The organism is Bacillus sp. SD075, assembly GCF_017355165.1.
Taxonomy (GTDB): domain Bacteria; phylum Bacillota; class Bacilli; order Bacillales; family DSM-1321; genus Peribacillus.
Genome location: NZ_JADILK010000020.1, coordinates 1 through 57,671 on the forward strand (window position 1 = coordinate 1; position 57,671 = coordinate 57,671).

Sequence of the window (57,671 nt, forward strand, 5' to 3'; positions counted from 1 at the left end):
ACAGATGAGATCTGTCAGGGCTTTTTTTAGGTTAATTCCTTTTTGACCTTACCGTACTTTCCTCCGCCCCCCACTTCAAAAGAAAGCGTTCCTTTTCTTGCAGAGTCTATGTAGACCGCCAATTTTTCAGGAACGATTTCCATGAGCTGTTCAAGCGTGACTTCATGAAGGATATTCATCTCTGTTCCAAAAGCCTCCAGCAGTCTTTCCATGGATTTAGGTCCGAGTCCTGGGATGAAATCGAGTGGTACTTGATGGATATATGGCGGCCTTTCCCTTCCCTCTCTTCCTCCCATCTCGGAAATGGAGAGTTCTTCGATCCTGGACGATACCCCTTTAATAATGGATCTATTACCACATTCGGGACATTGTTCACTATCCCTTAATACCTGTTGTAAACAGCCTGAACATACGGTTTGATGATACTTCCCCAATAAGGGGTTCAATCCATAATTAACGGTCACCTTACGATCCCCTTTTTCTTTAAGGGCTTTTGCCAGCTCATTGAAACTTGGTTCTTCAAGCAGGACTTTTTGATATTCACGAGCGATTTTCCCAAGCGAATGCGCATCGGAATTTGTCACGAATACATAGGAGTCCAACTCCCCGATATCCTTGACCATTTCTGTATCCGAACTTAAACCAAGTTCGATGGCATCAATTAGCTTTGGATCGAACACTTCTGTCAGACTGGATCTCACCCCTTTTCCATACAAGCTTTTAAATGGGGTGAAAACATGTGCCGGGATAAACAGGCCGCCCAAGGACTTCACCATTTTTTGCAGCGTTCTTCCATCACAATAAATCCTTTGAGAGCTCAAGGTGATATTTTTAACATGTCCGCTCATCCATGAAGAAAATTCCTTCATCGCTTTTAAAGTGGGAAAATAGGCGAGGACATGGATCGGTCCATTACAATGCTGATCATAAATTTCAATCTCCGAGCCTGGAATGATGGTTGTATTCTTGTATTGAAGTCCGCCTTCAATCTTTTCCTTGATTTCGCCAACCAGAATCCCTGCTTCGATCTCTTCGATAATTTCAGGAGAATGGCAATCGATTATCCCGATTAGATCAAGACCCTTCCTTTCACTTGCCGCTTGAAGCACATTGCTGAAGGTTAACGTTTTAGCACCGGTTATTTTAACGGCCCTTCCGCTTCTCGTTCTTCCTATGTGGATATGCAGGTCTGCGTAAAACTCTTTCATTTATGATGTCATCACCTTTTTCAACTGCAGATACTGAACTGCATAAGCCGTTTTGGCGTCCAGGATCTTCCCTTCATCCAGGTAAGTTTGAGCTTCCTCCAACGTGAGTTCAAGCATCTCGACAAATTCATCTTCATCCAGTGGGGCCGCATTTTCTTTCTTTTTCAAATTGTGGGCTACATACAAATGGACCAATTCATCGGCGAAACCTGGGGATGTATAGAAGGATATGATGTGCTCCATTTTTTCACATTCATAACCTGTTTCCTCTTCCAGCTCCCGTTCAGCCGACAGAACCGGTTCTTCCCCTTTTTCCAGCTTTCCTGCAGGAATTTCCACCAAGCTTCTCTCCAGCGCTTTACGGTACTGTTCAACCATGATGATTTTATTTTCTGCCGTGAGAGCTATGATGGCAACCGCTCCCGGATGTTTAATTATTTCACGTTTACCCGTTTTCCCATCAGGAAGCTCTACATCATCCACTTGCAGGCTGATTACCTTCCCTGTGAAAATTTTTTCCGAAGACAGCGTTTTTTCTTCAAATTTTTTCATCCTGACCACTCCTCTGTTCTAATTGCAGCATGATTCCTCATACATTTTACCATAATAGAGATGGAGGGCGATTTAATGAAAGTTTACGTATTGGAAAAAAGCGTTACTTTATCCGGGAAGAGTTGGGAAATACTTCAAAAACTAAAACAATTACAAAATCAATATGTCTATATCAATGATTGGATTGCCGACATACATGATCAGGTGCCGTCCACTCCTTTAAAGCGGATCAAGTGAATTCTTTGAGTGAAATGGATTTCTCCTTTACAATGAATGTAAGGGGAGTGGATAACATGAAAAAACGCAGACTAGGAAATTCAGACTTGATTGTTTCTGAAATCGGGCTCGGATGCATGTCATTGGGGACTGTTGAAAATCAGGCATCCGAAATCATACAGGCCGCTTTAGATGAAGGAATCAATTATTTTGATACTGCTGACTTATATGATTTCGGTATGAATGAAGAAATCGTCGGAAAAAATGTAAAATCGGTCCGCGATAAGGTATACATAGCCACCAAGGTCGGAAACCGCTGGAATGAAAATAAAGATGCCTGGAGCTGGGATCCATCTGGCGCTTATATTAAAACGGCAGTAAAAGATAGCTTAAAGCGATTGGGGACTGATTATATTGACCTTTATCAGTTACATGGCGGCACCATTTCAGACAATATCGGAGAAACGGTAGAAGCATTTGAAGATTTGAAAAAAGAAGGCTATATCCGATATTATGGAATTTCCTCGATTCGTCCGAATGTAATCAGGGAATTCACTGAAAAGTCTGAGCTTGATTCCGTGATGATGCAGTTTAATCTACTTGACCGCCGCCCAGAAGAGTGGATGTCCCTTCTGGACAATAAACAGATCAGCATCATCGCCCGTGGCCCCCTTGCCAAAGGGCTGCTTAGTGAAAAAATGCTTAAAAAGGCAAATGAGAATGGATACCTTGACTATAGCTATCACGAACTTAAAGATTTGCTTCCGCAATTAAAGGACAAACTTTCTGATAGGAAGTTGAATGAAACGGCACTTCAATATGTATTGTCCCATCCTAGCGTCGCTACCGTTGTACCAGGAGCAAGTTCAGTACAGCAGCTTCGTGAGAACTGTCAGGCAGCTAATAGTCCTTCTCTCTCCAAAGCCGAATTGGATATCTTGAAGCAGTTGACCAAAGCGAGCAAATATGAAAGTCACCGGGATTAAAAAGAATAGAATAGAACATGACTAAATGTTTCAAAGAAATATCAAGATGACCTTTAGGCTGCACTATCGCCGTTTAACCAACGTGATAGGCAGCCTTTTTCCGTTCCATCGTTTTTTCGCCTTTCAAGTTTCCCATCACTCCAATCCCTAGCAATTCAATTTCAATCTTTTTCATTGGACATCCCAAAATTAATATTGTACAATTCAATTGTCCACAATTAAAATAAAAATGTAAGGGAGAAAAAAATGATGACAAAAACATTATTTACAACGTCTGTAACAGTTGATGGCGGAAGAGAAGGAACGGCAATTTCTGCTGACGGCAACTTCACGGTTGATATCGCGATGCCTGGTACACCAAGGGCTAAACAGATGCCTGAAGCATCTAATCCGGAACAGCTTTTTGCAGCTGGATATGCTGCATGTTTTGATAGTGCTTTGCAATCAGTTGGTAAAATTGAGCGCGTTTCCTTCGATTCCAAAGTCACCGCAAGCGTCAGTCTATTGATGGGTGAGATGCATCAGTACAATTTAGCTGTAACTTTGGCTGTGAAGGGGTCCGGGGTCGACCTGGAGACATTCGAAACCCTTGTTCATAAAGCGCATCAAATGTGCCCTTATTCAAAAGCAATCAATGGCAATTTGGACGTCGCCTTTGAAATAGATGTAGATTAACGGACCTTCTTCGTGAATATCCGACAAAAAGACGCTTGGGGTTACCAAGCGTCTCAGACTGTAGACAAACTCGAAGAAAAGCGAGTTTGCCTGCAGTTTTTTTATTAAAAAAGTTGCAGTTGGTTTCAGGAAATCACATCCCTTTCCGCCGACTGTCTGCCAACCCTCATCGTAGCAAGCGCCTGTGGGATCCCATTCGGCAGGAGTGCCTCAAATTTCTTCAATCTAGTAGGGTTTCATTCCATAAAGAAAGGTAAAAATTTTATGAAGGATAACCAAGTCTTCTTTTATAATCACGGTTCGGGGCGAGCCCATTCGGAATCTCCTTTTGTTGCAAACTCAGACGCTTGGGATTGCCCAAGCGTCTCTTTACTAAAATTCCTGTAATGTTTTCAATAGTTGGAGCAGCGAAGCTTTTAAATCCTCAACCACCTTCTTATCTTCACCCGACATAGCCGAAATGCGATCGGGAATGAAACAGGCCTCTACCTGTAAACCAAGTCCCTTTTCCGTCAGCTTAATCATGACAGACCGTTCATCTTTAATGGAACGTTCACGGATAATCAAGCCATTCTGCTCCATTCGTTTCAACATGGGGGTGAGCGTTCCTGAGTCGAGGGCAAGGAGCTCCCCTAGTTTTTTCACTGTAAGTGTATCCTGTTCCCATAATAGAAGAAGAACAAGATATTGAGGATATGTCACTTCGAGTTTATCAAGCAGCGGTTTATATTTCTTCGTCATTTCCCTTGAACTTGCATAAAGCAGGAAACATAATTGGTCTTCCAGTACTTTTTCTATTTTACTTTGCATCATATCACCAGCTAATGAGTAGTCCATCCAATATGAAAGCATATCGAACGTATCTTTAATATAATCGTTATACTTTATAAAATAAAGGACTATCGGCAAGGAATGGTTTTTCCTGAACAGAAAAAGGGAGCCAGTCCTCTTAAAACGGCTCCCTTCTCTTCATTTATAGTTCTTCCAGTTCAGATTGCTTTCACCTAATAATTCTTCGAATGATTTATTCTTCTCCCGCCGCTTTCTTTCTTCGCGTTTTTTTTCTTCTTCCGCTGCCCTTTTCCCTTGTTCAGCCTCATTAAGTTCCTTTTGCTTTTGACGAAGCTGGGACATGATATCTTGATTGATCATATCACCAAGTTTCAATGAAGATGAATCTTTATCTTTGCTTTTGCTTTGATTTTGATTTCGCTGCTGTTTCTTTTTCATCCTTAAAACCCCCCTGGCCATTTATGAAATTATTATATCACGACTGCCGTTTTCCTCGTCATGGTTTTCAAACAGTGTTTTCCCATTCCCCTCATGGTAAAATAAAGAAAATCAACCAAGGAGGACCCTTCATGAAGAAATGGTGGTTTACACTGGCTGGAATCCTATCGTATATCATCGGCGTCGGCATTTACTTTTCCAATCGGATCATGTACATGAAAAAGAAGGAAGATGATTTTATCCAGAATCGTGAAATCCTGGCTAAACGCCTGATCACGGAGGATTTTGATAATCTGCCTAAAACGGAAATTTGGGTATCGTCACCATCCGGATATTCCTTGAAATGCTTGTTTATCGAACCGCATGATACCAATAAGTGGGTGGTCATTTCCCATGGCGTGACGGAGAACAAAGTCAATTCGATTAAGTACATGAATATTTTTCTTAAGCGGGGCTTCAATACCATCATTTATGACCACCGCCGGCATGGGGATTCCGGTGGCAAGACGAGCAGTTATGGACATTATGAAAAATTCGACCTGAAGGCCGTAATCGATGAATTGAAAAAACGTAAAGGTGCTGACCTTCATATTGGCATCCATGGAGAATCCATGGGGGCCGTAACCCTGCTTTTATATGCCGGGATGCTTGAAGATGGTGCTGATTTTTACATTGCCGACTGTCCATTTTCAAACTTCGAGGATCAAATCAAACACCAGCTTAAGCATGTAGTCCCACTTCCCTCTTGGACGGTATTTCCACTTGGGCGTACGTTCATCAGACTCCGTGATGGATATTGGACCAATGAAGTATCCCCAATCGATTATATGAAAAATATCCGAAACCCCGTGCTCTTCATCCATAGTGAAAATGACAGTTTCATTCCCGCTTCCATGACAGCGGAATTATATGCAGCAAAAGAGGGCCCAAAGCAGCTGTACATCGCTAAAAAAGGGGCCCACGCTCAATCTTATAATGAAAATCCAAAAGAATATGAAGATCAAATCGATCAATTTCTAAAACTTGTCTGAAAAGAAAAGAGAGAGGGTATCCAAGATTCCCTCTTTGGCTTCATTTAGATCTTATTAAAATAGCTCATCCTCGGATTTAAGATTTGATTCGGACTTTTTAATTGAAAGCTGTTCGCTTCCGGAACAAAGTCTATTTTCATGACTTCATCAAGAAAAATCATTTTTGATTTTTCTACATATAGAGGAATTCCGTTTGTTTCCACTTTTTCGGTACCTTCCTCAGGTTCGTTGACCCACCATAGCGCCGTTACACCACTTACCACGCAGCCACAGCCATCAGTATCATATTTCAACTGTAAATACCCTTGTCCCTGTACCTTATCGGCTATTTTCTCAGCCGCTGTTTCCGTCCATTCAATATACATGATTGCACGCCTCCCGATGTCTTTGCATTCCCCCATTATAAACGATAAAAACGCTTCTGTTAAAGAAACTGCCTCCTTTTGCAAGATCAGCCCATACGAAAATCACATTCTTCATTGACCGTGCTAACAAAAGCTGATTCTCTTATGTCACGTGATTCCTTTCATCACGATGTCATTTCGAAAATGAAGGGCTGCCCCTTGGGAACAGCCCTTCCGCTCATCATTCCATTATCCTTACATCCGCTATATCGGAAAGCCTGATATAGTGAGCCTGCTCAAACCGATCAACGATGTGAAGCTTTTGGCTAAGCTCATTATAGTAATGGATCCTGCCGATTAACAGCTGATACCGATTTCCATCATAATGAGCAATTGTGACCCCCTTTCTTTCCTCCATCGCTTCCCCCATTACCGCATTCATTTCTTCCAGTTGCTGCTCATCCAGGATGCGCCTCGTTTCATAGTCATCTTCCACCACCCAATCCCGCAGCATCTTCACATGCTCAGGCAACATCATCGATGTCCATTTGATACGGCCGCGATCACGAATCATTCTTTTCCCTCCCTTCAAAGTCACCCTTACGCCTTATGCCCACCAAGCAGCCTGCTTCGGTAAACGGCTGTACCCGCTTCCGTATATGAAACTGCACGCAATAACGATTTGGCTCCATATTTATGGCGGATTCGATCAACCGTGTAGCTCAATTCCCGCTTCTTCCAGCGCGAAGCATCAAATAAAGTCAGCTGCATTTCGTTATCATCCACAATATTCGAGAGCCTGACCTCTATGCTCCGAACCGTTTTTTGCTTATAGTTCTCATGAAAAAGCTCCAGACACACTTTATATAACTCCATCGTCATGTTGGTCGGTTCGCTAATCGAACGCGAACGGTGGAAACCTCCGCCAAACTCATCCTTGCTGTAACCAATGCTTAGGCTCACCGTCCTTCCTACCTTGCGATGGGTGCGTGCCCTTCTTCCAACTTCTTCGCAAATTTCCAGCATGACCTGCTTCACCTCATGCTCCTCTTTATAATCCCGCAGCAGGATTTGACTTTTGCCGAAACTGACCTGCCCTTCGATGATCACTGCCCCCATATCAGATAAATCTATTCCCCACGCATGGTGGTAAAGCTGATTGCCCATCATTCCAAACTTCGCTTCAAGTAATTCAAGATCATAATTGGCAAGCTGCCCAACCGTAAATATTCCCATTCCATGAAGGGTTTTTTCTACGCGCCTGCCGATCCCCCACATTTCACGAAGCGGGGAAATCGGCCAAAGTTTGCTTGGCACATCCTCATACTTCCATTCTGCAATCCCTTTGTGTTTGGCTTCCAAATCAAGGCAAAGTTTTGCCATAAGCATGTTCGGTCCAATCCCAATGGCGCAGGGGAGCTGTAATTCCCGTTCGATTTCATCTATTATCTTTTCAGCTATCATCCGGGCATCCCCCCATAAAGAAGCGGCACCATCGACTTTCACAAAACTTTCGTCCACACTATATACATGAATCGCTTCTTTGGGCACATAACGGTTGAACAAGCGGGTGATTTCCGTGGAGACCCTTAAATAGGTCGCCATTTTAGGTTCAACGACCACGATCCTTGAATCATTCGGGATCTCAAACATCCGCGAACCTGTCTTGATGCCAAATTCCTTCTTCATCTTTGGAGAAGCCGCAAGCACAATGCTCCCTGTTCTCTTCAAATCCCCGACCACCGCCAGATAACAATCAAGCGGGTCCAGACCAAGCATGACCGCTGAGCAGCTTGCATAAAAACTTTTCATATCGATACACATAATTGATTGTTTCGGCACTGTCCCATAATCCATCATTTCTTCACCCTATTAAGAATATACGTTCGCTTTTATTTTATTCATAACCTTAACCGAATATACGTTCTTATTCAATGGAAGTTTTCATGCAATTTTCTACTTTTTATCTTAATTTCCTTAAAAAGTATAATGTATGATAAAAATGGGTATAATGACAAATTTATACTATAAATCCAATTAGTTTTTTAAAAAAATAATCAATTAGCAGCTTGAATAATTTTTAACGGTTCCATATGCTTAGTTTTTTAAACTTCACCCACCCTTTTCAACAGACTTTCGTCTATTTAAACCTAAGTCTTAATATTCATTTTTTGTAATGAAACTGTAACCAAAAATATGTCTAATTGTCATAATGGTATTGTAGGATAATATTGTTAAGAATAATAGAGAGATAGATAGAGAGGAAATGAAAATTATGAAGAAATGGATCGCTTCAGCTGCTGTTGCATCTGCCATGATGCTAACCCCCCTGCAAGCCTTTGCCAATATTGGAGACCAAACCCTCAGACCCGGAATGACACATAGTGATGTCAAACAACTACAACAACTTTTAAAAACCAAAGGTTATTTCACATATTCAGGTTCATTGACTACATATTACGGCACCTATTCTGTATCGGCAGTGAAAAAATTCCAAAAAGCCAAAGGGTTAACTGTCGATGGAATTGCCGGCCGAGGAACATTTAATGCGCTTGGTGTTTATAATGTCAATAATACAAGCCTGATTAGCTATGCAAAAACATTAATAGGCAAACCCTATAAATGGGGCGGGACAACACCAACTGGATTCGACTGCTCAGGCTTCGTCTATTACGTATTCCAGAAATCACAAGGAATTACCTTACCGCGTACAACATCATTGCTCTATTCCAATACAGGTTTAAAAGTATCAGCACCAGCTAAAGGTGATCTTGTATTCTTTGATACTTCTTCTGGAAGAACAGGAGTATCCCATGTTGGGATCTATATCGGAAATGGTCAATTCATTAGTGCTACGTCTTCTAAAGGAATAACCATCGCGGATATGGATAATTCTTATTGGAAACCAAAATATTTAGGTGCGAAAACTTTATAAACTCCAGGAAATGAGCTCATCCTTGTGAGCGAAATCCCATAACCGGACAGAATTCAAAGTGATTCAGTCCGGTTTTATTATTTTATATATAATATTTCATCCGTTAAATCCTCGACTGTCACCATGAATGAAGAATCCAAGTTGGAACGATTCATCATTTCGATAGTATAAACATGCTCTAAGGGCAAATGGACGACTTCGAGGACCATGAATCGCTGACTTTCCGCTTTGCTGACATGATCGAGGGCAGCAGTGACCGCCCTTTGTTCGGCTAAGCTTTTTTCATCCGTCAAAACAAGAATCAATTCCGCTTCCGCTTTCCCAGGAAATGATTTCTTCACCCCGCCCCGGTGCCATGGTTTCACTTTCATCCCGATTTCCAGGTCAGAGAAATCGAGGTGAAGTATCATTGCTCACCTTATAGTACGTCCCTTTAATCAAAATCCTTTTATCGTCAAGATCCGTAATGAAACCTTCTTCCCCCTTATCTATGGCCTCATCCATGTTCCAATCAGAGGATTGACAGCTAACCAGAATAAAGGCAACACTTATATATATAAAAAGGTTTACAATCATCTTCATGAAAATCCCCCCTAAGAAGTAGACGGATCCCTCATGAAATAGTTACCAATTTCCAGAATAAAACTTCCGTTATTTCATAAAAAAGAGGATGGGACATAACTAAATAAACCATCTTCAAAGACGGATCATTCTACGTTATTCTACTTAAATATAATGCAGCTTTCGTATTTTTTGTTTTTATTCATCCATTCAACCTGTAAGAACAAGTTCATTCCATTGCCCCACAGACACTCGCTTTCCGCGGGGAGGAAGCGGAGCCTCTATTTCCCTTAGTAGTCGATTGTCTTCCGCTCCATTACACTAGATTTTTAAAAATAGGATGCAAAAAACAACAAAATTTATGGAAAAGAACAAATAAAGACCCGATCTATTAGCCGGAAATTCCGCTTATAGTTCGGGTTTATCGTTGACTAAAATACTTATGTCCCAGCCTCTTCACCTATCATAGACCATCTTTCGCCTTTTTGAACTAGCCTACTTTTTAAAAAATGCTTTTTTTCCTAATGTTTCGGTGATCTTCGGGAACATGTTATACCATTTCCCAGCTATATTCATCCAGCCAGGGAGATTGATTTCCCTCCTATTGGTCAGCATCGCCGCTACGATTTTAGTAGCGACATCTCCAGGCTTGAGCATGAATTTTTCAACGTTCTTCAAGTATGCACCTGATTCATCCGCAATGTTAAAGAAATTCGTTTCTATGGGACCTGGATTGACGGTGGTCACAAAAACATGATCTTCCATCAGCTCGAGCCGAAGTGCGTTTGAATATCCGAGTACTGCGAACTTGGTCGAAGAGTACAATGTTGATTTAGGAGTGGCGATTTTACCGGCCTGTGAAGCGATATTGATGATATGCCCCGATTTTCTCTGCCTCATATACGGAAGAACCAGTTTTGTGCAGGCCATTAATCCAATGACGTTGACAGCAAACATTGCTTTCGTTTCATCCAATTCCGTATCCTGCGCTTCTTTAAACGTGCCGAAACCAGCATTGTTAACCAACACATCGACTTCACCTATTAGCGCATGGATGTCATTAAATACATTTGTCACCTGATCGGTGTCTGCAACGTCCAGCTTATAGGCATATGCATCAATCCCATATTGGTTGATCAGTTCATTCTTTAACTGTAGTAATTTATCCAGGCTTCTGGCCAAGAGGACGAGACGGCCTCCCTGCTTTGCACTTTGAATGGCAACTTCCTTGCCAATCCCTCCGGAAGCACCCGTAATAACAATAACTTTTCCTTGCAACTTTTTCAAAAAAGTGGCCTCCTTGCGAACATTAAGCGATTGAATACAGAATGACCCCTGATTGGATTTCTGTTTGGACTTCACCCAAGTCTTCTAAATAGTCCAGCTGACCAACCGTTTCCGAAAGGGTCAGGCCCACTTCCTGAAGGTATACTTTCGGAAACAGCTGCTGACACACTTCAAAGACCGATAAAGGCTTATCTTGAAGCATGCTTTTCACCTGCATGGCACGGTTATGCTGCCGCTCGAATCTATATTGAATCAAGTCGGCAACCGCATCTCCTTCCACTTCAGATCCATGTCCTGAGTAAACAGTGGATATGGAAAAATCCAATAATTTCTGAAGTGACGCATTATATTGCAGTAACGGACGAGGCCTCATGCCTCCGGGAAGTAAAGGTGGTTCCATTAATGGATTAGGTGAAATCTTGGCAAGCAAGTGATCGCCAGCGATCATGATTCCGTCACTTTCCCGGTAAAAGGATAAATGGCTTTGCGCATGACCTGGAGTCTCGATCACTTTCCAGCCTGGAAGACCAGGAAGCTCATCCCCTTCAGCCAAATATCCATGCAGCTTCCGTTCACTAAGAAAACTGATTTCGTCGCGGTTATGGACCAGTTTATTTTTCAGCTCTTCTGCCACTCCGAACTTTTTGGCATAATCAAGGAAAAAACGATTATGGGTTTCAAGGAAATCATCACTGATAGTCAGCCAGCGCTGATTATTTTTGTGTCCATAAACCGGGATTTCCTTTTCAAAGAAATCGAGTGCACCAGCATGATCAGGATGATGATGGGTTAAAATGATTTGTTCGATATCAGTCAGTTTCAGACCCAAATCCCCAAGTCCGTTAGTCAAGGCTTCCTTTGATCGTTTTGTTTTCACTCCAGTATCGATTAACGTTAAAGCATCCCCTTTAACTACATAAACATTCACATCACCCACTGCAAACGGTGTGGGCAAAGCAATTTTCGCAATATCTCCATTCCAATTCGCCATAATCATTTCCACCTTAGAAAATTATATTTATATAAATCTTTTTATACGCTAAACAGGATTCTAAGTATACTTATCATGTATAATTACCATTTTACATGTATTTTTAATTACTGTCATTATTTTCACATAATTCATGTCTATTTTTTATCGTCCATGCATATATTATCATTGACAGAGTGCTGATATATCCTTCATAATCAAAAGTAATTAAAGACGGCGTGGCTTTGATTAAGGCCAAGTAAATATTGATGGCGTAAAGAGAGTGAAGCTCGGAATGTGCTGAAAGGCTTCATCGCCCCCTCATTATTGAACCTACCTTATGAGCCTTCAGGAAAACCTGACGTAATTCCCGCGTTAGAGGAATCAAGTGCAGCTTTTCTGTTATTTATAATGGAAAAGTTGAACAAAGGTGGTACCACGGAAGCAGACCTTTCGTCCTTTATTGGATGAGGGGTCTTTTTGTTTTTCAAAAGGCCGAAATTTATAAGCAAAAGGAGCGGAAATTATGAAAAAAATCGCGTTTATCGGAGCTGGTTCGATGGCAGAAGCAATTATTTCGGGGCTGGTGACCCAAAAGGTAATTGAACCAGCAAATATTTTTGTAACAAATAAATCAAATGATGATCGGTTCGTTTATTTGAAGAACCAATATGGTGTAACTGCCACAAGATCGCTGCAGCTATTGGTACAGGATGCAAACCTTGTCGTACTGGCGGTGAAACCGAAAGATATTTTAGAAACGATGCAATCAATAAAAGAATACATTCGTGAAGAAATGCTATTCATTTCCGTTGTTGCCGGGGTTCATACAACAAGCTTGGAAGGAATCGCCAACAAGCGGTTTTCAATCGTCCGTGCCATGCCTAATACATCGGCAGCTGTAGGAAAATCAGCAACTGCCCTTGCGGCTAACTGTCATACGGAAGAATCGCAATTACAAACGGCGATTACCCTTTTCGAAACGGTAGGTACGGTGGCAGTCGTCGACGAAACCCAGCTAGATGCGGTAACAGGCCTATCAGGCAGCGGTCCGGCTTATATTTATTACTTGGTCGAGGCATTGGAAAAATCAGCAGAAAAAATAGGTCTCGATTCCGGAACCGCTAAGCAATTGATTCTCCAGACACTGATGGGTGCGGCCGATATGTTACAGAACTCACCTAAAACGCCTGCCGTACTAAGAAAGGAAGTAACTTCACCAGGCGGAACGACTGAAGCAGGTCTGAAAGCACTTCAAGCACATCAAGTGGAAGAAGCATTCATTGCCTGTGTACAAGAAGCGACGGAGCAATCGAAGCGAATGGGCGATCAAATAAGTAAAGAACTAGCCAAATATGTAGTTTCACATTAAGAGCGCATGCTGTTACCTGGTCACTCCCGTAAGGCAGTGACCAGGCAACAGCCCTTTTTTTATAAGGGGTAATCCTTCGGTGTGAGCGTTACTTTATAATCAGCATATCATTTTCATCAAAGCTCCACTCCTTCGAATACGCGACCTCCCAATAGTAACCATCGGGGTCTGAAAAATATCCGCTGTATCCTCCCCAAAAAACATCCTGAGGAGATTTCTCGATTGTTCCCCCAGCCTTTTCGGCCTTGTTGATCACATCATCCACTTCTTCAATTGATTTAGCATTATAAGCGAGCGTAAGACCCCGGAAACCATTTTTCTTAGGCGGTTCTTTTTCCTTGATGTCTTTTGCTAGCTCCTCTAAAGGATACAAAGCAAGTTTCGTTCCGGCGTTATTAAAAAAAACGATTGCGGGTTCGTCCTCTGTAATCGATGTATGGAATCCCAACCCGTCCCGGTAAAACCTTAATGATTCAGTAATATCCCTGACACCTAAAGTTATAATGTTGATCCTGTTCATATACTAGTCCTCCTTTTTCCATGTGTTAGGGGTAATTCGACATCTGGATCACTTTTCCCTTTTTAACTTGATTGACCATCAGTCACATCATCACAAATGCTTCTTAAAGTTCCTAACGACACTAACCATTTGCATGGAGAGCAATCCAAGGGGAATCTCCACCTTGGATTGCTCTCCATGCAAATTACGTAGGAATTCCACTTTCTTTGCCGAATGCATACATGTTTTGTCATCTGCAAAGGAATTCACCCATACTTATCGAATTCAACAACCAAAAGGGGGAATCTCGATGAATACAAGTGCAGTTGCCCGGTTACTGAATGTTTCCCATAGTACGATCCAACGCTGGGTCACCCAATTGAACATGGAAGTAGAACGGAATCAACTTGGCCACTACCAGTTTTCGGATGAAGACATTGCATTATTGAGAAAAATCCAAGATCAGCTGAACGAGGGCATCATTCTCCAAAAGGTCAGCATCTCAGAGAAAAAGATTAGGAAAGCAACCATCCAGAAACACTCCGAACCGAATAAAGAACATGATCAACTGCTTGAACGGGTGATCAGGCTTGAAAATGGACTGAAAACAAAAGCGGACGACGTTGTATCCTATCAGATTTTACAGCACAGAAGTGAAATGGAGGAAATGCACAAACTCGTTAAGAAGCTCGAAGCCCGAATCGAAGCGTTAGAAACACCAACGGGTCAGCCAATTGATTATTTCCTTGCGGCTGAAGAAGCTGCCGCCACTAAAAAGACGAAGAAAAGACCATTCATCAAAATGATTTTTGGAAACAAAAAGAACGATAGTTCATGGAGCACAGCTGACAGTGATTAACATTCAAGATCGTTCATGAGCACCCCACGATGGCCATTTTCTTATGCCAAGCATTTCTTCAGTAATAGAACCTGACCTGATTAATCACCCCAAAATAAAAAGGCCCTGATCCAAGGTTAATCTCACTTGGGTCGGGCCTTTTCATCATTTTAAATCAACACTGCACGATCATTGAGCATTTTTTCGCCTTTGATCCGCTGGAATTCGTTAAGCAGTTTTTCGACGGTTAGCTTCTGCTTATCAGCTCCTCTAGCTTCAAAAATGATCTGTCCCTTATCCATCATGATTAAGGAATTTCCAAGATCGATAGCCTGCTGCATATTATGAGTCACCATCAACGTCGTTAACTGGTTCTTTTCGACGATTTCCTTCGTCAGATTTGTAACCAGCTCTGCCCGTGAAGGATCAAGTGCTGCTGTATGTTCATCAAGAAGCAGGATTTTAGGGTCAGTGAAGGTCGCCATCAGCAATGATAGTGCCTGGCGCTCCCCTCCTGATAATAATCCCACTTTTGCAGTCATCCGGTTTTCCAAGCCTAAATGAAGGGTGCCCAGACATTCTTTAAAAAGTTCTTTCCGTTTTTTTGTCACCCCAAAGCCTAACCCTCTTCTATTGGTCCTGCCATAGGCAATGGCCATATTTTCTTCAATCGTCATATGTGGTGCCGTCCCCAGCATGGGATCCTGAAAAACGCGTCCAATCATTTTAGCCCGGGCATGTTCTTCAATTGCCGATACGTTTTCACCATCGATGATGACTTCACCGGCATCAGGGAGAATTTTACCGGAAATCATATTCATCAAAGTCGATTTACCTGCTCCATTACTACCGATGACTGTTACAAATTCACCTTTTGTCATTTGCAGTTCCAGATTTCCTAGGGCTAGTTTTTCATCTGGTGTTCCCTCATTGAAAACCTTATAAATCTGATTTAATCGAAGCATATTCTTCCCCCCCTTTCGATAAAGTCCGATCATGACGCATCTGTATTTCTTTAAGCCGCCTTTTCTTTCGGCCTTTTTCCTTTTGTTTATCGGAAATTTTAGGAATGACAAGTGCCCCGACCACAATAAGTGCGGTAATTAATTTAACATCACCTGTTTCAAGGAATTCTACGCGAAGTGCCAAAGTTACGACGATTCGGTAAATGATCGCCCCTCCAATGACCGCAAGCGTCGCACGCGCAATCGTTTTTGCACCAAATAAAGCCTCTCCGATAATGACGGATGCCAATCCGATGACAATGATTCCAATCCCCATGCCTATATCGCTAAAACCGTTATATTGGGCAACCAAGGATCCCGAGAAAGCCACTAGTGCATTTCCGATTGCAAGTCCCAGGATCTTCATGTTGCCGGTATGGGCGGAAAAACTCTTGACCATGGCCTCATTATCACCAGTCGCCCGTAAAGCAAGACCAATTTCCGTTTTTAAAAAAGCTGACATTCCAGTCTGGATGACTACAGCCACAATCAGCATAACGATTAATATGGCCCACGTTTTTGGCAGGCTGTCATCGAGACCCACGAATGATAAAAGACCATTCAGCAAATTGTCCAGCCCGGTGGCAGCCCAGGCATCCTGTATATTCGTGATAATGGTTGTTTGAGAAAGCAACGGAATGTTGGATGCGCCCATGATCCTCAAATTGATCGAGTAGAGCGCGATCATCATTAAGATACCTGCCAAAAGAGGATTGATTTTCCCTTTCGTATGCAGGAAACCCGTTATCGTCCCGGCGATGAACCCGGCAACCATCGCACTAAACGTGGCAACCATCGGCGAGAAACCGTTAACGATCATAATGGCAGCAACAGAGGCCCCTGTCACAAAACTGCCTTCCACTGTCATATCCGGGAAGTCGAGAATCCTGAATGTTAAATAGACACCAAGTGCCATGATCGCATAAATCATTCCCGACTCAAAAGAGTTGAATAAGGCTGAGAACATTTTTTTCTTCCTTCCCCGAACAAAAGCAGAGTTTATTTTACAAACTCAGCATCTGCTTTCCATTCTTCTTTTATTTCAACACCCATATCTTTTGCTGCTTTTTCATTGATGACCAATTTCAGTTTTTGTGGATATTGAACCGGGATATCTCCAGGTTTTTTACCATCCTTCAGGATTTCAATCGCTTTTTGCCCCGCTTCATAACCAATATCATAGTAACTGAAGCCATAGGCTGCAAAACCACCAGCATTCACAGAATCAAGCTCGCCAACAAACAATGGGATATCTTGATCATCCGCTACAGAAATGACCGATTCCAGTGCCGAGACAACTGTATTATCCGTAATGATATAGAAAGCATCCGCTTTTCCGATTAATGATTCCGCTGCCTGTTTAACCTCCGCTGAAGTCGAAACGGACGCTTCCACGACTTTCAATCCTGCTTTTTTCGCTTCCGCTTTCACATTTTTTATTTGCACGACTGAATTTTGCTCCCCTGTATTATAAACAGTCCCAATTGTCTTGGCGCCAAGTTCTTCCCCTAGGAATTTCATTGACTTAGCAATGGCTTCAGGATGGGAATCCGTCGTACCCGTAACATTTCCGCCTGGTTTTTCCAAAGAAGAAACAAGCTCCGCCGATACAGGATCGGTAACCGAGGTAAAAACGATTGGAATATCCTTGGTCGCATTTAAAGCACTTAGAGCACTAGGAGTGGAATTCGCAAATATCAGATCCACTTTATCCCCAACGAAGTTATTGGCAATCGTCTGACTGTTGTTTTGGTCACCCTGTGCAATTTGAAGATCATATTTGGCCTTGATGTCACTATCCTTCAAGGCCGCCTGGAAGCCTTCATATGCCTGATCCAGGGAATCATGCTGAACGATTTGTGATACACCAATGTTGAAAGTATCCTTCCCGCTTTCATCCTTTGCCGCATCTTTTTCCTTGTCATTTCCACACCCAGCCAATAATAAACCTGCGACTAATGTCATAGCTGCAGTTGAATATAATTTCTTTTTCATATTTTCCCCCCGCTTTTTTCTTAATTTAAGATTATTTTTCGAGCGAAACCAGCTTTTTCGCTTTTATGTCCTAAATTATAATCGTTTAGTCCCAATTATTCCAATATATTTTTTAACTTTTTAGAATTTTTCGAGTTCTACATGTAAAACATGAAAAAAGCTGCTGTGAAGGGTATGGTACCTTTCACGGCAGCTTTATGAAAAATCAGTGTTCGACAACCTGGCTGACAATTTCTGTAACTGTCGCTCGATCAATTTTTTCTTTGCCTTCTTTTAGGGCCTTTAATGTGGCTTTTGCCAATTCCAGGGGTATTTTACAGAATTGGATGATCTCTTTCGTTTCAATTTCTCCAATGTACGTATCTGCTAATGCAAGATTATGTTCTGTATGGGCAAGCATCTCCTCGAAACCCCAGCCATCCGGATAAAAGTTCACACCACGTTCTGCATCTTCCTCGCGGTTACGCAGGATATTGACTGTTTGGAGTCCACGGCCAAATGCGATGGCAAGTTCACGGTCCGTTTCGGTTCCATCGTACCAGTTCCACATATCAGACAGCATGACTCCCACTAAACCTGCAACATAATATGTGTAATCATCGAGCTCTTCTTCATTATGGATTTGCCAGTCCTTCGTAACCCATTTTGCCATACCTTCGGCCATTTCCTTTGTCGATTCCAAGACTTTGGCTTTTGCACCGGGAGGACAAAATTCAATCCAGTCAGAAAGAAGCAGGGTCACTTCGGGCAGATCATCCTTATATGGTTCAAATAACGATTGAAGATCTTCTTCCCTGTAATCCGCATCAAGAAGCTCACTAAGAGCCTGTAACAGGGAAACCTTATTATCTGCTGGCAGACCGGGGTGATCCTCGATTTCATCGATCGCGCGCATGCAAAGGTATGCAGCTCCAATGGCCTCTTGTAATCCCTTTGGAAGATAGCTGATTGGAATGAAAAAAGTCCGGCTAGTTTTTAAGAGAAAATCCATTGCTTTAGTATGTAGGTCACTTTTATCAGTCATATTTACACTCCTTTAAGTCTCCAATGAAACAATTGATTCATTATATCAAACATCGGCTTTGATTTCAGCTGCCCGATTCCTCTGAATATAAAGGCACTTTAATTGTCATTAAATCTTCACCCATTATCGTGTTTGAAAAGATCGCTTCGCTTTCCTCTTTTAACCTCTCAGCATCCTCCGGAGTATACCGTGAGCTGATATGGGTAAGGATTAGATGCTTGGCTCCCGCTTTCAAAGCCGTTTCTGCAGCCTGAACGGTGGTCGAGTGATAATAGGCTGATGCCAATTCAGATTCTTCCGCCGAAAAGGTAGCTTCATGAACAAGGTAATCCGCCGATTCAGCAAGGACGAGAGCATTGCTGCACATCCTTGTATCACCAAGAATCGTGATGATCCTACCTTTTTGCGGAGCACTGAGGTAGTCCTTCCCATTTAGGACACGGCCATCGTCGAGACAGACCGTCTGTCCATTTTTCAATGCTTTAAAAAGCGGCCCCGGCTTCACACCTTCGGACCGCAGCCGGTCAACCAGTAAACTTCCCGGACGATCTTTTTCCACAATCCGGTAACCGATGCTATAAATGCCATGATCAAGCGCCATGGCCGTCACTGTGAATTGTTCGTCCTCAAACACTGTGCCTTCCTCTATTTCGATGATTTCCAAGGGATATTTTAAATGAGTTCCACTCACCTGTAAGCTCGTCTTAATAAATGCATCTATGCCTTGTGGACCATATACGGTCAATTTCTCCACCCCGCCCTGAAAAGATCTGCTGCTTAAAAATCCAGGGAGTCCGAAGATGTGGTCACCATGTAAATGGGTGATGAAAATTTTTTCAACCTTTCGCGGTTTGACCGCCGTTTTTAAAATTTGATGCTGTGTTGCTTCCCCACAATCGAATAACCAAACCGTCCCTCGCTCTTCCAATAATTGAAGGGCGATTGATGTCACATTACGCGCTTTAGCCGGAACGCCAGCGCCTGTACCCAATAAAACGAAATCCACGATACTACCTCCGTTGCAAATACTTTATGACTTAACTATAGCATAACCAAGGTGCTCTTTCATTTATGACCCATTAAAACCAAAACCCAAATTAAACTTTTAATGAAATATGAGAAAAAATGCGCAAATTGATTGCTTTGAGGGAAAGCTAAACGTAAAATTAGAAATTGGTACACATAGGGGAATTCCAACTTTATAGACAGATTTAACGGAAAGTTGAGGTTTTAACATGACAGAAAATAATAAACCCACAGCATTAATCATGATTTTTGGTGCTACCGGAGATTTAGCGAAAAGGAAATTGTTTCCTTCCATATATCGACTATTTCAAAAAGAGAAAATCAATAAGTTCGCCGTCGTTGGAGTGGCAAGGAGGCCATTGACGAACGAGGAGTTCCAAACAAGTGTAAAGGACTCGATACTTACGTTCGGGCATGCGGAAGAAAAGGTCGATGAATTCATTTCCCATTTCCATTACCACTCCCATGACGTCTCCAGTTCGGAATCATACCTGCAATTAAAAGACATTGCAAAAAAATTAGACGGACAATATCAATTAGAAGGAAACCGGATCTTTTATTTGGCGATGGCACCTGAGTTTTTCGGAACGATTGCCGAACAGATTAAAGCTCAAGGCCTGACTGACACGAATGGATATAAACGCTTGGTCATAGAAAAGCCATTCGGGCACAGTTTCGAAACAGCACAAAAATTGAATGAACAGATTCGAACTGCATTCGCCGAAGATGAAATCTACCGTATCGATCATTATTTAGGTAAAGAAATGGTACAAAATATTGAGGTCATACGTTTTTCCAATGCCCTATTCGAGCCGCTTTGGAATAACAGGTATATATCTAACATCCAAGTTACTTCAAGTGAAACACTTGGTGTTGAGGAACGTGGCCGTTATTACGAAACCAGCGGTGCCCTAAGGGATATGGTCCAAAACCACCTGCTCCAAATGGTGGCCTTGCTTGCCATGGAACCCCCGATCGCTTTGACGACAGAAGAGATTCGAAGCGAAAAAGTGCGGGCATTGCGTTCACTTCGACCAATGAAAGCGGACGAAGTCAATCAATACTTCGTCCGTGGCCAGTATGGTGAAGGAACGTTAGGCGGTCAAACACTTCCTGCCTACCGCAATGAACATAACGTAAATCCAGAATCCAACACAGAGACCTATGTTGCGGGTAAATTGATGATTGATAACTTCCGATGGGCCGGTGTTCCTTTTTATATTCGTACCGGTAAGAGAATGGATGTCAAATCAACGAATATCGTTGTTCAATTCAAAGATATCCCAATGAATCTGTATTATAAAACGGAAGAAACGCTGAACCCGAATCTTCTCGTTATCAATATCCAGCCTGACGAAGGGATCACCCTGTACTTAAATGTTAAGAAATCCGGAACGACATCCAATACAAAGCCAATGAAGCTGACCGTCTCAAACAAAGGGATAGAACACATCAATTCTCCCGAAGCGTATGAAAAGCTATTGTTTGACAGTATGCGCGGGGATGCTACAAACTTTACGCACTGGGACGAGGTTGCCCTCTCATGGAAGTTCGTCGATACCATTTCCCATGCATGGGAAAACACTAAAGACGAGTCTTTCCCTAACTATGAAGCGGGATCCACAGGTCCACTTGCATCCGATGAACTCCTTGCAGAAGATGGACATATTTGGTGGCAGGTCAAGAAAAATGAAAATAATGATTGAATTGAAGAAGGGATGCAGCTTTGAATCTGCATCCCCTTTTTCATTCATGAAACACTCTTCCTCAGCAATTTATTCCGGATAATATCAAACATTTCCTTGGGCTTAGACACTTCTTCCTCTATTGCTGAATTAAGCCAAAATGAAACACCAGATTCCAAGGCAATGAAAAATATAAAAATGGCTACAGCCCACCAGATGATGAACATAAGTCATCCGCTCCTTCTCTCTTCTTTCTGCCTACTATATCCTACAGTCCGTCCATCTCTTTCAATGTTTATATTCCTTTTTCCGCAGGTGTTTAAACCTAAAAGCAAGGATGAATGACATACATCATACTACATTTCCCTAAAAAAGGTAAATGAATTGGCACTATTTACAATTAGTTCTATTTTATCATTTCCATCTCTTTATTGAAAAAGGTGCCAGTGACAGTACCACTATCTCGATGTGGAGGATTAAACGATGGACATTCGTGAAGGGTTGATACCAACAGCATTGGGCACAGCCGTGACAGTTGAGGGTTAGCAATGAGGAACAATGTGATAACTAGTGCAGTATTCGTTTCCATTTTCGGTTTGGCACATGTTGTATTAGGGGTCATTGGCCTAGTAAAGCGTTGGAGATAGTAAAGAAGAGGGCGAATAGTAGCTCCCTCTTTTTTTCTGTACATTCACATGATGGATATTACAACTGGATTCCTTAATAAAAAAGCCGGTATAAAAGGGAATCCCCTTTTATACCGGCTAGAACTTTTTATTTTTCCATCCATTCGGTATGGAACGTGCCTTCTTTATCAATGCGTTGATAAGTATGAGCTCCAAAATAGTCACGCTGAGCTTGAATCAGGTTAGCTGGCAGCGTTTCTGTACGATAGCTGTCGAAATAGGCAAGTGCAGATGACAAGCAAGGAACCGGGATTCCGTTCATCACAGCCGTTGACACTACCTCACGCAAAGCTCCTTGATAGCTTTCGACGATTCCTTGGAAGTAAGGATCTAGGAGAAGATTGTTCAAGTTCCCTTCACGATCGTACGCTTCCTTGATTTTTTGGAGGAATTGGGCACGAATGATACAGCCGCCACGGAAAATCATTGCGATTTCCCCATATTGCAAGTTCCAGTCATGTTCTTCTGAAGCTGCTTTCATTTGCGCAAATCCCTGTGCATATGAACAAATTTTGCTCATATAAAGTGCTTTACGAATACTTTCAATCAAAGCCTTTTTGTCGCCTGTAAATGATTCGGCTTTTGGACCGCGAAGGATTTTACTCGCTTCAACACGCTCGTCCTTGATTGCTGAGATAAACCGGGCGAATACGGATTCCGTAATGATTGGAAGCGGAACACCAAGATCAAGCGCACTTTGACTAGTCCATTTCCCTGTACCTTTTTGGCCAGCTTTATCTAAAATGACATCGACCATCGGCTTGCCGGTTTCTTCATCATATTTTTTGAAAATATCAGCAGTGATTTCAATCAAATAGCTATCTAGTTCCCCTTCATTCCATTCAGTAAAAACTTCATAGAATTCTTCAGCAGATAGTCCAAGGAGATTTTTCAGAAGGAAATAAGATTCGGAAATCAATTGCATGTCCCCGTATTCAATACCATTATGTACCATTTTAACATAATGACCTGCTCCGTCCGGTCCGATATACGTGCAGCAAGCATCACCATCGACCTTAGCTGAAATATCCTTCAAGATCGGTGCGACCAGTTCATATGCTTCTTTTTGACCTCCAGGCATGATGGATGGGCCTGTCAGAGCTCCTTCTTCCCCTCCTGACACTCCTGTACCGATGAAATGGATGCCTAGCTTGCTTAATTCCTCATTGCGGCGCTGAGTGTCCTTGAAGAAGGTATTCCCTCCATCAATCACGATATCACCTTTTTCAAGTAACGGTTTTAATTGCTCGATTGTTGCATCTGTTGCCGCTCCGGCTTTAACCATCAATAAAATTTTGCGTGGTGTTTCCAAAGAATTGACGAATTCTTCAAGCGTATATGCAGCCGTTACGTTTTTGCCTTCCGCTTCCTTCATCATTTCGTCCGTTTTTGATCCAGAGCGATTATACACGGATATTGAATATCCCCTGCTTTCAATATTAAATGCAAGGTTCTTGCCCATTACGGCTAGTCCGATAACGCCAATCTGTTGTTTTGTCATGTATCATCTTTCCCTTCTCTATATCTTTACACAGCTTGTACGCTATTCTTTGTCATTCCTCCTGGATTGCTCAAAGAAATCTTTACTGAAGCTAGTGTCTGTTCCAATTGAACGGTTTTTCAAGGGTAATCCCTTTTTAATAATATTTTCTCCGTACTTATTTTGCAAGTGTTCCATCGCTTCATACAGAGGTTCTTTTTCCGCATCCTCTTGAAAGGAGAAAATATCCAGTTGCTTGAAGGCAGACTCTTTTTCGATGACATCATAAGCAGTGACACCAAGAAGCCTGATTCCTTCCCCATTCCAATTTTTCATAAAGAGATCGATCGCTCCATCCAAAATATCCCGTTTCTCAAAAACTGGATTAGGAACCGTTCTGCTTCTCGTTATTGTGCGACGGTCTTTGTAACGGATCGTCACACCTATTTTTTGGCCCAGCAAACGTTTATTTCTCAAACGGACGGCTACCTTCCCGGAAAGCTTTTCCAAAACACCGATTAGTTCTTTTTGATTGGTGGAGTCATGCGGAAGAGTGGTGGAGTTCCCAATGCTCTTATGCTCAAAAATCGCTTCTGGATCCACTACCCTTGGGTCAATTCCATTAGCCCTATCTTTCAAACGGATGCCATTGATCCCAAGAAGCTGTTTAAGTTGACTATCATTGGCGTGTGCAAGGTCCATGATCGTCATTATCCCGATGGTTTGAAGCTTTTCAGAAGTCTTATCCCCGATGCCATGCATCTCGCCCACTTGTAAAGGCCAGAGCTTTTCTGAAATGTCCCGTTTCCTTAACACGGTGATTCCCATCGGCTTCTTCATATCAGAAGCAGTTTTGGCCAAAAATTTATTAGGGGCAATCCCGATGCTGCAGGGTAGATCCATCGTATTAAAAATTCTTTCCTGTATGCTATTGGCTATATCTAACGGTGAACCCAATTCAGCGCATTCAGTAATATCCAGATACCCCTCATCTATAGAAACCGGTTCGACCATCTCTGTATATTGCCTCAAAACATCGAAAATAGCCAGTGATGCCTTTCGATAGCGCTCGAAATTGGGTTTCTGTATGACTAATTGAGGACAAAGTTTTTTCGCCTGCCAAATCGGCATGGTCGTTTTAACCCCGAACTTCCTCGCCTCATAGCTGCAGGTGACGATTATGCCCCTTCTCTCTTCAACATTGCCTGCAATGGCAAGCGGTTTGCCTTTCAATGAAACATCATATGACATTTCCACTGAAGCATAGAAACTATTCATGTCTACATGGAGAATGACCCTGCCATTTTTGGGATACATGTCCTTCATGTTCGACCGTCACATCCTTGTAAAAATAAAAAACACCGGATAATAGGGCCACAAAAAACCTTTCTATTAAGGTACCCCTATTTTTCTTTGGTAACCAAGGTGAAAGATGCCAAGAAAAACAGCCATCATGTCATGATGACTGAACATATATCCCTTCAATACTTTGAACACCTTGGCAAATATATACGGGTTTTTTGCTGATCAATGATCGTAACAAACGGCAACACCTTGAATATATATTTTTTTTTGATAGCTTAATAAGACACCGTTCAAAGGGTTTTCGGTAAAATCAAGGCATTCACGGGTTCCTCGACAATGGTTCCATGGAGAGGGTATTGGGTATTTATTGCACTCCGCATTTGTCCATCATTTGCCTAAAGCCGATTTACCTGGTTGCAGGAAATCCAGGAAAGCAAGGCATCAGGTTTTTCGATGGAGACACGGCAATCAGCAAGGCTTATTCCTCGTCCTCTGCAAGAAATACGACAACCTTTCTTGATTTACTCAGGAAACTCCCCTCCATCTCCCTGTCACATTACGGGTAATTATTCCCCTGAGACTTCTTTGATGATACTGACAACCATTTCAGCTAACTTCGTTAATTCCTCAACTGGAATTCTTTCATTTGTAGTATGGATATCTTCATAGCCAACTGCGAGATTGACAGTAGGGATGCCAAATCCCGCAATGACATTCGCATCGCTTCCTCCGCCGCTTTTAACCAGTTCGCATGGACGGCCGATTTTTTCTGCCGCTTTTCTTGCGATTTCAACTACATGATCACCTGCACCATATTTAAAACCAGGATACATGACGTTAACTTCAACTTCAGCACGTCCGCCCATTTCAATGGCTGCAGTCTCGAATGCCTCTTTCATTTTCGCTACCTGAATTTCCATTTTTTCAGGAACCAAGGATCTTGCTTCTGCAAGGATTTCAACATGGTCACAAACAATATTGGTTTGCTGCCCACCCTGGAAACGTCCGATATTTGCTGTAGTTTCACTGTCGATCCTGCCTAATGGCATTCTAGAGATTGCTTTGGAAGCGATCGTAATGGCCGAAACGCCTTTCTCAGGAGCGACGCCAGCGTGAGCAGTCTTGCCTAAAATGGTTGCAGACACTTTCGCCTGAGTAGGTGCAGCAACAACCACATTGCCCACTTTTCCATCACTATCAAGAGCAAAACCGAATTTAGCCGTTACAAGGGAGCGATCCAATGCCTTTGCCCCAACCAAGCCAGATTCTTCACCGACTGTAATGATGAATTCGATTGTACCATGTTCGATTTTCTGTTCTTTTAGCACTTTAAGCGTTTCTAACATGACCGCTAATCCAGCTTTGTCATCCGCCCCTAAAATGGTCGTCCCGTCTGACACTATGTATCCATCTTTGATGGAAGGCTTGATTCCGTTCCCAGGTACAACCGTATCCATATGGGAGGTGAAATAAATGGTATCTACGCCTTCTTTCATTCCTTTTAAAGTACATACTAAATTCCCTGCACCATGACCGGTAACTGCCGTTGTATCATCTTCAAAAACCTCTACACCCAGTGCCCCGAATTTTTCTTTCAGCACTTTGGCGATGGCTGCTTCATTTTTCGTTTCGGAATCAATCTGCACCAATTCCATAAATTCATTAACTAAACGTTCTTCATTAATCATAAAATAAAACCTCCAAAAAAGTTTTCCTCTTTAATTATACTTCTAAAAGCGGCGCCCCGGCAAATAATGTGAAAAGGAAGTCCCAGCTAAAAAAAGCATGCTGGTCATTTCCCTGCCAGAAGGCCGGTTTAAAAAGGTGAATGGTGACTTATAAAGGGTTTTCTTCAAAATGATATTTTCCCCATTATGAAAAAGAGCCCAAAACAGATAGTTTGGGCTCCTTGCAATGTTGGATCACAACGGGATATTCCCGTGTTTTTTCCATGGTCGTGTCTCTTTTTTATTGCGTAGCATATCAAGAGATTGAATGATCTTAATCCTGGTTTCACGGGGATCAATAACATCATCCACCATTCCAAGACTTGCGGCAACATATGGATTGGCGAACTTCTCACGGTATTCTTCGATTTTTGCTGCACGTGTCGCTTCCGGATTTTCGCTATTTTGAATTTCACGGGCAAAAATGATGTTTGCCGCTCCAGCAGAACCCATTACCGCGATTTCAGCATTCGGCCATGCAAACGTAAGATCCGCGCCGATGGATTTACTATTAAGAGCCACGTAAGCTCCACCGTATGCTTTACGCAGAATGATCGTCAATTTTGGTACTGTTGCTTCCGAATAGGCATATAGCAGCTTTGCACCGTGGCGAATGATTCCGCCATGCTCTTGTTTAACACCAGGGAAAAAACCTGAAACGTCTTCAAACGTAATTAGCGGAATGTTAAACGAGTCACAGAAACGAATAAAACGGGCAGCCTTATCTGATGAATCAATATCAAGTCCCCCTGCCAACACCTTTGGCTGGTTACAGACAAGCCCCACTGATTTCCCTTTGATCCGCGCCAAGCCAACCACTATATTTTTCGCAAAGCCCTCTTGAACTTCCATAAAGGAATCCTCATCGACAACCTGCTTCAATACTTTCCGAACATCATATGGCCGGATTCCTTCATATGGGACTACATCCGTTAAGTCCGGACGGTAGTCATCTCCATCGGCGGCTTCCAAAACCGGAGGCTTCTCTTCATTATTTTGTGGAAGGTAGCTCAGGAGACGCCTAACGTCCGCCAATACTTGCTCTTCAGTTGCCCCCTTGAAATGGGCATTACCGCTTATGGTATTATGTACAGTCGCCCCACCCAGCCCTTCAGATGAAATCTTTTCACCCGTAACCGTTTCAATGACTTTAGGACCTGTTATGAACATTTGGCTCGTTTTTTCAACCATGAAGACAAAGTCGGTTATGGCTGGGGAATACACGGCACCGCCTGCACAAGGTCCCATAATAACCGAAATCTGTGGAATGACACCTGAATAAATAGAATTCCGGTAAAATATTTGGCCATATCCGTCAAGCGAAACTACGCCTTCTTGAATACGTGCACCACCAGAATCGTTCAATCCTATGAAAGGGGCTCCATTTTCCGCTGCCAAATCCATAACATTGGCAATTTTCAGAGCATGCATTTCACCGAGTGCACCGCCAAAAACAGTAAAATCTTGTGAAAACAGATATATGTCGCGCCCGTTGACTTTGCCGTAACCGGTGACGACCCCTTCTCCCGGCCCTTCTTCCTTTTCCATGCCAAAATTGGTATTACGGTGTTTGATAAAAGGATTAAGCTCTATGAAAGTACCTGGATCAACTAAAAGCTCAATTCTTTCCCTTGCAGTAAGTTTGCCCTTTTCATGCTGCTTATCGATTCTTTCTTCACCGCCGCCCATTTCCACTTTGCGACGTCTGTCATATAGGTCATTGATCGTATCAAATATGTCTGTCATTCCTGCTCCTCCTTTGATAAGGCTTGTTCACAAAGCTCATATAATACACCCGCAGTAGACTTGGGATGAACGAAAGCAACATCCGCATTGTGCGCGCCCTTTCTTGATGAGTCATCAATCATACGCAATCCAGCTTCTTTGATTTCCTTTATTCTATCTTCGATGTCATCGACGCCAAGTGCAACATGATGAATCCCTTCACCACGTTTTTCGATGAATTTGGCGATTGGGCTTGTAGGTGACAACGCTTCCAATAGCTCCAAACGGGTATTGCCCGCCAAGATGAAGGCCACTTTCACTCCTTGGCTCTCCACTGTCTCGATTCCTTCAAGTTTCAATTTCAACGTTTCCGTGTAAAGTGGCAAGGCTTCATCTAGTGACTTGACGGCAATACCGATATGATCGATATTTTTAATCATCATAAAAAACCCCCATGCAATGTATTATTGAATGACTCCATTAAAATACTACTAATCTTACATTAAAGCCTTATAGAATTCGGAATAATATGAACATTATACTTTTACTTGTTTCTACTAAATGTTCAAGTTAAAATAAAATCAATTAAACTGTATTAAGGGAGAGAGCATATGGGAAACAAGAAAATCAGGAAGATCGTCGTGTATTTAATGCTTATCTCAATGTTATTAACAAGCTTACTATCAGGTATCGCATTTCTTCTGTAATAGACACCGTAATGGGGAGGGGAGCAAAAGCTTCCCTCTCTTTATTTTATCGCTCCGTTTTTCTTTGCCAACGTTTTGAAGTCCTCGTTCGATATGGTGATCAACACCTTGGTGCCGATGGGGACCTTTTCGTACAGACGCTCTACATCGGATTTAAGCATCCGTACACAGCCATTTGAAATATATTTACCAATTGATGATGGCTGATTCGTACCATGTATGCCGTAAATCCTCCCATCGGTATTTCGTGCATCGAATCCAATCCACCGCGACCCCAGAGGGTTCCTGGGATCGCCGCCAGGAATATTTTTTTTCCGGTAATATGGATTGACCGCTTTTACTTTGACCGTGAAGGTTCCTTCAGGTGTCAGTTCCTGGCTCTTTCCCGTACCGACCGGCAGAATCTCCTTGACCTCGTTATCATCAATGAACGCCAATTTATTGTTGGCTTTATTGATGATGATAAACGGATCGCCAGGCTTAACCGATTGAGGTTGGGCTTGTACCTGCAACGGCCACAAAGATAGCATAAGCAACAAAGAAAGGATCCATTTCATTTGTATCAATTCCTTTTACTTTTTTGCTTAGTTTAAGCCAAGTGCCTCTTTTTCATTCGGTTGCTGTTTAGCTTGGGTAATCCCTTGAAGGAATGCTTCAACAATAAATAGCGCTCCATTTCCTTCATGAGCTGCAATAATGCAGCCCTTGATTCGAACTCTTCCCGTGTCTGCGGCAGTGCCATTCCCCTAAAATGAATCTCCATTTCTTCAAGCTTCTTCAGATAAAGGATAGCCGTATTTTGCGGGTGGACGTTTTCCGCCAAATTTTCTATAAAATCAGCAACTATCCCGCTTTGCTTGACGACCAATGGAATATTCGTGACCAGGGGAAGAATTCGTTCGATTATTTCAAATTGCTTTTCACGCATTTTGAAATAATGGTAATACAGGTCTTCTTCCCTTAAAAAATGATTTTCCACGTCCCTAAAGGCAAGGCTTTTGGCTTGATTAAGAAGATTGGCTGTTTCGGTGATTTCCTTGCCATCCCATGTGTGATCATTATCCCTTAAATAGCGGACAATTCCCATCAAGATCGCACTAAAGTTCGTTTCGATACTTTCCTGATAGGCCAGCATTTTGTCATCGACACTGGGCATGTACAGATTCATGACAAGCGCCACCCCAACTCCAACTGCAATTAATATCGTTTCATTGATCAGCAGGGAAAAGGTGATGTCACCCGACCCGTATAGGTGCATGATGATGACGCTGCTCGTCACAATCCCCTCATTAATCTTCAAGGCAACTGTCGTTGGAATGAAAATCAAGAGAATCAGACCTATTATCAACGGATGAAATGCGATGAATTGAAACAATAGGGATGCATAGGCCATTGCGATCAAACAAGCTAGAAACCGGTGCCAGGATGCATACACCGACTTCTTTTTTGTAACTTGAATGCATAAAATCGCAATGATTCCCGCAGCAGAGAAATATTCGAGATTAAGCATTTGTGCAATAATAATTGCCAGGGTGGCCCCCAAAGCAGTTTTAATCGTCCTGTAACCGATTTTAAACATTGTTATGTATCACCTGGCTCTTTCTCTATCTATTATAATACTATCAGGAAATCAGATATTTTCACAGTCCTTTGCGAGTTAAATTTCCAATTTTCCAAAATCCATTCACGCAAAATTACATTATAGGAAAAAAACAAAAAAGGTAACCTAAACGTTACCTTTTTTCACAATTATATACTATTTACTTTAGCTTATAAAACTTTTTCCAAGAAGTCTTTTGCACGCTGGCTTTTTGGATTGGAAAAGAATTCTTCCGGAGCACTTTCCTCAACGAGCAGACCCCCGTCCAGGAATAGGACTCGATCGGCGACTTCTTTTGCAAATCCCATTTCGTGCGTTACGATCAGCATGGTCATCCCTGTATGTGCCAGTGACTTCATAACCTCGAGCACTTCTTTTACCATCTCAGGATCAAGCGCTGAAGTGGGCTCATCGAAAAGCATCACTTCCGGGTTCATTGCCAATGCCCGTGCAATCGCGACCCTTTGTTTTTGCCCGCCTGACAGACGATTCGGATATGCTGATTCTTTATCGTCCAAACCGACTTTATTCAAGAGCTCACGAGCTTGTTTTACAGCCTCAGCCTTTGATAATTTTTTCACCTTCATAGGTGCATATGTCAGATTCTCCAGTACTGTTTTATGTGGAAATAAATGAAAATGCTGAAATACCATTCCGACATTTTCACGCACTTTCATGATATTGGTCTTTTTTTCCGTGATGATTTGATCTTTAAACCTGATTTGACCATCAGTTGGAGTTTCAAGCATATTGATGCAGCGTAAGAAAGTTGATTTTCCCGAACCGGATGGACCGATGATCGCTAGCACTTCCCCTTGCCCTATCTCGGTGCTGATTCCTTTTAATACCTCGAGCTTACCATAATTTTTTTTGAGTCCATCAATTTTAATCACTGCGTCTCATTCTCCTTTCAATCACTTTGCCTAAGATGGTGAGAACCATGACCATCACATAATAAATGAGGCCGGCAAATAATATCGGCTCGAAGAATTTATATGTCTCACCGCCGACAATATAAGAACGCCGCATGATATCCCCTAATCCAATAATTGTGACAACGGCTGATTCCTTCGTTAAGGAAATCAATTCGTTAACAAGGGACGGCAGGATATTCTTGATGGCCTGCGGAAGGATAATATTAAGCATCATCCCTGAATAGGGAACCCCGAGTGCAAGCGAAGCCTCTCGTTGGCCTTTATCGACAGCTAAAATGCCTCCCCTGATAATTTCAGAGATGTATGCCGCTGAATTTAGCCCGAATGCTAAAAATGCTGCTTGGAACGCTTCGATTTGAATCCCTAATATTTGTGGTGAACCAAAATAAATAAGCATTAATTGCAGCACCAAAGGGGTACCGCGAAAAATGGATGTATAAAAGTCAGCAATCCAATTTAAGGGCTTGATTCTGCTGATTTTAAGTATAGATAATAATATTCCCAAAACAAATCCGATTACTGCCGCTACCGCTACAACCTTTAATGTAGTCGGTATTCCCTCCAGGATATATGGAAGGGAAGGCATAATCCTTTCAAATTCCAGATTCACTCCATTCATCCTCTCTTATGAAGGCCGTTATCTTAGGTCCTTCCTCCTGCTTCATTTAACTAACAATAAAGCGCGGAAAAACGTTCAGAAGGCATATTAAATCTCTTCTGAACGCTTTTCATCTCTCTGTATTATTCAGTTTCACTGCCACCGAACCATTTTATTATTAATTTTTCCATTTCACCATTCTCTAACATTTTTTTCAACTCGGCATTGAATTCTTCAGTTAACTTGCTTCCTTTTTGGAAAGCGATTGCCGAACCGGCATCTTCTTCACCGGACTCAATCAAATGGCCCACCAATTCTTTATTATCTTTCAAGTAGCCTTTTGCCACAGTATCTTCCATGATCACGGCGTCAAAACGTCCTGTTGACATTTCTTGGACAACCTCAGGAATACGATTCCGTTTTTCAACTTTCATCCCGATATCTTGGGATTTATTCAAGTCATTTGCCAATGTCTCCTGAATGGAAGCAAGCTGTACGCCCACCGTTTTCCCTTTTAAATCTTCAACAGTTTTGATTTTACTGTCCTTTGTCGTGATGATCATGTTTTTAGCTGTATAGTAAATATCACTGAAATCGACTGATTGCTCACGTTTTTCTGTCGGAGTCATTCCGGAGATAACGAAATCGACCGATTTATTCTCAAGGGCAGGTACAAGGCTATTAAAGTCAATGTCCTTCACTTGGACCTCATAACCTAATTTTTTTCCGATTGCTTTAGCGATATCAATGTCAAAGCCTTTGATTTCATCACTTTTAGATGTTTCAACAAATTCAAATGGCGGATAATCCGCAGATGTTCCCATTACCAGGACCTTTTTGCCTTCTTTATCAGCTGTGTTCTTATCTTCTTTCTCCGATGTACCGCATGCCGCTAAAATACCTACTAATAAAACGGAAGTAAGCAACAATGCTAACTGCTTTTTCAACTTCATTATTATTCCTCCAAAATGATATTTTCAATTCTCTTGTTATTAAATTTGGTTTAGTTAAATTTCAAACAACTAATATTCATACACTAATGTGTATTTTAACACACTCTAACAATTATTCAATAACGTAAAAAATAGATTCATTTTTCAGAATTTTTATATAATTATATTTCTGAAATCCGCGTTTTTCCACCAAAGGAATATATCGGCTTCCTTATCTATCTTCTTTCCTAAATGATCCTGACTTATGCAATTTCATGAATAAAAAAAACCGCCTATTGGGCGGGGTCCATACTGTAGACAAATTCGAAAAAAAGCTAGTTTGCCTGCAGTTTTTTCTAAAAAAATATTCCAGTCAATTACAGAGATCCGTTCCCTTTCCGCCGACTTGTCTGGCAAGCCTCATCAAAACAAGCGCCTGCGGGGTCTCAGCTAGCCCGTTTTTAGGAAGGAGTATCGAAAATCCATTCAATCTAATAAGGGGTTCGTTCCATTTAAAAAGTAAAAATTCATGAAGGTCAGGAAGAGACGAACCCCTTTTTGCCGTCAGACAAAAACCCGCCGAATGGGCGGGTTTTTAATTTATCGCTATAGGTTACACTTCTTCGCAATATTGATCGAAGTAGTCTTGTAATTTTTCTACTACAGACATCGGGTGGTGCCCTTCAATTTCATGGCGCTCTATCATGGTGATGATTTTTCCATCCTTCAGCAAGGCAAATGATGGGGATGACGGCGGATACCCTTCGAAATAATTACGGGCTTTCTCCGTCGCCTCTTTATCTTGCCCAGCAAAAACGGTTACAAGCTGATCTGGACGTTTATCATTATGGATTGCATGAGCCGCTGCAGGTCTAGCTATTCCCCCAGCGCAGCCACAAACGGAGTTTACCATAACAAGTGTCGTTCCTTTTTGTGCAAATACTTCCTCTACTTCCTCGGGAGTGGTCAATTCTGTATATCCAGCAGTCTTTATCTCATCGCGAGCCTGTTTGACCACGTCGTTCATTAAAAAATTAAAATCCATATTCATGGCATTTGCTCCTTCCAAGTTTTCTCTTCAATCCTATCATAACAATTGCCACTTCGTGATTCAATAAATTTACCTGTTAAAACCGCATAAACCGTTTCCGAACATGTTTAAAACGAAAGGGAAGCGGGAATCATGTGTGTAACAACAAGACTTACAAACGGATGGGGCATGCTTGGGAGACAATCCGCGCATGCCCCATCCTATTTCTTTTTTAATTTGACTTAAATGTGTCAGTAAAAGATTGAAAGACCTGCTTAACGGCAGCAGTGACCGTTTTATTCCCTGACATCACTTGATTTTCTAGGATTGGGAGAAGGCTCTTGACGGTTTCATTTTTATAAAACATCGTTTTAAGCTGGTGATCCATCAATGAATACAGCCATTCCTTAGATTGCATTCTTCTCCGTTCTTGAAAAACACCCGATCCCTTGGTCATATCCGAAAATTCATTCAATACATCCCAAATCTCAGGAATTCCTTTACCGGTTATGGCGGAACAAGTATATGCCTTTCCTGCCCATCCCTTTGTTGCTGGCTGAAGGAAGTGCAGGATTCTGCTATATTCGGACTTAGTCCTAATCGCCAGTGGAACGTTCTCTCCATCGGCTTTATTGACCACAATTCCGTCCACAAGTTCCAGAATCCCTTTTTTCATACCTTGTAATTCATCTCCTGCACCTGTAAGGACAAGGAGCATGAAGAAATCGACCATACTTCGGACTATAGCCTCACTCTGACCGACCCCGACAGTCTCTATCAGTATCACATCAAATCCTGCCGCTTCACAAAGTAACATCGTTTCCCTCGTTTTGCGGTGTACTCCTCCTAGAGTGCCTTCGGATGGTGAGGGTCTTATGAAGGCATAGGGGTTTTTTGCCAGTTCCTCCATCCTTGTCTTATCGCCTAGTATACTTCCGCCATTGATCGAAGAGCTTGGATCGACGGCTAGAACAGCAACCTTATGGCCCCTGTCACATAAGTAGGTTCCGAACGTCTCGATGAAGGTACTTTTTCCGGCACCGGGCACGCCGGAAATCCCGATGCGAATCGAATTCCCTGTATGAGGAAGGATGGCATGCAATAATTCCTGTGCATGATCTAAGTGTTGGGATGCATTGCTTTCAACCAATGTAATCCCTTTAGCTAGCTTTGCCCTGTCCCCTTTTAGGATTCCCTCCTTAAGTTCATGGACCGGTATGTTTACATTATGTTTTTTGACAAATTTGCTTTTTGAAGGTTCGTTATGGCTTGCTGCTAATTCCACGCCTGGCTTTAATGAAGAAGCAAAACCTTCCTGATTGTTAAGATCAACCCATTCGGGCTTCTTGTCTCCACTCATTATTGGGCCACTTCCTCATATCCGAGGCGATTGTATATTTCCTGGAGCACTTTCTTTGCTGCCTGTGGAATGACCGTACCAGGACCAAAAATGGCTGTAGCGCCATTTTCCATTAGATAATCATAATCCTGTGCAGGGATGACGCCGCCTACGATCACTATAATGTCCTCACGGCCCAAGTTCTTCAGTTCCGTCATTAGCTGCGGCAATAATGTTTTATGACCGGCAGCAAGCGAACTCATTCCGACTACATGCACATCATTTTCCACGGCCTGGATGGCGGTTTCTTTCGGTGTTTGGAATAATGGACCGATATCGACATCATAACCTAAATCCGCAAACCCCGTTCCTACTACTTTAGCTCCACGATCATGACCGTCCTGGCCCATTTTAGCCATTAACAAACGCGGCCTTCTTCCTTCATTTTCAAGGAACTCTTCCGTCATGCGGACGACCTCCTCAATTTCCGCTTCTTTTGAGTATGCTGAGCTATATACGCCGCTAATAGAACGAATCGTTGCTTTGTGACGTCCAGCCACCTCTTCGATCGCATCGGAGATTTCACCTAATGAAGCCCGTACTCTTGCAGCTTGCACAGCCAGTTCAAGAAGGTTACCTTCGCCAGTTTTGGCAGCCATGGATAGCGCTTGAAGAGCTTCATCCACCTTTGCCTGATCACGTTTCGCTTTTAATTCTCTCAAACGCTTCAGCTGACTTTCACGAACTGCTGTATTATCAATCTCCAGTATTTCAATCGGATCCTCTTTTTTCAAACGATATTTATTGACGCCAACGATCGTTTCATCCTGAGAATCGATTTTAGCCTGACGCTTTGCAGCGGCTTCCTCGATCCTCATTTTTGGAAGGCCGGTTTCTATTGCCTTCGCCATTCCTCCAAGACCTTCGATTTCTTCTATGTGAGCCCACGCCCGTTCGATCAATTCATTTGTTAACGATTCTACATAGTATGAACCCGCCCAGGGATCGATTACTTTTGTGATCCCGGTTTCCTCCTGCAGATATAGCTGTGTGTTACGTGCAATGCGCGCCGAGAAATCCGTTGGCAGGGCAATGGCCTCATCCAGTGCGTTCGTATGCAGGGACTGTGTATGCCCCAGTGCAGCCGCATGGGCTTCAATAAGGGTCCTTGCGACATTGTTAAACGGATCTTGCTCGGAGAGGCTCCAGCCGGAGGTTTGGGAATGAGTCCTCAATGCCATCGCCTTATTATTTTTCGGATCGAATTGTTTCATCAATTTTGACCAAATGAAACGAGCCGCCCTCATTTTCGCCACTTCCATGAAATAGTTCATGCCCACAGCCCAGAAGAAGGACAGGCGCGGTGCAAATTTATCGATATCAATACCTGCTTTCATGCCGGTACGTGCATACTCAAGCCCATCCGCCAACGTATAGGCAAGTTCGATATCAGCCGGCGCCCCCGCTTCTTGGAGATGATAACCGGAGATGGAAATGGAATTGAACTTGGGCATATATTTGGATGTATACTCGAATATATCAGCTATGATTTTCATGGACATTTCAGGTGGGTAGATATACGTATTCCGAACCATGTATTCCTTTAAGATATCATTTTGAATCGTGCCTGAAAGCTTATCCTGTGTTACGCCCTGTTCTTCAGCTGTCACGATATAAAAAGCAAGGATGGGTAATACCGCACCGTTCATCGTCATTGACACGGACATCTGATCAAGCGGAATTCCATCGAACAAGATTTTCATGTCAAGAATGGAATCAATGGCAACTCCCGCCTTCCCCACATCACCGACAACGCGTGGATGATCGGAGTCATAACCGCGGTGTGTAGCTAAATCAAAGGCAACTGAGAGCCCTTTTTGCCCCATCGCCAGGTTACGCCTATAAAATGCATTGGATTCCTCAGCAGTTGAAAAACCTGCATACTGACGTACCGTCCAAGGACGATTGACATACATCGAAGGATAGGGCCCTCTTGTAAAAGGAGCAATGCCTGGCACACTTTCCATATGCTCCAAGTCACGATTATCTTCCTCAAAATAAAGCGGTTTGATTTTTATTTGTTCATTGGTTTCGAACAGAAGATCCTCAATGTTTTTCCCAACTGCTTTTTCGGCTTCCTTTTTCCATGCTTCCAACGTACCTTTAATCTCAGACTTAGCAGGATTTATAGTAGAAAAATTCGGTTTTTTCATTTCAGTTCACCCCCAGCTTCTTCAATAAATCCAGTAAAATGGATCTTGCATTCGTTTTAACATGGATAAAATCTTGGACTCCTGCTTCACTTAGTGTAATCTCCCATTCTTCTTGCTGCTTACCGGCACAATAAATAGTGATTTCAGGGAATTGTTTTTTAATTTCTTTAATGGTGATTGCCGCTAATTCCGAGTAGTCATCATCACTCCCGCAAACACAATAGATAGGGAGCTTGGTCGCAGCTACATATTCGACTGCTTCCTCAACGGTTTGACACCCCTTACTGCCGATTGTTTCAATACCGCCTGCTGCAGCAAGACTTTTAACGAAATCTGCACGAGGTTTATGGGATTTTAGATTTTTCAAATTAATCAAACCAATAGTTGGACCCGTCCCACTTATTTCTTTATACTTTTCACTGCGAAGTCTTATCTGTTCAAACTGAATGGAAACCCGGTTCGTGGCAAGTGGGGTAATGCTCACCGGCTTCCCAACTTTCATATATGACACATGGTTATCCTGTGTCGGGGTTTTAATCTTATCAGCCGGATTCGGATATACATTCGTTCCGATGATACTTTCATTTCTGAAAGCCGCATTTTGAACTCTTCCTTGGTAAACTTCAGCTATTTCTTTCTGAAGGGTGCCTTGTTTAATTAGCTCTAAAATCCCTCCGGCCGCATCGATTTCAAGGAATTTCGCCCAAGACTTTTCAGCCAATTCATCCGTTAATTGCTCAACATACCATGAACCGCCAGCAGGATCGACCACTGTTGTGATATTTGTTTCCTCTTTTAAAATCAAGTGAGTATTACGGGCAATTCTTTCTGAAAAATCATCGGTTTCACCAGTTGCATGTGTAAATGGATGAATTTGAAGATATTGAATGCCTCCAATAGCTGCAGCGAAAGCTTGGTTTGTGGTCCGAAGAATATTGACATGCTGATCATATAGCGTTTCTGTCAACTCGGAAGTAACGGCATGTATCGTCATTTTAAAATGGTCCGATCCTGTATCGAAAGCTTCTGCAAGGCCTGCCCAAAGCCTTCTGGCAGCCCGCAGTTTAGCGATGGACATGAAATAATTGGAATCCACAGCAAAAGAGAAAACTATTTTTTCTGAAACCGAAGCAAAAGACAACCCCTGTTTTTGACCTTCCAATAAATATTGGACTGCTTCCGATAATCCGTACGCTATTTCTTGTACGGCATTAGCTCCTCCATTATGATAGACTGCCGTATTAATCAAAACAGTCTTTAACTCCTTGCCTATCTTCTGATAAGCTTGGATCGTCTTCAGCCAATCTGCAAAATAGTTATCCGTATCTTCTGGCAGCTGACCGCAAATGAGCCATTCTGCAATGGGATCTTCGGCAATAACGCCTGTCAATTGGGTATTTTGCGCTTCGGCAACAGCATTGAATTGAGGGAATAATCCTTTTTGTTTCCCCTTAAGGTCAATGAAAATCGGGATTTCCTTTAATGGAATATCCTTAAATAATTTTTCTGCCCTTGCTCCCTCGGAAAGCAATCGTACAGGATATGACACGACATTTTGTCCGCGCTTGAATGTAGCCTTCATCTTTTCATTTGCTTCTTCAGCCGTGTTACCGCTTACAGGTTGAACGGCAAGCCAAGGTTTTTCATGATAACCCGTTGGGGACGTTCCTCTGGTGAAAGGGAAGAACCCTGGCAATTCAGCCACTTTTTCCGTTGAATCCGCCTTTTCTGTATAGAGTGGATATAAAGTGATGCCCTCATATGTATTCGTTTTTAATTTTTCTACACTTTTTCCTTTTAAACTTGCTTCCGCAGCTTCTTTCCACTCTTCAAAAGAAGGCTTAGGAAAGGTAATGTTTTTTACATCTTTCAGTTCCATCTGTAATCGCTTTCTTTATCTTCTGGCCGACTCATACGCCATGTCCTTTCTTTGGGAGAACGAACGCTCAGTCAGTTTTAGATAAGAAAACCACCCTCCCGTCAATTTGATCTGGATTATACTAACATTCTACCATAAGCTTTTGAAATTTAAGTCAATAGAAATCAGCATATCTGTTATTAGGGAAACCACTAGCCTATATAATTCAAGTACAGCCCCTGATCTGTATTAGAACAGCTCTTAATAAAATAATAGCAAAAATAAAATTTTTGTCGATGTTTTTCTATGGAAAAGTGAAATGCAAAACAAAAAGGAAGGGCCCACCGGCCTTCCTTTTCTTCATTTTAGTATATGGAAGTGTTATCTTTGGAAATCTTTTCGATGATTTCTTTAACCCTCGCGAGGAATCGGCCGCATACAAGTCCGTCCAAAACACGATGATCAAGTGATAAACAGAGATTGACCATATCTCGCACTGCAATCATGTCGTTTATGACCACTGGGCGTTTTACAATCGTTTCAACTTGTAAAATGGCCGCCTGTGGGTAATTAATGATTCCCATGGATTGGACAGAACCGAATGAACCAGTGTTATTAACAGTGAACGTACCACCTTGCATATCCTCTGCTTTTAACTTACCCGCCTTCACTTTGGATGCGAGTTCCTGTATCTCCCTTGCTATACCTTTGATTGATTTTTCATCGGCATTTTTAATAACCGGTACAAATAAGGCATCTTCGGTTGCAACGGCAATTGATATATTGATTTCTTTCTTTTGGATGATCTTTTCGCCTGCCCACATCGAATTGAGCTCTGGAAATTCCGTAAGGGCTTGAGCAACCGCTTTTACGAAAAAGGCAAAGTACGTTAAATTATAGCCTTCTTTTTGTTTAAAGTCGGATTTTAGATTATCACGCAACTTCACCATATTGCTTGCGTCAACTTCCACCATCGTCCAGGCATGTGGAATTTCGTGCTTACTTTTCAACATATTGGACGCAATTGCCTTTCGGATGCCGGTAACAGGTATTTCCTTGTCACCAGCCGCAGTCGTCACATTTGTTGCTGGACTGGTTTGACGATTAACTTGAGGAGCCATCGCTTCAGGAGCCGAATCGGAAATGGTGGAAGGCTCATCCGCCTTAGGAAGATTCCCTGCTTCAACAAGTTTCAATAAATCTTTACGGGTGATCCGTCCCTCATTCCCCGTTCCTTTAACTTTTGAAAGGTCGATTCCATGCTCCTGGGAAAGTTTTAACACAGCTGGCGAATAGCGAGCTTTACTTGATGGTTCGACCGCTTGCTGTACATCTCTTGTAACAGATGCATCAACATTTTCCTCACTATGTGAAACTTGCCCAGCATTTTCGTTATCCGTCTTTGCCGTTTCAACTTCAATCGAGCATATGACTTCCCCGACTGCCAATGTTTGATTCTCATCCGCTTTCAATTCCTTGATGATGCCGGTGAAGGAAGAAGGAACCTCAGCATTTACTTTATCCGTCATCACTTCAGCTAGCGGATCGTATTTCGTGACATGATCCCCAGGCTTTACAAGCCATTTACTGATGGTTCCCTCCGTGACACTTTCGCCTAGTTGAGGCATCTTCATTAATTCCATAGCCATTATTCATTCCTCCTTCTTAACAGTCATTAATACTCGGCCAATTCCCTCATAGCTTTTTCCACTTTATCAGGATTCACCATAAAATGTTTTTCCATCGTAGGCGCATATGGCATGGCAGGTACGTCAGGTCCCGCCAATCGTTTTACAGGGGCATCCAAATCAAAAAGGCAATGCTCGGCAATGATGGCCGCGACCTCACTCATGATGCTTCCTTCTTTATTATCTTCCGTAACCAGTAATACTTTCCCCGTTTTAGAAGCTGCTTCTATGATGGCATCCTTATCCAAAGGGTAGACGGTACGCAGGTCAAGAACATGTGCAGATATTCCATCTGCAGCTAATTTTTCTGCTGCTTGAAGGGCAAAGTGCACACAAAGGCCATAGGAGATGACTGTAATGTCTTCCCCTTCCCTTTTCACATCTGCCTTACCGATTGGAAGTACATAATCTTCAGTGGGTACCTCACCCTTGATCAAGCGGTATGCGCGTTTATGTTCAAAGAATAGCACTGGATCTTCATCGCGAATGGCAGCTTTAAGCAAGCCTTTTACATCATACGGAGTGGAAGGCATCACAATTTTCAAGCCCGGCTGATTGGCAAAGATTGCTTCAACCGATTGTGAATGATAAAGAGCTCCATGAATCCCTCCTCCATATGGAGCACGGATTACCATGGGACAGCTCCAGTCATTATTGGAACGGTACCTAATTTTGGCTGCTTCTGAAACTATTTGGTTAATGGCAGGCATGATGAAATCAGCAAATTGCATCTCAGCTATCGGCCGAAGCCCATACATGGCGGCTCCAATTCCAACTCCTGCAATTGCAGACTCAGCGAGAGGGGTATCGATGACCCTGGCTTCACCGAATTGGTCGTATAAACCATTAGTGGCTTTAAAGACCCCTCCTTTTTTTCCAACATCCTCTCCCAATACGAATACACGGGAATCACGTTCCATCTCTTCCCTCATTGCCATTGTCACGGCATCTATATAAGAAATCACTGGCATTCTATTACCCCCTTACTTTTGTGCATACACATGATTCATAGCACTTTCAGCCTTCGGATATGGAGCATTTTCAGCATAATCGGTTGCTTCGTTGACTATCATCATGACTTCATCATTCATTTGTTTCTCAAGGTCATCATCCATGATTCCCACTTCTTTTAAATACGCTCCAAATGTCTTAATGGAATCCTTCGTTTTGGCTTCGGCCACTTCATCCGCTGTCCGGTAGCTTCGGTCATCATCATCACTTGAATGAGGTGTGAGCCTGTATGAAACGGTTTCTATCAGTGTAGGGCCTTCTCCCCTTCGTGCACGGTCGGCTGCTTCTTTCACCGCTGCATACACGGCCAATGGATCATTGCCATCCACCGTTATTCCAGGCATCCCATAGCCAATTGCCCTGTCGGAAACATTTTCACACGATAGCTGTTTCGAAATAGGAACGGAAATCGCATATTTATTATTTTCACACATGAAAATGACCGGTAGCTTATGCACACCTGCAAAGTTGGCCCCTTCATGAAAATCGCCCTGATTGGATGAACCTTCCCCAAACGTTACGAATGTTACCAAATCCTTACCTTCCATCTTCCCTGCAAGGGCAATTCCAACAGCATGCGGGACCTGTGTCGTTACAGGTGATGAACCAGTGACGATCCTATTTTTCTTTTGACCAAAATGACCAGGCATTTGGCGTCCGCCGGAATTGGGATCTTCCTCTTTCGCGAAACCTGAAAGCATCAAGTCTTTTGCGGTCATTCCGAAGGTAAGCACCACACCTACATCCCGATAATAAGGCAGTACATAATCCTTTTGCCTATCAAGCGCAAATGATGCCCCAACCTGTGCAGCTTCTTGCCCCTGGCAGGAAATCACAAAGGGAATTTTCCCCGATCGGTTTAAAAGCCACATGCGCTCATCAATTCTGCGGGACAAAAGCATTGTCCGGTACATATCTAAAACCGTTTCCTCATTTAAGCCTAATTGTTCATGACGTTTTTCTACCATCATAAAACCTCCTGACCTTATTCTTTATGAATGAATGGCACGTCCATCGACAGCAAGGGCCGCCTCTCCGATTGCTTCAGAAAGGCTTGGGTGCGGATGAATTGTCTTCCCTATCTCCCAAGGTGTCGCATCAAGCACTTTTGCAAGTCCCGCTTCTGAAATCATATCCGTAACATGTGGGCCGATCATATGAACGCCCAGTATATCATCCGTTTTCTTATCGGCGATGATTTTGACAAAACCATCCGCTTCCCCGAAAACAAGGGCCTTACCAACTGCACGGAATGGGAATTTCCCGATTTTAAGGTCATAGCCTTCCTTGTTTGCCTGTTCTTCCGTCAAACCGACACTTGCAGCTTCAGGGCTTGAATACACACATTTTGAAATCAGCGAATAATCCAGCCGTTCCGGCTTTTGACCTGCTATATGTTCCACTGCTGTAATACCTTCATGGGAGGCAACATGAGCCAATTGCAGACCTCCGATACAATCACCGATCGCATAGATATGTGATTCCTTCGTTTGAAAGGAGTCATTGGTTTCAATAAAACCATTCTCTTTCACAATTTCGGTATTTTCAAGGCCGATCCCTTCCACATTTGCTGATCTGCCTACGGAAACCAGTATTTTTTCAGCTGTGAATTCCTCTACCGAACCTTTGACTTCAGCAGAAATGGATACTGAAACATCCGTTTTCAGGGTTTCAGGCAATACCTTGGCACTAGTAACGAATTTGACGCCCTTTTTCGTTAGGAGACGAAGCATTTCACTGGAAATATCATGATCCTCAGTCGGGATAATTCTATTTGCATATTCCAGTACTGTCACTTCCACGCCAAAGTCATTGAGCATGGAGGCCCATTCAATCCCGATAACTCCCCCGCCTACAATAATCATTGATTTTGGCAGGCTCTCAAGCTTTAGGGCTTCATCCGATGTAAGCACAAATTCACCATCAATCGTCAAACCGGGCAGTGTCCTCGGACGCGAACCGGTGGCAATGAGGACATTCTGAGGAATGAGCATTTCATTTTCACTGCCATTATTCATTTCCACGGAAATTGTTCCAGGCATCGGGGAAAATATAGATGGACCAAGTATACGTCCTAACCCTTCATAAACCGTTATCTTTCCTTGTTTCATCAAGTGCTGGACACCTTTATATAGTTGATCGACCACTTTATTCTTTCTTTCCTGCACCTTAAGGAAATCTACCTTTACATCCCCGGTAACAACACCAAATTCTTCACTTTTCACTGCAGTCTGATAAACTTCCGCACTCCTTAAAAGTGCTTTTGAAGGGATACAGCCTTTATGTAGACACGTTCCGCCGAGCTTGCCTTTCTCCACGACAGCCGTTTTCAATCCTAATTGAGCAGCCCTTATCGCTGCCACATACCCGCCTGTTCCTCCTCCGAGGATAACGAGGTCAAATTCTTCAGCCAAAACTGCTCCTCCTCACAAATACATTCTATTGTCACCATTTTTACTTGCCCTATGTTTATTACGTTATCCATGTTGAAAATTCCTGTGTTTATTTAAAAAAACACAGGAATTTATATCTTGTAAAACTACATTCATTTTCTTCCATTCAAGATATGTTTTTCATTTTGCAAGAATTGGCTCCTTGAATTCCTCATGCGGGCAATGCGCTCCTCAGCCATCCTATCCGCTGCTTTATAAGTTGGAATTTGATCACGTTTCGCAATCTCGATGACTCGTTCAATTGTATCATAAACCGTTTCCACTTTCTTAAGGGCTCTTTCCCGATTATACCCAAGAAGCTCATCGGCTACATTTATGACGCCACCTGCATTAATTACATAATCAGGAGCATATATGATACCTTTTTCATGAATTTGATCGCCATGAACAGGTTCCTTTAATTGATTATTAGCTGCACCAGCAATGACCTTCGCCCTGATTTGATTGATTGTATGATCATTTATGACAGCCCCTAACGCACATGGTGCATAGATATCACAGTCGACTCCATAAATTTCATCAGGATTCACTGCAGTCGCCCCAAAGGACTCAACCGCACGGGCCACGCTTTCTTTATTGATATCCGTAACGATCAGCTTGGCGCCCTCCTCATGAAGGTGACGGCATAAGTTGTAAGAAACATTTCCGACGCCTTGGACTGCAATTACCTTGCCTTCTAAAGAATCTGTTCCGAATGCTTCTTTTGCAGCGGCCTTCATGCCGCGATACACCCCATAAGCAGTTACAGGGGAAGGGTTACCCGAAGAACCGAATGCAGGGGAAATCCCCGTGACAAAATCCGTCTCCTCATGTATGAGGTCCATATCCTCAACCGTTGTACCTACATCTTCAGCTGTTATATAACGCCCATTCAGCCCTTGGATATACCTTCCGAATGCACGGAACATTTCTTCATTTTTATCCTTACGCGGATCGCCGATGATGACGGTTTTCCCTCCGCCTAAATTCAGGCCGGCAGCTGCGTTCTTATATGTCATTCCTCTCGAAAGCCTTAAGGCATCTTCAATGGCTTCTTCTTCAGATGCATACGTCCACATCCTTGTGCCTCCAAGCGCAGGCCCTAATGTTGTATCGTGAATGGCAATAATCGCTTTCAAACCCGATTGTTTATCCTGACAGAATAGCAGTTGCTCGTAATCATACTTCTCAAGATATTTAAAAATTTCCATAAAGGAATCCTCCCTAGATGTTTTAATACATGTCAGATATGAGGACACTGAATTGCTCCTCATTCTTCTTATTCCTACGTTCATTTTAAATGGAATCTGCTACTCACATGATATTTTCCCCATGGGGAATGGTTCCCTTGAAAAACCCATGCACCTTTAAATATGCAAATAACATGCCAATAAAATACATAATGAGAGCGTTTTTATCCAAAAAAAGGGGATGCTGGTTAATATGTTGGGCAACTATAGCCTATAACAAATTCAAAAAAATTTCATGTCAGAAGTGGAGTCTCGCTCAAATTAAAATAAATCAGAAAATTCTGCGCAGTTTTTTTCATAGTGCGCAATTATTTGCATGCAAAATTTTTCACAGTTTTAATTTTTCCATTTTGTAATATAGATTCCTAACTGAGATTCCCAGTGCTTTTGCCGTAAGTGTTTTATTGCCCTTGTGTGCATGGGACGCTTGCTGAATGATCTCGGCTTCATACTGGTCTATTATCTCCGAGAGCGGTTTCCCCGATACGTACCCAGAAGGCTTCATTAATAATTTCTCCTGTTTTACTGGAATCTCTTCGATAAAATCCGGAATATGATGGATATCAATGATCGTCTCGTTCAATTTCATGAAAATGATCGCCCGACCTAAAATATTTTCGAGTTCCCTTACATTACCTGGCCAGTTATAGATTTGCATCTTATGTATAGCTGCTGCTGTAATTCCCTCTATGCTCCGTCCATACTCTTGATTGATTTTATGAATCAAATGCTCCGCCAATTCTCTCAAATCTTCTTTTCGCTTTCTTAGTGGAGCAATGAAAATAGGCATACGGTTCAGCCTGAAATACAAGTCTTCCCTGAATGATCCGGTTGCGATGGCCTGTTCAAGATTGATATTCGTAGCGGCTATGACCCGGACATTGATGGGAACCGGTTTCGTTCCACCCACTCTAACGATTTCCTTTTCTTGTAGGACCCGAAGTAATTTAGCTTGGATGTTGGCAGGTAATTCACCAATTTCGTCCAAAAATATACTCCCATGATTTGCCTCTTCAAAAAAACCGACCTTTCCGCCCCTGCTTGCCCCTGTAAAGGCTCCTTCATCATAGCCGAACAGTTCACTTTCAAGTAATGATTCCGAGATGGCCGCACAATTTACACGTACGAATTTATTGAATTTCCTATCGCTCGCATTATGGATGGCATGTGCAAATAACTCTTTGCCCGTTCCTGATTCACCTCTTAATAAGACAGTAGCAGGTGTTTTTGCCGATAACTTCGCCTGTTCAATGGGAAGCTTCATCTCTTCGGAAGCTCCAATTATATCATCAAAGGAATATTTAGCCTGCAATGTACGAATAATCTGTCTTGCCCGATTCAATTCATGGGTCAAGGCTTGAATTTCCGATACATCATGAATGACACCAACGCTCCCTTTCAAGCACCCATCCACGATGATTGGAGCAACATTCACGATCACTTCCTTATGTTTTGGGCCGACACGCATATTGACACCCCGGACAGGCTTTTTTGTCTGAAGAACTTTCATATGCATACTTTCACCTTCGTAAATATCGATGGAAGCCGGCTTACCAATCACTTGCGTCTTTGTTAAGCCAGTGATTCTTGTATATGCCGGATTGATCAAAAGCCCCCTGCCTTGATCATCCACAACAGATATGGCTTCTTCACTGGATTGAATGATCGCCTGAAGCATCGTCTGTATCTCTTTTAAATCAGTGATCTGCTCCGCCAATTGTACAGCTTCCGTTTTATTCCTAAACACGGAAAAAGCCCCTATGATTTCCTTATCGGCATTCACCAGAGGTATCCTTGTCGTTATGAGTTCCATCCCATTGCTAAGGGTGATTTCCTGATTTACTTCTTTTTGGTTCGTTTGCATCACTCGCAGCAATCCAGTTGAAGGGATGAAATCTTTGATATGTCTGCCTATCACATCCTCGCGCTTGGTGTCAGATGCACGTTCCGCACTATCATTGAACATGATGATGAATCCTTCATGATCAATCACCACCATCCCTTCACTGGTCGTATTAAGGATTAAGTCCATTTTTGCCGAGGCATTCTCCAATTTACTTATTAAACGATTTTTCTCTTCAAACAACTTAGCCATTATGAGGGCAACACTTCCAGGAATGAGAATCGTTTGTTCACCCATATCCCTTTTTATCTTTTTATAGACAGTCGGGTCACCGGTCGTGTCGAAAATGATGTCCAAATCCCGCTCCAATCCCATGCTCCAATTGGTCACTGTAGGAATCTTCCGTTCCTTTGCAGCAAGCATCCCCTCAGCGGATTCATTCGTATCAGCCATACAAACAATGGAGAATACTTCACTTTCCGATAGGAGTTTCAATACGGTTGTCCCTCCCACTCCTCCCCCTACTATCATGACCTTTTGCATGAGCCAATCCCCCTTAAGATATAATTATCCCTTTTATTAGATCTTTCCCTGCAATTTTTTTCATACTCCACATCATTTTACCATATCGCCACCCTTAAAAAACAGCCACTAACTCCCAGTCATTATCTAGATTCCCGAAACTTGACAAATAATTTATATCCTTTATCATTTTTAAAAGACGGAATTTTCGGAAGGGATTTGACCGCATGAGACGTTTAATCGCTTTTTTGATTCTTTTTATACCCGGTGCCTTTGCTGCCTATGGCATAAAAATAATGAGGGACATGGTATTCGGTATTTTACAGCCTCCCTATCCAGCCCTTTGGCTGCAATTTTTAATCGGACTGCTCATTATGATTGGCGGAATAGCCTTCATCGCTGGCTTCGTCCTTCATCGAGATCGAAAACAAAATAAGGTCCAAAGCAGGTTCAATAAATTTTAAACGTAAAAAGAAGGTGCCATGTAACATATGGCACCTCCTTTCTTTATCTTGATTTCAATCCTTCTCTGATCCTTACGGCTGCCTCGGGAAAATCGGTTATGATGCCGCTGCACCCCAATTTGAATAACCTCTTCATCTCGGCTTCTTTATTAATGGTATATGGTCGTACAGGAACTCCCATACTCAACGATGCTTGAATTAATTCATCAGGCGCAGCCCGGATATTTGGGTGGATTGCACTTCCGCCTATTGCCTTTGCATATATCCACGGCATGTATAGACCATCCCTATAAAGCGGTGCGGTTTCCAATTCAGGTGCCAATTGATGGCAAATGACCAAACTGTAATGATTGAAAGAAGAAAGGATTATCCTTTCCTCGATTTCATAAGTACGGATGAGCCTGATGACTTTCTCTTCTAATCCTGGATACAGAAAAAGCGTATTTTTCAATTCAATATTGCAAAAAAGCTGATTATCGTAAAGCCAAATAAATAGTTCTTCAAGCGTCGGGATCTTTTCATTACCCAATTTACCCTTATAGGTTGAAGACGCATTAAGAGTTTTCAACTCCATCAAGGTCCTGTCTTTTACATACCCCGAGGCATTCGTGGTCCGATCAAGTTTTTCATCGTGAATGATGACCACTTCTCCATCTTTCGAGAGCTGGACATCCGTTTCAATTCCGTCCGCCCCGACACGGGCAGCTTCTTTGAACGCCGACATCGTATTTTCCGGATGTGTTCCCGCAGAGCCCCGATGTGCAAAGATTAAGGTCATGATGAAACGCCGCCTCTCTCAATAATTGTTATATCCCAATTTTATGAATAGAAACAGCAAATTATTTTCATCTAGATTAATCATTTAATCAAAATGCAGGTGATTATTTCCTGCAAAGAAGGTCCCTTTCGTCCATTCACTGAATTTCTTTTCCAAGTTTTCGATTTGCAAGCGAGTATCCGGAAAGCCATTTGACCAATCGTAACATCCCCCTCCCCCTTTTGAGTCAAGCATACCCATGATTTTGGACTGCTTTTTCAACCAAAACAAAAACGCCTTTTATTTATGGGATTTCCTGAAAAATCCAATAAATAAAAGGCGTTTAATTTTTTTACCGGTAGCGTAAAAAATTTTGAAGTTGCCGATTAGAAAAAATCACGAAGCAACTTCTTCCTGTCCTTTACTCCAGACGGAGATTTCCTATTTATATTTAGCGGCTCTAGCCTTTATATGGTCAATTGTTAACCTGAATCTTAACAACCGGTGTTCCCCCTACCCCTGTCAAGAAGCTTTATGTTCGAGACGCAGCTTATCGGCAACCATGGCAATGAATTCGGAATTTGTGGGTTTTGCCTTAGTCATGCTTACGGTATATCCGAAAAGAGATGAAATGGATTCGATATTTCCACGGCTCCAGGCCACTTCAATCGCATGCCGGATAGCACGTTCAACACGGCTGGCCGTAGTATTGTATTTTTTTGCGATATCCGGATATAAAACTTTGGTGATAGAACCCAATAGTTCGATATCATTATATACCATGGATATGGCTTCCCTTAAATACAAATAGCCCTTGATATGTGCTGGCACTCCAATCTCGTGAATGATGCTTGTAATGCTGGCATCGAGGTTCTTCGGCTTGGATTCATTTTGGGGACGATAGCTAAATTGGCTATGATTTTTTAAAACCGCCTGTCCTTTACCGCTTACCTGACGTATGTGATTGGCCAGGTTTTCCATATCAAATGGTTTCAGGATAAAGTATGACGCGCCCAAATCAACCGCTTTTTTCGTTACATCTTCTTGACCAAAGGCAGTAAGCATAATCACATTAGGCATAGCACCCCGTTTTACTTCACGAAGTTTTTCAAGTACACCTAACCCATCTAAATGAGGCATGATAATATCGAGGATCAATATATCCGGATCAACGCTTTCAAGCATAGCCAAGCAATCTTGTCCGTTATGTGCCACCCCAATTACTTCCATGTCTTCCTGTGCAGAAATGTATTCTTCCAGAAGGCCAACAAGTTCTCTATTATCATCTACAACGCACACCTTAATTTTTTTCACGCTTGATTTCCTCCTCAACTACAATTGGTCTTTTTTTCTATATGACTAAATTCTATTGTAATTGAACTTTTCGACAATGGAAACTAAATTCCTTTTATTTTTGAAAAAATATAAGGAATTCAATATTATTCTCCGGATATCTCTTGTTTTCGACTTCGTTTGCTATTCGAAAAAACCGTTTGTCGAAAAATCTTCATATCGTTTTCATTTTATCACATCGTTTCAAAAAAACCTCTATTTTTTGAAGAAATCAAATTTATAATTCCTATCCAAACCTATAACTAATCATAATTTTCCATTAAAAAGGGGTATCCAAAAAGGATACCCGGATTCTCTTAGCTTGCCTTTTCATAATTATCTTTGTCGTATATATTTATACCGGCTTCGTTTAACATCCATTCGATATGGACTCCATACCCACTTGTAGGATCATTAACGAATACATGGGTGACTGCACCGATTAATTTCCCATTTTGTATGATAGGGCTGCCGCTCATACCTTGAACGATCCCACCCGTTTTTTGAAGCAATTCTTTATCCGTCACTTTTAAGACCATTCCTTTAATTGCAGGAAACTTCTGTGGTATGGAACTGACGATTTCGACATCGAATTCCTCCACTTCAGAACCATCCACCACTGTAAGGATTTTTGCTGGTCCTTCCTTTACCTCATGGGAAAGGGTGATGGGGAGTGGCTTTTCGTTAATTCCATTTTTAAAATCCTGATTTAATTTTCCGAAAATCCCAAAGGGGCTATTGCGATTGATATTTCCAATTTTTTCTTTATTGGAAGAAAAGCGTGCCAATTTTTCTCCCGGATCACCGTTGCTTCCCTTTTCGATGGATGTGACCGTCGATTGAACAATCTGTCCGTCCTTAACAACAATCGGCTTTTTTGTATCCATATCGGATATGACATGTCCCAATGCCCCATATTTTTTCGAATCCGGGTGATAAAACGTCATCGTTCCGATGCCAGCTGCCGAATCACGGATATACAAACCTAATTTGTAAGTTCCTTCATTCTTATCTTTTAGAGGTAATAGGGTACTATGAAGCACTTCATTATCACGGTTGATGACAAGATTCAACGCCTCACCCTTTTCGCCTGCCTGCTGAACAAAAGGGGTTACATCCCCCATCTTCTTTATCGTCTGACCATTGATTTCTGTAATAATATCACCGATTTCAATTTTCGCTTTTTCTCCCGGTGATTTTTTCCCCTGCGCAGTATCAATAAGATGATGACCTACTACGAGAACCCCCAGAGTATTAAGCTTTACTCCAATGGATTGGCCTCCAGGCATGACTTTAAAGTCTTTTAACACCCTGATGTCGACCTTTTTGGCAGGTAAGCCTGCTACATCGAGTAACACTTCATTCGTACCTGGTTTCTCAGCACCAAGCGTAATCGAAGCTTGTTCATCATGAAGCGAAATTCCATCACTGGAACCCGAAGTTTTTGCAGAAACAGGCAATGATTTGGAAATACTATATTGACTTCCTTCAAATAGTACAAGATGATTTGGAATTAAAAAATATTCACGAGATGGCTGGTATAACCCTAATGTTAATAGCGAAACAAGGAGAATTCCACCGATGATCCTGTTTATCCATACAAATTTCAATCCATTCACTCTCCTCGCTCTCTGAAACTTTATGGCTACACCTTTAATTTAGCCCTCATGACAGTCATTTATAACAGGTGCAAAAAATAAAAGCTATCCGTTTTTGGATAGCTTTACAATGAATGCTTATGATAAGTTTGAATTATCTTCTTACCGGCACATCAAGATGTAATCTTCAGCCTTTTGGCCAGCTGGATTAATTCATTGGCATGCTGCTTCGTCAAATCCGTTATCTCTACTCCTGAAATCATCCTGCCAATTTCTTTTACTTTTTCAGTTTCAATTAGCGGCTTGACCGAGGTATTCGTGCGTCCGGCCCTTACATTTTTCGCTATGAATAGGTGAGTATCCGCCATAGCTGCCACCTGCGGCAAATGGGATATGCACAGTACCTGTGATCCAGTTGCCACTTTATAGATCTTTTCGGCAATGGATTGGGCAACCCGTCCGCTCACACCTGTGTCCACTTCATCAAATATAATGGACGTTATGCCTTGGTGCTTGGAGAAAATGCTTTTCAAAGCCAGCATGATCCTCGACAGTTCTCCACCTGATGCAATTTTAGAAAGAGGTTTTAACGGTTCACCTGGATTGGTGGAAATATAAAATTCCATTGAATCCAGCCCTGACTGATTAATGCCTCTATCTGACAATTCATCGAAAGTATAGGCCGTTTGAAGGAAATGCGGTTCGAAAATTGTCTTTTCCATGTATAAATCTTTTAATTCCTGATGAATCTTTTTGGTTAACTGCTGAGCGAATTTCTGGCGAAGTTCAGAAAGATTCTTTGCTTCGACTATCAAATCAGCCTTGATGGATTTCATTTCCTTTTCAAGCTTCGCTATATGGGTTTCCCTATTTTGCAGTTTTTCGACCTCTTCTTCTATAGCGGCTCCATATTCCAGGATTTCCTCGATGGTCCGTCCGTATTTACGCTTTAATTGATTTATTTCATTAAGGCGACTTTCAATGAATTCCACACGTTCTGTATCATAATCCAAAGAGTCTAATTGGTCTCGGATGTTCGATACGGCCTCTTCAAGCAGGAAGTAGCTATTTGAAACGGTTTCAGAGCTGTTCTTTAAACCTTCATCAAGACCTGCCGCTTCTTCCAAATTATTCATGGCTACGGAAAGCCAATCAATTGCATGTTGTTCACCATTTAAAGCATTATAACTGGTTTGCAGCGCTTCATGGATTTTTTCAAAATTATTGATTTTCTTCCGTTCTTCCATCAATTCTTCATCTTCGCGTAATTTCAAATCGGCTGTTTGGATTTCCTCGAATTGAAATTGGATCAAATCAAGGCGGTGTACCATTTGCTGTTCATTTTGGCTTAAACCATTCAATTGTTTAGAAGCGGTTTCATAACGTTTATATAGTTTTTGGTATTCAGTGAGTGCAGATGCGATTTTTTCACCGCCAAATTGATCCAGTAGTGGAAGATGGAGTCGTTCATCCATTAATTCCTGATGTTCATGCTGACCATGGATATCAATCAATGTCCGTCCTATCTCACGTAAAGTGGAAATCGTTACAAGCTTTCCATTTACCCTGCAAACACTTTTGCCGCTCTGTGAGATGTCCCTTCGAAGTATCGCCATCCCATCATTCATATCCAGGCCAAACTCTTCGGCTTTGGCAAAGACCGGGTGTTTTTCATCTTCAATTTGGAATAATCCTTCTATTTCGGCCTTAGACTCACCATGCCGAATGAACTCAGCAGAACCACGACCCCCAACCAAAAGATGAACGGCATCTATTATGATTGACTTCCCTGCACCTGTTTCTCCGGTCAAGACCGTCAAGCCTTTCTCAAATGAAACGGACAGGCTGTCTATGATCGCAAAATTCCTAATCGATAGTTCTGTTAACAAACTAGGTCACCTCACAAAATTATTAGAGCATGTCCAAGAATTTGCCGGAAATGATCTTTGCATCTTCCTCAGAGCGGCAGATAATTAAACAAGTATCATCGCCACCGATCGTCCCGAGTATTTCTTGCCAATTTAAATTATCGATCAATGCACAGATTGCTTGCGCATTACCTGGGAGCATCTTCATAACCAGTAAATTGTTGGCTGAGTCAATGCGTACAAATGCATCGACAAGGATTCTCTTTAATTTTTGAAGTGGATTGAAACGTTGGTCGGCCGGCAGACTGTATTTGTACCTTCCATCCGTTAAAGGAACTTTTACAAGGTGAAGTTCTTTAATATCCCTTGAAACAGTGGCTTGAGTTACATTGTATCCAGCTAATTTCAATTCTTCAACTAACTCATCCTGGGTTTCGATATCATTATTCGTTATAATGTCCCTTATTTTTATATGTCGTTGTCCTTTATTCATAAGTAGAAGCACCTCTTCTCGACTGTTGCTCATTTAATGTATCACTTTCATTTCTTACTTAAGCAAACTCCCCCAATATGGGCTTGCTTCGATATCATCAGTACGTGCAAATAGGCCGCTTTAGGAAGTGGCTAATATTAATGTTATCGGATTTTTATGCAATTGTACAACTTTTTCTCTAAAATGAATACAAGTCTATTTTTTGTACTTACCTATTTTATGTATCCACCTATAAATGATTCAAGTGCATGACGCACCATGTATAGGTAAAAAGCTCCTTTAGCCAACCATTCAGCCAAAGGAGCCCATACAAAGTTCTAGCTATTCTTTTTTAAATTGGGCATGGGCTTCTCCAACGATGTCATCAACCGTTTTCGAAAGCAACATCGCTCCATCTTCCTTCGACCCTTGCCAGTGTAAATGAAGTAAGAATTCTATATTTCCATCACCGCCGGTAATCGGTGAGAAGGAGGCATCCTTAATATCATAGCCTTCCTTTATAGAAAAAGAAATGATTTTATCCAACACTTGTTTATGGATTTTGGGATCACGAACAATCCCCTTTTTACCCACTTGATCCTTCCCCGCTTCGAATTGCGGTTTAACTAAAGCAACGACATCACTATTCGGGACGAGCAAGGTCTTTAGCACCGGTAAAATTAACGTAAGCGAGATGAAAGAAACATCAATGCTTGCAAAGTTTGGCATCTCCCCATCTAGATCGGCGGGTGTAACATAACGGAAATTGGTCCGCTCCATTACTTTAACCCGATCATCCTGCCTAAGCTTCCAGGCAAGTTGATTATAACCCACATCAAGCGCATAAGACATTGTGGCGCCATTTTGCAAAGCACAATCCGTGAACCCACCAGTTGATGAACCGATATCAAGCAGTATTTTTCCATTCACTTGTAAATCGAATTCCCTTAATGCCTTCTCAAGCTTAAGACCGCCTCTTGAAACGTAAGGCATGACTTTTCCTTTGATCGTAAATTCGAGATCGACCGGCACTTTTTCCCCCGGTTTTTCGTATCGCTCTTCATTCGCGTAGACAAGGCCTGCCATAACCATACGCTTCGCTTTTTCACGTGTATCGGCCAAGCCTTGTTCTACAAGTAATACATCTACTCTTTCTTTCATCACTTTCATATTGTCAGGCCCTTTTTTCTTTTTTGGGTGTTATCATTTTAATTTTTTTGATGGCTGTCTCAGTCGTTAAACCGATTTCTTCAAGAAGTTCATCCACACTTCCATGTTCAATGAAATAATCAGGTATTCCCATTCGATCTATAATTGCCCCATAAAACCCTTGATCATGAGCATATTCAAGTACAGAACTACCAAAACCACCTTGAAGAACCGCTTCCTCTATTGTCAAGATAGGCATTTTTTCTCCAAGGAGACTGCTTAGCATGTTCTCATCCAAAGGCTTAATGAAACGGGCATTGATCACCTTGACTGAATAATCCTCTTTCCCCAGAAGTTCTGCAGCTTCAAGAGCCATGGGAATCGTTGTACCGAACGTTAAGATGGCCGCATCCGTCCCTTCTTTAAGAACTTCCCACGAACCGATTGGAATCTGCTGTAATTCGGTATCCATCACAACTCCCCAACCATTCCCGCGAGGGAAACGCATAGCAATCGGACCATCATTATAGTTTAGGGCCGTATTGACCATATGCTGACCTTCGTTTTCATCCTTCGGCATCATCAACACCATATTCGGTACATGGCGTAAGAAAGCAATATCGAAAACGCCTTGATGCGTTTCACCATCTGAACCAACCAATCCGGCACGATCGATCCCTATGAATACATTCAAATTCTGACGGCAGATATCATGCACCACCTGGTCATAAGCCCTTTGCAGGAAGGTTGAATAAATAGCCAGAAAAGGTTTCATTTTTTGCGTTGCCAATCCTGCTGCAAAAGTTGCAGCATGCTGCTCGGCGATCCCTACATCATAGAAACGCTCCGGGAACTCCCGAGAAAAGCCCACCAATTTCGAACCTACGGGCATTGCAGGTGTAATCGCGACAATCCGCTCATCTTCACGGGCTAGCCTGCTTACAGTATCGCTTACAAGAGCGCTCCAAGCAGGACCTTTACTAGGTGATTTCACGAAATCACCTGTCTCGATCTTGTATGGGCCTGTCCCATGCCAGTTTCCAGTTGTATCCAACTCGGCAGGTGAATACCCCTTGCCTTTTTTCGTGATGACATGCAGCAGTACAGGTCCCTTCGTTTTCTTGGCATATCTTAAATTCTCCAGCAATTCCTCATAATTATGACCATCCACTGGCCCTAGATATGTGAAACCGAGCTCTTCGAAAAAGATTCCTGAGACCAATAAGTACTTCATGCTATCCTTCAAGCGTTCAGCTGTAGCCGCAAGTTTACCACCGACTGCAGGAATTTTTTTCAGAAGCTGCTCCAATTCATCTTTTGCCCAGTTGTATTTACCTGCTGTCCGCAATCTTCCCAATATCGTGTGTAATGCACCTACGTTAGGGGCTATGGACATTTCATTATCATTCAGGATAACGATCATATCCTTTTTTTCATCGCCGATATGATTCAATGCTTCAAGAGCCATTCCGCCAGTTAGGGCACCGTCCCCGATTACAGGTAAAATAAAACTGCTTTCACCTTTGATATCACGGGCAGCCGCCATTCCCATTGCAGCTGAAAGGGAAGTCGAACTATGACCGGTTTCCCAAACATCATGGGGGCTTTCAATCATTTTAGGAAAACCGCAAAGACCTTTATATTTCTTTAAGGTGTCGAACTCTCCTGCTCTGCCAGTCAGGATTTTATGGACATAGGATTGATGTCCGACA

Annotated in this window: 56 protein-coding genes and 1 pseudogene (1 of these 57 running past the window's edge); 11 read left to right on the forward strand and 46 right to left on the reverse strand. The window is 42.3% G+C overall.

Features of this window, described 5'->3' with window-relative positions; translation table 11 throughout:
- Positions 1-26: 26 nt before the first annotated feature.
- Together IOC57_RS14555 and IOC57_RS14560 are read right to left on the reverse strand one after the other, a co-directional pair.
- Complete coding sequence (locus IOC57_RS14555; protein WP_207439404.1) at positions 27-1,208, reverse strand: endonuclease Q family protein; 1,182 nt, start codon at positions 1,206-1,208, stop codon at positions 27-29.
- Entirely contained in the window at positions 1,209-1,760 is a 552-nt protein-coding gene (locus tag IOC57_RS14560) for an NUDIX hydrolase (protein ID WP_207439405.1), read from the reverse strand.
- A gap of 75 nt (positions 1,761-1,835) precedes the next feature.
- Between IOC57_RS14560 and mciZ the strand changes: the two genes are divergently transcribed.
- The 3 genes from mciZ (at position 1,836) to IOC57_RS14575 (ending at position 3,637) form a co-directional block, all read left to right on the forward strand.
- Positions 1,836-1,997 (forward strand): Z-ring formation inhibitor MciZ, encoded by a 162-nt coding sequence (gene mciZ / locus IOC57_RS14565; RefSeq protein WP_207439406.1) that lies wholly within the window; start codon positions 1,836-1,838, stop codon positions 1,995-1,997.
- A 56-nt stretch (positions 1,998-2,053) separates the two neighbouring features.
- Positions 2,054-2,962 carry an aldo/keto reductase gene (locus IOC57_RS14570; RefSeq protein ID WP_207439407.1) on the forward strand — a complete coding sequence of 303 codons (909 nt, stop codon included), beginning with the start codon at positions 2,054-2,056 and terminating at the stop codon, positions 2,960-2,962.
- Between the two features lie 249 nt (positions 2,963-3,211).
- Complete coding sequence (locus IOC57_RS14575; protein WP_207439408.1) at positions 3,212-3,637, forward strand: Ohr family peroxiredoxin; 426 nt, start codon at positions 3,212-3,214, stop codon at positions 3,635-3,637.
- A gap of 372 nt (positions 3,638-4,009) precedes the next feature.
- Here the strand turns inward: IOC57_RS14575 and IOC57_RS14580 are convergent, their stop codons facing one another.
- Entirely contained in the window at positions 4,010-4,450 is a 441-nt protein-coding gene (locus IOC57_RS14580) for a MarR family winged helix-turn-helix transcriptional regulator (protein ID WP_396020827.1), read from the reverse strand.
- Between the two features lie 156 nt (positions 4,451-4,606).
- Positions 4,607-4,867, reverse strand: coding sequence for a YqkE family protein (locus IOC57_RS14585; RefSeq protein ID WP_207439409.1), 261 nt, complete (start codon positions 4,865-4,867; stop codon positions 4,607-4,609).
- A gap of 131 nt (positions 4,868-4,998) precedes the next feature.
- Between IOC57_RS14585 and IOC57_RS14590 the strand changes: the two genes are divergently transcribed.
- The gene (locus IOC57_RS14590; RefSeq protein WP_207439410.1) at positions 4,999-5,898 is read left to right on the forward strand and encodes an alpha/beta hydrolase; all 900 of its coding nucleotides are present in this window, start codon (positions 4,999-5,001) and stop codon (positions 5,896-5,898) included.
- A 44-nt stretch (positions 5,899-5,942) separates the two neighbouring features.
- On the opposite strand, the gene IOC57_RS14595 is transcribed toward IOC57_RS14590, so the two are convergent.
- The 3 genes from IOC57_RS14595 to IOC57_RS14605 all read right to left on the reverse strand — a co-directional run bounded on the left by IOC57_RS14595 (position 5,943) and on the right by IOC57_RS14605 (position 8,102).
- On the reverse strand, positions 5,943-6,263 hold the full coding sequence (locus tag IOC57_RS14595; protein WP_207439411.1) for an iron-sulfur cluster biosynthesis family protein: 321 nt from the start codon (positions 6,261-6,263) through the stop codon (positions 5,943-5,945).
- A gap of 220 nt (positions 6,264-6,483) precedes the next feature.
- Entirely contained in the window at positions 6,484-6,816 is a 333-nt protein-coding gene (locus IOC57_RS14600; protein ID WP_207439412.1) for a YolD-like family protein, read from the reverse strand.
- Positions 6,817-6,842: 26 nt separating this feature from the next.
- Positions 6,843-8,102 carry a Y-family DNA polymerase gene (locus tag IOC57_RS14605; RefSeq protein ID WP_207439413.1) on the reverse strand — a complete coding sequence of 420 codons (1,260 nt, stop codon included), beginning with the start codon at positions 8,100-8,102 and terminating at the stop codon, positions 6,843-6,845.
- A 415-nt stretch (positions 8,103-8,517) separates the two neighbouring features.
- On the opposite strand from IOC57_RS14605, the gene IOC57_RS14610 reads away from it, so the two are divergent.
- Positions 8,518-9,177: a C40 family peptidase gene (locus IOC57_RS14610; RefSeq protein WP_207439414.1), complete on the forward strand. Its 660-nt coding sequence runs from the start codon at positions 8,518-8,520 to the stop codon at positions 9,175-9,177.
- A 77-nt stretch (positions 9,178-9,254) separates the two neighbouring features.
- On the opposite strand, the gene IOC57_RS14615 is transcribed toward IOC57_RS14610, so the two are convergent.
- The 4 genes from IOC57_RS14615 to IOC57_RS14630 form a co-directional block, all read right to left on the reverse strand.
- Positions 9,255-9,587 carry a DUF3221 domain-containing protein gene (locus tag IOC57_RS14615; protein WP_207439415.1) on the reverse strand — a complete coding sequence of 111 codons (333 nt, stop codon included), beginning with the start codon at positions 9,585-9,587 and terminating at the stop codon, positions 9,255-9,257.
- A complete protein-coding gene (locus tag IOC57_RS14620; protein ID WP_207439416.1) occupies positions 9,562-9,759 on the reverse strand; it encodes a hypothetical protein in 198 nt (65 codons plus the stop codon). Before IOC57_RS14620 ends, IOC57_RS14615 begins: the two co-directional genes overlap by 26 nt.
- Before the next feature lie 474 nt (positions 9,760-10,233).
- On the reverse strand, positions 10,234-11,025 hold the full coding sequence (locus IOC57_RS14625; RefSeq protein WP_207439417.1) for an SDR family NAD(P)-dependent oxidoreductase: 792 nt from the start codon (positions 11,023-11,025) through the stop codon (positions 10,234-10,236).
- Between the two features lie 22 nt (positions 11,026-11,047).
- Complete coding sequence (locus IOC57_RS14630; RefSeq protein ID WP_207439418.1) at positions 11,048-12,016, reverse strand: MBL fold metallo-hydrolase; 969 nt, start codon at positions 12,014-12,016, stop codon at positions 11,048-11,050.
- 505 nt (positions 12,017-12,521) lie between these two features.
- Here IOC57_RS14630 and proC point away from each other — a divergent pair.
- Complete coding sequence (gene proC / locus IOC57_RS14635; RefSeq protein WP_207439419.1) at positions 12,522-13,367, forward strand: pyrroline-5-carboxylate reductase; 846 nt, start codon at positions 12,522-12,524, stop codon at positions 13,365-13,367.
- A gap of 88 nt (positions 13,368-13,455) precedes the next feature.
- Here proC and IOC57_RS14640 read toward each other — a convergent pair whose 3' ends face one another.
- Positions 13,456-13,887 carry a VOC family protein gene (locus IOC57_RS14640; RefSeq protein WP_207439420.1) on the reverse strand — a complete coding sequence of 144 codons (432 nt, stop codon included), beginning with the start codon at positions 13,885-13,887 and terminating at the stop codon, positions 13,456-13,458.
- 289 nt (positions 13,888-14,176) lie between these two features.
- Between IOC57_RS14640 and IOC57_RS14645 the strand changes: the two genes are divergently transcribed.
- Positions 14,177-14,725: a MerR family transcriptional regulator gene (locus tag IOC57_RS14645; protein ID WP_207439421.1), complete on the forward strand. Its 549-nt coding sequence runs from the start codon at positions 14,177-14,179 to the stop codon at positions 14,723-14,725.
- Between the two features lie 149 nt (positions 14,726-14,874).
- Here IOC57_RS14645 and IOC57_RS14650 read toward each other — a convergent pair whose 3' ends face one another.
- The 5 genes from IOC57_RS14650 to rnz all read right to left on the reverse strand — a co-directional run bounded on the left by IOC57_RS14650 (position 14,875) and on the right by rnz (position 19,733).
- A complete protein-coding gene (locus IOC57_RS14650; RefSeq protein ID WP_207439422.1) occupies positions 14,875-15,669 on the reverse strand; it encodes an ABC transporter ATP-binding protein in 795 nt (264 codons plus the stop codon).
- Positions 15,644-16,675, reverse strand: coding sequence for an ABC transporter permease (locus tag IOC57_RS14655; protein ID WP_207439423.1), 1,032 nt, complete (start codon positions 16,673-16,675; stop codon positions 15,644-15,646). Before IOC57_RS14655 ends, IOC57_RS14650 begins: the two co-directional genes overlap by 26 nt.
- Positions 16,676-16,707: 32 nt before the next feature.
- A complete protein-coding gene (locus tag IOC57_RS14660; RefSeq protein ID WP_207439424.1) occupies positions 16,708-17,703 on the reverse strand; it encodes an ABC transporter substrate-binding protein in 996 nt (331 codons plus the stop codon).
- 205 nt (positions 17,704-17,908) lie between these two features.
- Positions 17,909-18,727, reverse strand: a complete 819-nt coding sequence (locus IOC57_RS14665) for a squalene/phytoene synthase family protein (protein ID WP_207439425.1) — start codon at positions 18,725-18,727, stop codon at positions 17,909-17,911.
- A 64-nt stretch (positions 18,728-18,791) separates the two neighbouring features.
- Positions 18,792-19,733, reverse strand: coding sequence for a ribonuclease Z (gene rnz, locus IOC57_RS14670; RefSeq protein ID WP_207439426.1), 942 nt, complete (start codon positions 19,731-19,733; stop codon positions 18,792-18,794).
- 229 nt (positions 19,734-19,962) lie between these two features.
- Here rnz and zwf point away from each other — a divergent pair, with 229 nt between their 5' ends.
- Positions 19,963-21,459: a glucose-6-phosphate dehydrogenase gene (zwf, locus tag IOC57_RS14675; RefSeq protein WP_207439427.1), complete on the forward strand. Its 1,497-nt coding sequence runs from the start codon at positions 19,963-19,965 to the stop codon at positions 21,457-21,459.
- A gap of 44 nt (positions 21,460-21,503) precedes the next feature.
- Here zwf and IOC57_RS14680 read toward each other — a convergent pair whose 3' ends face one another.
- Positions 21,504-21,665: a hypothetical protein gene (locus IOC57_RS14680; RefSeq protein ID WP_207439428.1), complete on the reverse strand. Its 162-nt coding sequence runs from the start codon at positions 21,663-21,665 to the stop codon at positions 21,504-21,506.
- 256 nt (positions 21,666-21,921) lie between these two features.
- On the opposite strand from IOC57_RS14680, the pseudogene IOC57_RS14685 reads away from it, so the two are divergent.
- A pseudogene (locus tag IOC57_RS14685) lies at positions 21,922-22,085 on the forward strand (asparagine synthase).
- Positions 22,086-22,212: 127 nt separating this feature from the next.
- On the opposite strand, the gene gndA reads toward IOC57_RS14685, so the two are convergent.
- The 5 genes from gndA to mce all read right to left on the reverse strand — a co-directional run bounded on the left by gndA (position 22,213) and on the right by mce (position 28,804).
- Positions 22,213-23,625, reverse strand: coding sequence for an NADP-dependent phosphogluconate dehydrogenase (gene gndA / locus IOC57_RS14690; protein WP_207439429.1), 1,413 nt, complete (start codon positions 23,623-23,625; stop codon positions 22,213-22,215).
- Positions 23,626-23,667: 42 nt separating this feature from the next.
- Complete coding sequence (locus tag IOC57_RS14695) at positions 23,668-24,930, reverse strand: DNA polymerase IV (RefSeq protein WP_207439430.1); 1,263 nt, start codon at positions 24,928-24,930, stop codon at positions 23,668-23,670.
- A gap of 545 nt (positions 24,931-25,475) precedes the next feature.
- Positions 25,476-26,597, reverse strand: coding sequence for a tripeptidase T (locus IOC57_RS14700; protein ID WP_207439431.1), 1,122 nt, complete (start codon positions 26,595-26,597; stop codon positions 25,476-25,478).
- Between the two features lie 234 nt (positions 26,598-26,831).
- Positions 26,832-28,382: an acyl-CoA carboxylase subunit beta gene (locus IOC57_RS14705; RefSeq protein WP_207439432.1), complete on the reverse strand. Its 1,551-nt coding sequence runs from the start codon at positions 28,380-28,382 to the stop codon at positions 26,832-26,834.
- On the reverse strand, positions 28,379-28,804 hold the full coding sequence (mce, locus tag IOC57_RS14710; RefSeq protein WP_207439433.1) for a methylmalonyl-CoA epimerase: 426 nt from the start codon (positions 28,802-28,804) through the stop codon (positions 28,379-28,381). The genes IOC57_RS14705 and mce overlap by 4 nt, the downstream gene beginning before the upstream one ends.
- 168 nt (positions 28,805-28,972) lie before the next feature.
- Between mce and prli42 the strand changes: the two genes are divergently transcribed.
- A complete protein-coding gene (gene prli42 / locus IOC57_RS14715; protein WP_155726463.1) occupies positions 28,973-29,068 on the forward strand; it encodes a stressosome-associated protein Prli42 in 96 nt (31 codons plus the stop codon).
- A gap of 41 nt (positions 29,069-29,109) precedes the next feature.
- Here the strand turns inward: prli42 and IOC57_RS14720 are convergent, their stop codons facing one another.
- The 15 genes from IOC57_RS14720 to IOC57_RS14790 all read right to left on the reverse strand — a co-directional run bounded on the left by IOC57_RS14720 (position 29,110) and on the right by IOC57_RS14790 (position 48,340).
- Complete coding sequence (locus IOC57_RS14720) at positions 29,110-29,625, reverse strand: L,D-transpeptidase (protein WP_207439434.1); 516 nt, start codon at positions 29,623-29,625, stop codon at positions 29,110-29,112.
- A gap of 32 nt (positions 29,626-29,657) precedes the next feature.
- Positions 29,658-30,647: an aromatic acid exporter family protein gene (locus tag IOC57_RS14725; RefSeq protein ID WP_207439435.1), complete on the reverse strand. Its 990-nt coding sequence runs from the start codon at positions 30,645-30,647 to the stop codon at positions 29,658-29,660.
- A 191-nt stretch (positions 30,648-30,838) separates the two neighbouring features.
- Positions 30,839-31,561: an amino acid ABC transporter ATP-binding protein gene (locus IOC57_RS14730; protein ID WP_207439436.1), complete on the reverse strand. Its 723-nt coding sequence runs from the start codon at positions 31,559-31,561 to the stop codon at positions 30,839-30,841.
- A complete protein-coding gene (locus IOC57_RS14735) occupies positions 31,554-32,213 on the reverse strand; it encodes an amino acid ABC transporter permease (protein ID WP_207439437.1) in 660 nt (219 codons plus the stop codon). Before IOC57_RS14735 ends, IOC57_RS14730 begins: the two co-directional genes overlap by 8 nt.
- Before the next feature lie 131 nt (positions 32,214-32,344).
- Entirely contained in the window at positions 32,345-33,148 is an 804-nt protein-coding gene (locus tag IOC57_RS14740) for a transporter substrate-binding domain-containing protein (protein WP_207439471.1), read from the reverse strand.
- A 598-nt stretch (positions 33,149-33,746) separates the two neighbouring features.
- Complete coding sequence (locus IOC57_RS14745) at positions 33,747-34,184, reverse strand: BrxA/BrxB family bacilliredoxin (protein ID WP_207439438.1); 438 nt, start codon at positions 34,182-34,184, stop codon at positions 33,747-33,749.
- Between the two features lie 211 nt (positions 34,185-34,395).
- A complete protein-coding gene (gene meaB / locus IOC57_RS14750) occupies positions 34,396-35,523 on the reverse strand; it encodes a methylmalonyl Co-A mutase-associated GTPase MeaB (protein WP_207439439.1) in 1,128 nt (375 codons plus the stop codon).
- On the reverse strand, positions 35,523-37,715 hold the full coding sequence (scpA, locus tag IOC57_RS14755) for a methylmalonyl-CoA mutase (RefSeq protein ID WP_207439440.1): 2,193 nt from the start codon (positions 37,713-37,715) through the stop codon (positions 35,523-35,525). The genes meaB and scpA overlap by 1 nt, the downstream gene beginning before the upstream one ends.
- Before the next feature lies 1 nt (position 37,716).
- The gene (locus tag IOC57_RS14760; protein ID WP_207439441.1) at positions 37,717-39,594 is read right to left on the reverse strand and encodes a methylmalonyl-CoA mutase family protein; all 1,878 of its coding nucleotides are present in this window, start codon (positions 39,592-39,594) and stop codon (positions 37,717-37,719) included.
- 344 nt (positions 39,595-39,938) lie between these two features.
- Entirely contained in the window at positions 39,939-41,222 is a 1,284-nt protein-coding gene (locus IOC57_RS14765; RefSeq protein ID WP_207439442.1) for a dihydrolipoamide acetyltransferase family protein, read from the reverse strand.
- Between the two features lie 26 nt (positions 41,223-41,248).
- Positions 41,249-42,232 carry an alpha-ketoacid dehydrogenase subunit beta gene (locus IOC57_RS14770; protein ID WP_063233107.1) on the reverse strand — a complete coding sequence of 328 codons (984 nt, stop codon included), beginning with the start codon at positions 42,230-42,232 and terminating at the stop codon, positions 41,249-41,251.
- Between the two features lie 12 nt (positions 42,233-42,244).
- A complete protein-coding gene (locus IOC57_RS14775; protein ID WP_207439443.1) occupies positions 42,245-43,240 on the reverse strand; it encodes a thiamine pyrophosphate-dependent dehydrogenase E1 component subunit alpha in 996 nt (331 codons plus the stop codon).
- Between the two features lie 24 nt (positions 43,241-43,264).
- Positions 43,265-44,686 (reverse strand): dihydrolipoyl dehydrogenase, encoded by a 1,422-nt coding sequence (gene lpdA / locus IOC57_RS14780; RefSeq protein WP_207439444.1) that lies wholly within the window; start codon positions 44,684-44,686, stop codon positions 43,265-43,267.
- 131 nt (positions 44,687-44,817) lie between these two features.
- Positions 44,818-45,915, reverse strand: a complete 1,098-nt coding sequence (gene bcd, locus IOC57_RS14785; RefSeq protein ID WP_063233104.1) for a branched-chain amino acid dehydrogenase — start codon at positions 45,913-45,915, stop codon at positions 44,818-44,820.
- 367 nt (positions 45,916-46,282) lie between these two features.
- A complete protein-coding gene (locus IOC57_RS14790) occupies positions 46,283-48,340 on the reverse strand; it encodes a sigma-54 interaction domain-containing protein (RefSeq protein WP_207439445.1) in 2,058 nt (685 codons plus the stop codon).
- Between the two features lie 206 nt (positions 48,341-48,546).
- On the opposite strand from IOC57_RS14790, the gene IOC57_RS14795 reads away from it, so the two are divergent.
- Positions 48,547-48,783 carry a DUF2627 domain-containing protein gene (locus IOC57_RS14795; RefSeq protein WP_207439446.1) on the forward strand — a complete coding sequence of 79 codons (237 nt, stop codon included), beginning with the start codon at positions 48,547-48,549 and terminating at the stop codon, positions 48,781-48,783.
- 43 nt (positions 48,784-48,826) lie between these two features.
- Here the strand turns inward: IOC57_RS14795 and IOC57_RS14800 are convergent, their stop codons facing one another.
- From IOC57_RS14800 to dxs, 8 genes are all read right to left on the reverse strand, one after another.
- Positions 48,827-49,561, reverse strand: coding sequence for a glycerophosphodiester phosphodiesterase (locus IOC57_RS14800; protein WP_207439447.1), 735 nt, complete (start codon positions 49,559-49,561; stop codon positions 48,827-48,829).
- An 84-nt stretch (positions 49,562-49,645) separates the two neighbouring features.
- Positions 49,646-49,801, reverse strand: a complete 156-nt coding sequence (locus IOC57_RS14805) for a hypothetical protein (RefSeq protein ID WP_207439448.1) — start codon at positions 49,799-49,801, stop codon at positions 49,646-49,648.
- A 261-nt stretch (positions 49,802-50,062) separates the two neighbouring features.
- A complete protein-coding gene (spo0A, locus tag IOC57_RS14810; RefSeq protein ID WP_207439449.1) occupies positions 50,063-50,854 on the reverse strand; it encodes a sporulation transcription factor Spo0A in 792 nt (263 codons plus the stop codon).
- 335 nt (positions 50,855-51,189) lie between these two features.
- A complete protein-coding gene (gene spoIVB, locus IOC57_RS14815) occupies positions 51,190-52,482 on the reverse strand; it encodes a SpoIVB peptidase (RefSeq protein WP_063233098.1) in 1,293 nt (430 codons plus the stop codon).
- Positions 52,483-52,643: 161 nt separating this feature from the next.
- On the reverse strand, positions 52,644-54,359 hold the full coding sequence (gene recN, locus IOC57_RS14820; protein ID WP_207439450.1) for a DNA repair protein RecN: 1,716 nt from the start codon (positions 54,357-54,359) through the stop codon (positions 52,644-52,646).
- Between the two features lie 22 nt (positions 54,360-54,381).
- Positions 54,382-54,831, reverse strand: coding sequence for a transcriptional regulator AhrC/ArgR (gene ahrC, locus IOC57_RS14825; protein WP_034308279.1), 450 nt, complete (start codon positions 54,829-54,831; stop codon positions 54,382-54,384).
- Positions 54,832-55,152: 321 nt separating this feature from the next.
- Positions 55,153-55,980 carry a TlyA family RNA methyltransferase gene (locus IOC57_RS14830; protein WP_207439451.1) on the reverse strand — a complete coding sequence of 276 codons (828 nt, stop codon included), beginning with the start codon at positions 55,978-55,980 and terminating at the stop codon, positions 55,153-55,155.
- A gap of 4 nt (positions 55,981-55,984) precedes the next feature.
- Positions 55,985-57,671: the 3' portion of a 1-deoxy-D-xylulose-5-phosphate synthase gene (dxs, locus tag IOC57_RS14835; protein ID WP_207439452.1), read on the reverse strand. 206 nt of this gene lie beyond the right edge of the window; 1,687 of the gene's 1,893 nt are visible here — the last part of the coding sequence; its start codon lies off the right edge, out of view — the gene reads right to left on this strand; its stop codon occupies positions 55,985-55,987.

Bases quoted from the DNA above. Each gene is read 5' to 3' on its own strand.
- IOC57_RS14555 (WP_207439404.1), bottom strand. From the start codon at position 1,208: ATGAAAGAGTTTTACGCAGACCTGCATATCCACATAGGAAGAACGAGA.
- IOC57_RS14560 (WP_207439405.1), bottom strand. From the start codon at position 1,760: ATGAAAAAATTTGAAGAAAAAACGCTGTCTTCGGAAAAAATTTTCACA.
- mciZ (WP_207439406.1), top strand. From the start codon at position 1,836: ATGAAAGTTTACGTATTGGAAAAAAGCGTTACTTTATCCGGGAAGAGT.
- IOC57_RS14570 (WP_207439407.1), top strand. From the start codon at position 2,054: ATGAAAAAACGCAGACTAGGAAATTCAGACTTGATTGTTTCTGAAATC.
- IOC57_RS14575 (WP_207439408.1), top strand. From the start codon at position 3,212: ATGACAAAAACATTATTTACAACGTCTGTAACAGTTGATGGCGGAAGA.
- IOC57_RS14580 (WP_396020827.1), bottom strand. From the start codon at position 4,450: ATGATGCAAAGTAAAATAGAAAAAGTACTGGAAGACCAATTATGTTTC.
- IOC57_RS14585 (WP_207439409.1), bottom strand. From the start codon at position 4,867: ATGAAAAAGAAACAGCAGCGAAATCAAAATCAAAGCAAAAGCAAAGAT.
- IOC57_RS14590 (WP_207439410.1), top strand. From the start codon at position 4,999: ATGAAGAAATGGTGGTTTACACTGGCTGGAATCCTATCGTATATCATC.
- IOC57_RS14595 (WP_207439411.1), bottom strand. From the start codon at position 6,263: ATGTATATTGAATGGACGGAAACAGCGGCTGAGAAAATAGCCGATAAG.
- IOC57_RS14600 (WP_207439412.1), bottom strand. From the start codon at position 6,816: ATGATTCGTGATCGCGGCCGTATCAAATGGACATCGATGATGTTGCCT.
- IOC57_RS14605 (WP_207439413.1), bottom strand. From the start codon at position 8,102: ATGATGGATTATGGGACAGTGCCGAAACAATCAATTATGTGTATCGAT.
- IOC57_RS14610 (WP_207439414.1), top strand. From the start codon at position 8,518: ATGAAGAAATGGATCGCTTCAGCTGCTGTTGCATCTGCCATGATGCTA.
- IOC57_RS14615 (WP_207439415.1), bottom strand. From the start codon at position 9,587: ATGATACTTCACCTCGATTTCTCTGACCTGGAAATCGGGATGAAAGTG.
- IOC57_RS14620 (WP_207439416.1), bottom strand. From the start codon at position 9,759: ATGAAGATGATTGTAAACCTTTTTATATATATAAGTGTTGCCTTTATT.
- IOC57_RS14630 (WP_207439418.1), bottom strand. From the start codon at position 12,016: ATGGCGAATTGGAATGGAGATATTGCGAAAATTGCTTTGCCCACACCG.
- proC (WP_207439419.1), top strand. From the start codon at position 12,522: ATGAAAAAAATCGCGTTTATCGGAGCTGGTTCGATGGCAGAAGCAATT.
- IOC57_RS14640 (WP_207439420.1), bottom strand. From the start codon at position 13,887: ATGAACAGGATCAACATTATAACTTTAGGTGTCAGGGATATTACTGAA.
- IOC57_RS14645 (WP_207439421.1), top strand. From the start codon at position 14,177: ATGAATACAAGTGCAGTTGCCCGGTTACTGAATGTTTCCCATAGTACG.
- IOC57_RS14650 (WP_207439422.1), bottom strand. From the start codon at position 15,669: ATGCTTCGATTAAATCAGATTTATAAGGTTTTCAATGAGGGAACACCA.
- IOC57_RS14655 (WP_207439423.1), bottom strand. From the start codon at position 16,675: ATGTTCTCAGCCTTATTCAACTCTTTTGAGTCGGGAATGATTTATGCG.
- IOC57_RS14660 (WP_207439424.1), bottom strand. From the start codon at position 17,703: ATGAAAAAGAAATTATATTCAACTGCAGCTATGACATTAGTCGCAGGT.
- IOC57_RS14665 (WP_207439425.1), bottom strand. From the start codon at position 18,727: ATGACTGATAAAAGTGACCTACATACTAAAGCAATGGATTTTCTCTTA.
- zwf (WP_207439427.1), top strand. From the start codon at position 19,963: ATGACAGAAAATAATAAACCCACAGCATTAATCATGATTTTTGGTGCT.
- IOC57_RS14680 (WP_207439428.1), bottom strand. From the start codon at position 21,665: ATGTTCATCATCTGGTGGGCTGTAGCCATTTTTATATTTTTCATTGCC.
- gndA (WP_207439429.1), bottom strand. From the start codon at position 23,625: ATGACAAAACAACAGATTGGCGTTATCGGACTAGCCGTAATGGGCAAG.
- IOC57_RS14695 (WP_207439430.1), bottom strand. From the start codon at position 24,930: ATGAAGGACATGTATCCCAAAAATGGCAGGGTCATTCTCCATGTAGAC.
- IOC57_RS14700 (WP_207439431.1), bottom strand. From the start codon at position 26,597: ATGATTAATGAAGAACGTTTAGTTAATGAATTTATGGAATTGGTGCAG.
- IOC57_RS14705 (WP_207439432.1), bottom strand. From the start codon at position 28,382: ATGACAGACATATTTGATACGATCAATGACCTATATGACAGACGTCGC.
- mce (WP_207439433.1), bottom strand. From the start codon at position 28,804: ATGATGATTAAAAATATCGATCATATCGGTATTGCCGTCAAGTCACTA.
- prli42 (WP_155726463.1), top strand. From the start codon at position 28,973: ATGGGAAACAAGAAAATCAGGAAGATCGTCGTGTATTTAATGCTTATC.
- IOC57_RS14720 (WP_207439434.1), bottom strand. From the start codon at position 29,625: ATGAAATGGATCCTTTCTTTGTTGCTTATGCTATCTTTGTGGCCGTTG.
- IOC57_RS14725 (WP_207439435.1), bottom strand. From the start codon at position 30,647: ATGTTTAAAATCGGTTACAGGACGATTAAAACTGCTTTGGGGGCCACC.
- IOC57_RS14745 (WP_207439438.1), bottom strand. From the start codon at position 34,184: ATGAATATGGATTTTAATTTTTTAATGAACGACGTGGTCAAACAGGCT.
- meaB (WP_207439439.1), bottom strand. From the start codon at position 35,523: ATGAGTGGAGACAAGAAGCCCGAATGGGTTGATCTTAACAATCAGGAA.
- scpA (WP_207439440.1), bottom strand. From the start codon at position 37,715: ATGAAAAAACCGAATTTTTCTACTATAAATCCTGCTAAGTCTGAGATT.
- IOC57_RS14760 (WP_207439441.1), bottom strand. From the start codon at position 39,594: ATGGAACTGAAAGATGTAAAAAACATTACCTTTCCTAAGCCTTCTTTT.
- IOC57_RS14765 (WP_207439442.1), bottom strand. From the start codon at position 41,222: ATGGCTATGGAATTAATGAAGATGCCTCAACTAGGCGAAAGTGTCACG.
- IOC57_RS14770 (WP_063233107.1), bottom strand. From the start codon at position 42,232: ATGCCAGTGATTTCTTATATAGATGCCGTGACAATGGCAATGAGGGAA.
- IOC57_RS14775 (WP_207439443.1), bottom strand. From the start codon at position 43,240: ATGGTAGAAAAACGTCATGAACAATTAGGCTTAAATGAGGAAACGGTT.
- bcd (WP_063233104.1), bottom strand. From the start codon at position 45,915: ATGGAAATTTTTAAATATCTTGAGAAGTATGATTACGAGCAACTGCTA.
- IOC57_RS14790 (WP_207439445.1), bottom strand. From the start codon at position 48,340: ATGCAAAAGGTCATGATAGTAGGGGGAGGAGTGGGAGGGACAACCGTA.
- IOC57_RS14795 (WP_207439446.1), top strand. From the start codon at position 48,547: ATGAGACGTTTAATCGCTTTTTTGATTCTTTTTATACCCGGTGCCTTT.
- IOC57_RS14800 (WP_207439447.1), bottom strand. From the start codon at position 49,561: ATGACCTTAATCTTTGCACATCGGGGCTCTGCGGGAACACATCCGGAA.
- IOC57_RS14805 (WP_207439448.1), bottom strand. From the start codon at position 49,801: ATGGGTATGCTTGACTCAAAAGGGGGAGGGGGATGTTACGATTGGTCA.
- ahrC (WP_034308279.1), bottom strand. From the start codon at position 54,831: ATGAATAAAGGACAACGACATATAAAAATAAGGGACATTATAACGAAT.
- IOC57_RS14830 (WP_207439451.1), bottom strand. From the start codon at position 55,980: ATGAAAGTGATGAAAGAAAGAGTAGATGTATTACTTGTAGAACAAGGC.